Annotated in this window: 59 protein-coding genes (2 of these 59 cut by a window edge); 20 read left to right on the forward strand and 39 right to left on the reverse strand. The window is 32.8% G+C overall.

Features of this window, described 5'->3' with window-relative positions:
• The 4 genes from ACFX5F_RS14420 to ACFX5F_RS14435 all read left to right on the forward strand — a co-directional run.
• Nucleotides 1–974 carry the 3' portion of an MFS transporter gene (locus ACFX5F_RS14420; protein ID WP_379852711.1) on the forward strand. It extends 208 nt beyond the left edge of the window, so the window shows 974 of its 1,182 coding nt (coding positions 209–1,182); its start codon lies beyond the left edge, outside the window; it ends in the stop codon at nucleotides 972–974.
• Nucleotide 975: 1 nt separating this feature from the next.
• A complete protein-coding gene (locus tag ACFX5F_RS14425) occupies nucleotides 976–2,991 on the forward strand; it encodes a heavy metal translocating P-type ATPase (RefSeq protein ID WP_379852712.1) in 2,016 nt (671 codons plus the stop codon).
• A gap of 76 nt (nucleotides 2,992–3,067) precedes the next feature.
• A complete protein-coding gene (bshA, locus tag ACFX5F_RS14430) occupies nucleotides 3,068–4,201 on the forward strand; it encodes an N-acetyl-alpha-D-glucosaminyl L-malate synthase BshA (protein ID WP_379852713.1) in 1,134 nt (377 codons plus the stop codon).
• Between the two features lie 40 nt (nucleotides 4,202–4,241).
• Nucleotides 4,242–4,670, forward strand: coding sequence for a protease complex subunit PrcB family protein (locus ACFX5F_RS14435; RefSeq protein ID WP_379852714.1), 429 nt, complete (start codon nucleotides 4,242–4,244; stop codon nucleotides 4,668–4,670).
• Between the two features lie 54 nt (nucleotides 4,671–4,724).
• On the opposite strand, the gene ACFX5F_RS14440 is transcribed toward ACFX5F_RS14435, so the two are convergent.
• From ACFX5F_RS14440 to ACFX5F_RS14480, 9 genes are all read right to left on the reverse strand, one after another.
• Nucleotides 4,725–5,210 carry a hypothetical protein gene (locus ACFX5F_RS14440; RefSeq protein WP_379852715.1) on the reverse strand — a complete coding sequence of 162 codons (486 nt, stop codon included), beginning with the start codon at nucleotides 5,208–5,210 and terminating at the stop codon, nucleotides 4,725–4,727.
• Between the two features lie 166 nt (nucleotides 5,211–5,376).
• Entirely contained in the window at nucleotides 5,377–5,694 is a 318-nt protein-coding gene (locus ACFX5F_RS14445) for a hypothetical protein (RefSeq protein WP_379852716.1), read from the reverse strand.
• A 150-nt stretch (nucleotides 5,695–5,844) separates the two neighbouring features.
• Entirely contained in the window at nucleotides 5,845–7,665 is a 1,821-nt protein-coding gene (locus tag ACFX5F_RS14450) for a BamA/TamA family outer membrane protein (RefSeq protein WP_379852717.1), read from the reverse strand.
• Between the two features lie 21 nt (nucleotides 7,666–7,686).
• A complete protein-coding gene (locus ACFX5F_RS14455; RefSeq protein ID WP_379852719.1) occupies nucleotides 7,687–8,916 on the reverse strand; it encodes an AI-2E family transporter in 1,230 nt (409 codons plus the stop codon).
• Between the two features lie 186 nt (nucleotides 8,917–9,102).
• Complete coding sequence (locus ACFX5F_RS14460) at nucleotides 9,103–9,633, reverse strand: mechanosensitive ion channel family protein (RefSeq protein WP_379852720.1); 531 nt, start codon at nucleotides 9,631–9,633, stop codon at nucleotides 9,103–9,105.
• Between the two features lie 12 nt (nucleotides 9,634–9,645).
• Nucleotides 9,646–10,230, reverse strand: coding sequence for a Maf-like protein (locus tag ACFX5F_RS14465; protein ID WP_379852721.1), 585 nt, complete (start codon nucleotides 10,228–10,230; stop codon nucleotides 9,646–9,648).
• Nucleotides 10,223–11,146 (reverse strand): geranylgeranylglycerol-phosphate geranylgeranyltransferase, encoded by a 924-nt coding sequence (locus ACFX5F_RS14470; protein WP_379852722.1) that lies wholly within the window; start codon nucleotides 11,144–11,146, stop codon nucleotides 10,223–10,225. Before ACFX5F_RS14470 ends, ACFX5F_RS14465 begins: the two co-directional genes overlap by 8 nt.
• Before the next feature lie 43 nt (nucleotides 11,147–11,189).
• On the reverse strand, nucleotides 11,190–11,717 hold the full coding sequence (locus tag ACFX5F_RS14475; RefSeq protein WP_379852723.1) for a KdsC family phosphatase: 528 nt from the start codon (nucleotides 11,715–11,717) through the stop codon (nucleotides 11,190–11,192).
• On the reverse strand, nucleotides 11,701–12,474 hold the full coding sequence (locus tag ACFX5F_RS14480; protein ID WP_379852724.1) for a Rossmann-like and DUF2520 domain-containing protein: 774 nt from the start codon (nucleotides 12,472–12,474) through the stop codon (nucleotides 11,701–11,703). Before ACFX5F_RS14480 ends, ACFX5F_RS14475 begins: the two co-directional genes overlap by 17 nt.
• A 200-nt stretch (nucleotides 12,475–12,674) precedes the next feature.
• Here ACFX5F_RS14480 and ACFX5F_RS14485 point away from each other — a divergent pair, with 200 nt between their 5' ends.
• Entirely contained in the window at nucleotides 12,675–15,818 is a 3,144-nt protein-coding gene (locus tag ACFX5F_RS14485) for a cytochrome c biogenesis protein CcsA (protein WP_379852725.1), read from the forward strand.
• A gap of 240 nt (nucleotides 15,819–16,058) precedes the next feature.
• Here the strand turns inward: ACFX5F_RS14485 and ACFX5F_RS14490 are convergent, their stop codons facing one another.
• Nucleotides 16,059–16,844: an anti-sigma factor gene (locus ACFX5F_RS14490; protein WP_379852726.1), complete on the reverse strand. Its 786-nt coding sequence runs from the start codon at nucleotides 16,842–16,844 to the stop codon at nucleotides 16,059–16,061.
• Entirely contained in the window at nucleotides 16,844–17,374 is a 531-nt protein-coding gene (locus ACFX5F_RS14495) for an RNA polymerase sigma factor (protein ID WP_073210020.1), read from the reverse strand. The genes ACFX5F_RS14490 and ACFX5F_RS14495 overlap by 1 nt, the downstream gene beginning before the upstream one ends.
• 241 nt (nucleotides 17,375–17,615) lie before the next feature.
• On the opposite strand from ACFX5F_RS14495, the gene ACFX5F_RS14500 reads away from it, so the two are divergent.
• From ACFX5F_RS14500 to ACFX5F_RS14520, 5 genes are all read left to right on the forward strand, one after another.
• Nucleotides 17,616–18,266, forward strand: a complete 651-nt coding sequence (locus ACFX5F_RS14500) for a DUF4331 family protein (RefSeq protein ID WP_379852727.1) — start codon at nucleotides 17,616–17,618, stop codon at nucleotides 18,264–18,266.
• A 25-nt stretch (nucleotides 18,267–18,291) separates the two neighbouring features.
• A complete protein-coding gene (locus ACFX5F_RS14505) occupies nucleotides 18,292–18,891 on the forward strand; it encodes a DUF4331 family protein (protein WP_379852728.1) in 600 nt (199 codons plus the stop codon).
• A gap of 80 nt (nucleotides 18,892–18,971) precedes the next feature.
• Complete coding sequence (locus ACFX5F_RS14510; RefSeq protein ID WP_379852729.1) at nucleotides 18,972–20,267, forward strand: hypothetical protein; 1,296 nt, start codon at nucleotides 18,972–18,974, stop codon at nucleotides 20,265–20,267.
• 6 nt (nucleotides 20,268–20,273) lie between these two features.
• A complete protein-coding gene (locus tag ACFX5F_RS14515; RefSeq protein WP_379852730.1) occupies nucleotides 20,274–22,487 on the forward strand; it encodes a TonB-dependent receptor in 2,214 nt (737 codons plus the stop codon).
• A 230-nt stretch (nucleotides 22,488–22,717) separates the two neighbouring features.
• Nucleotides 22,718–23,305, forward strand: coding sequence for a glutathione peroxidase (locus ACFX5F_RS14520; protein ID WP_379852731.1), 588 nt, complete (start codon nucleotides 22,718–22,720; stop codon nucleotides 23,303–23,305).
• 72 nt (nucleotides 23,306–23,377) lie between these two features.
• Here ACFX5F_RS14520 and ACFX5F_RS14525 read toward each other — a convergent pair whose 3' ends face one another.
• Both ACFX5F_RS14525 and ACFX5F_RS14530 read right to left on the reverse strand, forming a co-directional pair.
• Complete coding sequence (locus ACFX5F_RS14525) at nucleotides 23,378–24,328, reverse strand: tRNA dihydrouridine synthase (RefSeq protein WP_379852732.1); 951 nt, start codon at nucleotides 24,326–24,328, stop codon at nucleotides 23,378–23,380.
• 92 nt (nucleotides 24,329–24,420) lie between these two features.
• On the reverse strand, nucleotides 24,421–24,918 hold the full coding sequence (locus ACFX5F_RS14530) for a GNAT family N-acetyltransferase (protein WP_379852733.1): 498 nt from the start codon (nucleotides 24,916–24,918) through the stop codon (nucleotides 24,421–24,423).
• A 96-nt stretch (nucleotides 24,919–25,014) separates the two neighbouring features.
• Here ACFX5F_RS14530 and menD point away from each other — a divergent pair, with 96 nt between their 5' ends.
• On the forward strand, nucleotides 25,015–26,688 hold the full coding sequence (menD, locus tag ACFX5F_RS14535; RefSeq protein ID WP_379852734.1) for a 2-succinyl-5-enolpyruvyl-6-hydroxy-3-cyclohexene-1-carboxylic-acid synthase: 1,674 nt from the start codon (nucleotides 25,015–25,017) through the stop codon (nucleotides 26,686–26,688).
• A gap of 102 nt (nucleotides 26,689–26,790) precedes the next feature.
• Complete coding sequence (locus ACFX5F_RS14540; protein WP_379852735.1) at nucleotides 26,791–27,132, forward strand: DUF2853 family protein; 342 nt, start codon at nucleotides 26,791–26,793, stop codon at nucleotides 27,130–27,132.
• Nucleotides 27,133–27,283: 151 nt separating this feature from the next.
• On the opposite strand, the gene ACFX5F_RS14545 is transcribed toward ACFX5F_RS14540, so the two are convergent.
• Complete coding sequence (locus ACFX5F_RS14545; protein WP_379852736.1) at nucleotides 27,284–28,636, reverse strand: M28 family metallopeptidase; 1,353 nt, start codon at nucleotides 28,634–28,636, stop codon at nucleotides 27,284–27,286.
• A 350-nt stretch (nucleotides 28,637–28,986) separates the two neighbouring features.
• Between ACFX5F_RS14545 and ACFX5F_RS14550 the strand changes: the two genes are divergently transcribed.
• The 8 genes from ACFX5F_RS14550 (at nucleotide 28,987) to ACFX5F_RS14585 (ending at nucleotide 37,787) form a co-directional block, all read left to right on the forward strand.
• Nucleotides 28,987–29,841: a CvfB family protein gene (locus ACFX5F_RS14550; protein WP_379852737.1), complete on the forward strand. Its 855-nt coding sequence runs from the start codon at nucleotides 28,987–28,989 to the stop codon at nucleotides 29,839–29,841.
• Nucleotides 29,842–30,568: 727 nt separating this feature from the next.
• Nucleotides 30,569–31,399 (forward strand): 1,4-dihydroxy-2-naphthoyl-CoA synthase, encoded by an 831-nt coding sequence (locus tag ACFX5F_RS14555; RefSeq protein ID WP_379852738.1) that lies wholly within the window; start codon nucleotides 30,569–30,571, stop codon nucleotides 31,397–31,399.
• Nucleotides 31,400–31,482: 83 nt separating this feature from the next.
• Entirely contained in the window at nucleotides 31,483–31,998 is a 516-nt protein-coding gene (locus ACFX5F_RS14560; protein ID WP_379852740.1) for a PH domain-containing protein, read from the forward strand.
• Nucleotides 31,998–33,512, forward strand: a complete 1,515-nt coding sequence (locus ACFX5F_RS14565; protein WP_379852741.1) for a PH domain-containing protein — start codon at nucleotides 31,998–32,000, stop codon at nucleotides 33,510–33,512. The genes ACFX5F_RS14560 and ACFX5F_RS14565 overlap by 1 nt, the downstream gene beginning before the upstream one ends.
• A gap of 87 nt (nucleotides 33,513–33,599) precedes the next feature.
• Nucleotides 33,600–34,550 carry a 1,4-dihydroxy-2-naphthoate octaprenyltransferase gene (gene menA, locus ACFX5F_RS14570; RefSeq protein ID WP_379852742.1) on the forward strand — a complete coding sequence of 317 codons (951 nt, stop codon included), beginning with the start codon at nucleotides 33,600–33,602 and terminating at the stop codon, nucleotides 34,548–34,550.
• A 77-nt stretch (nucleotides 34,551–34,627) separates the two neighbouring features.
• A complete protein-coding gene (locus tag ACFX5F_RS14575; protein WP_379852743.1) occupies nucleotides 34,628–35,305 on the forward strand; it encodes a metal-dependent hydrolase in 678 nt (225 codons plus the stop codon).
• Nucleotides 35,306–35,470: 165 nt separating this feature from the next.
• Complete coding sequence (locus ACFX5F_RS14580; protein ID WP_379852744.1) at nucleotides 35,471–36,679, forward strand: tetratricopeptide repeat protein; 1,209 nt, start codon at nucleotides 35,471–35,473, stop codon at nucleotides 36,677–36,679.
• 61 nt (nucleotides 36,680–36,740) lie between these two features.
• A complete protein-coding gene (locus tag ACFX5F_RS14585; protein WP_379852745.1) occupies nucleotides 36,741–37,787 on the forward strand; it encodes an o-succinylbenzoate synthase in 1,047 nt (348 codons plus the stop codon).
• 4 nt (nucleotides 37,788–37,791) lie between these two features.
• On the opposite strand, the gene ACFX5F_RS14590 is transcribed toward ACFX5F_RS14585, so the two are convergent.
• From ACFX5F_RS14590 to ACFX5F_RS14710, 25 genes are all read right to left on the reverse strand, one after another.
• Nucleotides 37,792–38,874 (reverse strand): AI-2E family transporter, encoded by a 1,083-nt coding sequence (locus ACFX5F_RS14590; RefSeq protein WP_379852746.1) that lies wholly within the window; start codon nucleotides 38,872–38,874, stop codon nucleotides 37,792–37,794.
• A 134-nt stretch (nucleotides 38,875–39,008) separates the two neighbouring features.
• Nucleotides 39,009–39,455 carry a DUF1572 family protein gene (locus ACFX5F_RS14595; RefSeq protein WP_379852747.1) on the reverse strand — a complete coding sequence of 149 codons (447 nt, stop codon included), beginning with the start codon at nucleotides 39,453–39,455 and terminating at the stop codon, nucleotides 39,009–39,011.
• The gene (locus ACFX5F_RS14600; protein WP_379852748.1) at nucleotides 39,445–39,924 is read right to left on the reverse strand and encodes a nuclear transport factor 2 family protein; all 480 of its coding nucleotides are present in this window, start codon (nucleotides 39,922–39,924) and stop codon (nucleotides 39,445–39,447) included. Before ACFX5F_RS14600 ends, ACFX5F_RS14595 begins: the two co-directional genes overlap by 11 nt.
• Before the next feature lie 232 nt (nucleotides 39,925–40,156).
• The gene (locus ACFX5F_RS14605; RefSeq protein ID WP_379852749.1) at nucleotides 40,157–42,187 is read right to left on the reverse strand and encodes an outer membrane beta-barrel protein; all 2,031 of its coding nucleotides are present in this window, start codon (nucleotides 42,185–42,187) and stop codon (nucleotides 40,157–40,159) included.
• A 78-nt stretch (nucleotides 42,188–42,265) separates the two neighbouring features.
• Nucleotides 42,266–44,047 carry an Ig-like domain-containing protein gene (locus tag ACFX5F_RS14610; RefSeq protein WP_379852750.1) on the reverse strand — a complete coding sequence of 594 codons (1,782 nt, stop codon included), beginning with the start codon at nucleotides 44,045–44,047 and terminating at the stop codon, nucleotides 42,266–42,268.
• 579 nt (nucleotides 44,048–44,626) lie between these two features.
• A complete protein-coding gene (locus ACFX5F_RS14615) occupies nucleotides 44,627–45,814 on the reverse strand; it encodes a histidine kinase dimerization/phospho-acceptor domain-containing protein (protein ID WP_379852751.1) in 1,188 nt (395 codons plus the stop codon).
• A 160-nt stretch (nucleotides 45,815–45,974) separates the two neighbouring features.
• Nucleotides 45,975–46,328 carry a hypothetical protein gene (locus tag ACFX5F_RS14620; protein ID WP_379852752.1) on the reverse strand — a complete coding sequence of 118 codons (354 nt, stop codon included), beginning with the start codon at nucleotides 46,326–46,328 and terminating at the stop codon, nucleotides 45,975–45,977.
• Nucleotide 46,329: 1 nt separating this feature from the next.
• The gene (locus ACFX5F_RS14625; RefSeq protein ID WP_379852753.1) at nucleotides 46,330–46,677 is read right to left on the reverse strand and encodes a hypothetical protein; all 348 of its coding nucleotides are present in this window, start codon (nucleotides 46,675–46,677) and stop codon (nucleotides 46,330–46,332) included.
• 52 nt (nucleotides 46,678–46,729) lie between these two features.
• Entirely contained in the window at nucleotides 46,730–47,074 is a 345-nt protein-coding gene (locus tag ACFX5F_RS14630) for a YtxH domain-containing protein (RefSeq protein ID WP_379852754.1), read from the reverse strand.
• A 33-nt stretch (nucleotides 47,075–47,107) separates the two neighbouring features.
• A complete protein-coding gene (locus ACFX5F_RS14635; protein ID WP_379852755.1) occupies nucleotides 47,108–47,260 on the reverse strand; it encodes a lmo0937 family membrane protein in 153 nt (50 codons plus the stop codon).
• Nucleotides 47,261–47,383: 123 nt separating this feature from the next.
• Nucleotides 47,384–48,019: a porin family protein gene (locus tag ACFX5F_RS14640; protein WP_379852756.1), complete on the reverse strand. Its 636-nt coding sequence runs from the start codon at nucleotides 48,017–48,019 to the stop codon at nucleotides 47,384–47,386.
• Between the two features lie 201 nt (nucleotides 48,020–48,220).
• The gene (locus ACFX5F_RS14645) at nucleotides 48,221–48,685 is read right to left on the reverse strand and encodes a sll1863 family stress response protein (protein WP_379852757.1); all 465 of its coding nucleotides are present in this window, start codon (nucleotides 48,683–48,685) and stop codon (nucleotides 48,221–48,223) included.
• 159 nt (nucleotides 48,686–48,844) lie between these two features.
• A complete protein-coding gene (locus tag ACFX5F_RS14650; protein WP_379852758.1) occupies nucleotides 48,845–49,030 on the reverse strand; it encodes a CsbD family protein in 186 nt (61 codons plus the stop codon).
• A 145-nt stretch (nucleotides 49,031–49,175) separates the two neighbouring features.
• Complete coding sequence (locus tag ACFX5F_RS14655) at nucleotides 49,176–49,577, reverse strand: low affinity iron permease family protein (protein ID WP_379852759.1); 402 nt, start codon at nucleotides 49,575–49,577, stop codon at nucleotides 49,176–49,178.
• Nucleotides 49,578–49,695: 118 nt separating this feature from the next.
• Nucleotides 49,696–49,896: a hypothetical protein gene (locus ACFX5F_RS14660; protein WP_379852760.1), complete on the reverse strand. Its 201-nt coding sequence runs from the start codon at nucleotides 49,894–49,896 to the stop codon at nucleotides 49,696–49,698.
• Nucleotides 49,897–50,058: 162 nt separating this feature from the next.
• Nucleotides 50,059–50,817, reverse strand: coding sequence for a DUF4382 domain-containing protein (locus ACFX5F_RS14665; RefSeq protein ID WP_379852761.1), 759 nt, complete (start codon nucleotides 50,815–50,817; stop codon nucleotides 50,059–50,061).
• Nucleotides 50,818–51,018: 201 nt separating this feature from the next.
• A complete protein-coding gene (locus tag ACFX5F_RS14670; RefSeq protein WP_379852762.1) occupies nucleotides 51,019–51,909 on the reverse strand; it encodes an MlaD family protein in 891 nt (296 codons plus the stop codon).
• A gap of 30 nt (nucleotides 51,910–51,939) precedes the next feature.
• A complete protein-coding gene (locus ACFX5F_RS14675; protein WP_379852763.1) occupies nucleotides 51,940–52,716 on the reverse strand; it encodes an ABC transporter ATP-binding protein in 777 nt (258 codons plus the stop codon).
• A 1-nt stretch (nucleotide 52,717) separates the two neighbouring features.
• Nucleotides 52,718–53,476 (reverse strand): MlaE family ABC transporter permease, encoded by a 759-nt coding sequence (locus tag ACFX5F_RS14680; protein ID WP_379852764.1) that lies wholly within the window; start codon nucleotides 53,474–53,476, stop codon nucleotides 52,718–52,720.
• A 315-nt stretch (nucleotides 53,477–53,791) separates the two neighbouring features.
• Nucleotides 53,792–54,010 (reverse strand): YidH family protein, encoded by a 219-nt coding sequence (locus ACFX5F_RS14685; protein WP_379852765.1) that lies wholly within the window; start codon nucleotides 54,008–54,010, stop codon nucleotides 53,792–53,794.
• Nucleotides 54,011–54,052: 42 nt separating this feature from the next.
• On the reverse strand, nucleotides 54,053–54,436 hold the full coding sequence (locus tag ACFX5F_RS14690) for a hypothetical protein (RefSeq protein ID WP_379852766.1): 384 nt from the start codon (nucleotides 54,434–54,436) through the stop codon (nucleotides 54,053–54,055).
• 402 nt (nucleotides 54,437–54,838) lie between these two features.
• Nucleotides 54,839–55,006, reverse strand: a complete 168-nt coding sequence (locus ACFX5F_RS14695) for a hypothetical protein (RefSeq protein ID WP_379852767.1) — start codon at nucleotides 55,004–55,006, stop codon at nucleotides 54,839–54,841.
• Between the two features lie 28 nt (nucleotides 55,007–55,034).
• Nucleotides 55,035–55,508 (reverse strand): Dps family protein, encoded by a 474-nt coding sequence (locus ACFX5F_RS14700; RefSeq protein WP_379852769.1) that lies wholly within the window; start codon nucleotides 55,506–55,508, stop codon nucleotides 55,035–55,037.
• Between the two features lie 36 nt (nucleotides 55,509–55,544).
• Nucleotides 55,545–56,543, reverse strand: a complete 999-nt coding sequence (locus ACFX5F_RS14705) for an NADP-dependent oxidoreductase (protein ID WP_379852771.1) — start codon at nucleotides 56,541–56,543, stop codon at nucleotides 55,545–55,547.
• A 24-nt stretch (nucleotides 56,544–56,567) separates the two neighbouring features.
• Nucleotides 56,568–57,671, reverse strand: partial view of an NAD-dependent succinate-semialdehyde dehydrogenase gene (locus ACFX5F_RS14710; RefSeq protein WP_379852773.1) — the 3' portion only. 279 nt of this gene lie beyond the right edge of the window; 1,104 of the gene's 1,383 nt are visible here — the last part of the coding sequence; the start codon falls outside the window, past its right edge; the stop codon is at nucleotides 56,568–56,570.

The following is a 57,671-nucleotide window of genomic DNA, read 5'->3' on the forward strand; positions in this document are numbered from 1 at the left end:
GTTCAGGTAAACGTGTTCCATTTGTGCGTCTGGGCTACGGTTTTAGTGCTATTTCAAAACCCATGATGGCGGTATTCGTCTTCCCTCTTTGGATATTTTTTGCCCGAGCAATTGATCGTTTTGGAAAAGGAATTCGTACTGGTGCAAGAGATGCTATTTTATCTGATGAAGCAACTGCTGAAACGAAAGGAAAGATATTTGGATTTCATAGATCAATGGATACGTTCGGTGCCGTTCTAGGACCTGTTGTAGCTTTGATTTATCTTCATTTTTATCCACAACAGTACAAAACGCTTTTTTATGTTGCTTTTATTCCAGGCTTACTAGCGGTATTTGCTTCTTTTTTGCTTAAAGATAAACTTAAGATACAGGTAACGGAGGTAAAACAGACTTCGTTTTTCTCGTTTCTTAGCTATTGGAAAACAAGTCCTGCACAATATCGAAGATTAGTAATTGGACTATTAGCTTTCGCCTTATTCAATAGTTCCGATGTTTTTTTACTTTTAAAAGCCAAGCAAGCAGGTTTAAATGATACTGTGGTAATAGAGATTTATATTTTTTACAATTTGGTTTATGCTCTTTGTGCATTTCCATTAGGAATTTTTGCTGATAAAATTGGATTGAAGAAAATGTTTACTTTTGGACTTTTTCTATTTGCAATTGTCTACTTTGGAATGGCATTTACTATAAACAGTTATATTATTGGTGGATTATTTATAATTTACGGTGTATATGCTGCTGCAACCGAAGGGATTTCGAAAGCATGGATCAGTAATATTTCTGATAAAAAAGATACTGCGACTGCTATTGGAACTTATTCTGGATTTCAAAGTATTTGCGCCTTATTGGCCAGTTCTTTTGCCGGAGTCCTTTGGTATCAATTTGGTGCGAATACTACATTTTTTATTACTGGGATAACCACATTACTTATTATTATTTATTTTTCGTTTTTCATTAAATATAAAACAATTTAAAATGGCATCCCAACATAAAACTTTACCGGAGAACAAATGTTGCGCAGCAGAAGAAAAAAAAGTTAATAAAATGGTCAAAGATGTGGGATGTTGTTCGCACGATGATTCAGAAAACCATGCTGATGATGATCACGACCACGATCATTCAAATGGGAACGATACTGTTTTTAAAATGTTCTTGCCCTCAATAATAAGCTTACTACTGCTATTAGTGGCAATCGCATTAGATAATTATTTTCCCCAAACTTGGTTTGTGGGTTGGGTTAGGATTGTATGGTTTTGTGTCGCTTATATTCCGGTAGGTTTGCCCGTATTGAAAGAAGCTTTTGAAAGCATACGCAGAGGTGCTTTTTTTTCTGAGTTTTTTCTAATGTGTATTGCTACACTCGGTGCTTTTGGAATTGGCCAATATGCTGAGGGTGTTAGTGTAATGTTATTTTATTCTATTGGAGAATTATTCCAAATGTTAGCTGTAAAAAGAGCTAAATCAAGCATCAAGGCATTATTGGACCAAAGACCTGATTCTGCGAACGTAATTGAAGGATTAGTTACTATTTCAAAGAAAGCTTCAGATATTAAGATTGGAGAAATAATTCAATTAAAGCATGGTGAAAAATTAGCTTTGGATGGAAAACTACTTTCTGAATCTGCGACTTTCAATACAGCTGCTTTAACTGGAGAAAGCAAACCAGACAGTAAATCAAAAGATGAAATGGTTCTTGCCGGAATGATAAATCTAAATGCTGTTGCTCTGGTGCAAGTTACGATCGATTTTAAGGATAGTAAATTATCCCGAATTCTGGAAATGGTTCAGGAAGCCACTGCTAAAAAAGCGACAACCGAATTATTTATTAGAAAATTCGCGAAAATTTATACTCCAATAGTTGTTTTTCTGGCCATAGGAATTTGTTTGCTTCCAATGTTATTTGTAGAGAATTATGTTTTTAAAGATTGGTTGTACAGAGCATTAATTTTCTTAGTCATTTCTTGTCCTTGTGCATTAGTAATTTCCATTCCATTGGGTTATTTTGGTGGAATTGGCGCAGCCAGTAAAAACGGAATTTTAATTAAAGGCTCTACCTTTTTGGATATTTTGGCTTCAATTCAAGTAGTAGTTATGGATAAAACCGGAACATTAACTAAAGGGGTTTTTAAAGTTCAAAAAGTGGTAGCTGTAGGGATTTTGGAAACTGATTTGGTAAAATATACTGCCGCAATTGAAACTAAATCTACGCATCCTGTTGGTTCGGCGATAATTGAATATGCAAATGATAGCGCTAAAGATACTATTGTTACTGAGGTTGAAGAAATTGCAGGTCATGGAATGAAAGGACTTGTTGATGGAAAAGATATTTTAGTGGGAAGCACCAAATTGATGAAAAAATTCAACATCAGTTATGACCCTCTAATTGATACTATTCCATTTACAATTATAGTTGTTGCTCTCAATCAAAAATATGTGGGCTATTTTATAATTGCTGACGAAACAAAAGCGGATGCAAAAGAAGCAATTCGGAATTTGCATAGAGTAAATGTTCAAACTATTATGCTTTCAGGAGATAATCAAGCGATAGTTTCGCTTGTCGGCAAGGAGTTGAATATTGACCAAGCTTTTGGGGAATTATTGCCCGAGGATAAAGTTCAAAAAGTCTCACAACTAAAAAAACAGAACTTTAAAATAGCATTTGTAGGTGACGGAGTAAATGATGCGCCAGTTATAGCGTTGGCAGATGTAGGAATAGCAATGGGAGGTTTAGGAAGCGATGCAGCAATCGAAACCGCTGATGTAGTAATTCAGAACGACCAACCTACGAAAATTTTTACAGCAATAAATATTGGAAAAAAAACAAAACAAATAGTTTGGCAAAATATTGGTTTAGCTTTTTCTGTAAAACTGATAGTTCTAATTTTGGGAGCTGGGGGATTAGCCACAATGTGGGAAGCCGTTTTTGCGGATGTTGGTGTTGCTTTATTGGCCATTTTGAATGCGGTAAGAATTCAACGAATGAAATTTTAAAAAAATGAGTTTTTAACTTAACTTTCTCTAAAATTCCAAGCTAATTTTATTAATTTCGTTTCATTAAATTAAATACATGAAAATTGCAATAGTTTGTTATCCTACCTTTGGAGGAAGTGGAGTTGTCGCTACAGAACTAGGTCTTGAACTGGCTAGACGTGGTCATGAAATTCATTTCATAACCTATAGTCAACCAGTGCGTCTGGCTCTTTTGAATCCTAATGTGCATTACCATGAAGTTAATGTGCCTGAATATCCTTTGTTTCATTATCAACCATATGAATTGGCTTTATCGAGCAAATTAGTCGATATGGTAAAATTATATAAAATAGAATTGCTTCACGTGCATTATGCCATCCCGCATGCATATGCAGGTTATATGGCCAAACAAATGCTAAAAGATGAAGGAATTAACATTCCTATGGTTACAACCCTACACGGAACTGATATAACTTTAGTTGGGAATCATCCATTTTATAAGCCTGCAGTAACTTTTAGTATCAATAAATCAGATTATGTAACTTCAGTTTCCCAAAGTTTGAAAGATGAGACTCTTAAGTTATTTAACATAAAAAAAGAAATTGAGGTTATTCCAAATTTTATCGAATTGGATAAGAATGTTAATGACCCAAGTATTGCTTGTCATCGTTCTATTATGGCAAAAGCAAATGAACGTATCATTACCCATATTAGTAATTTTAGAAAAGTAAAACGAATTCCCGATATTATAAAAATATTTTACAACATTCAAAAGGAAATTCCTGCTAAATTAATGATGGTAGGGGATGGACCAGAAAAGGAGAAAGCTGAATATTTATGCCAAGAATTAGGTATTTCAGACAAGGTAATCTTTTTTGGGAACAGTAATGAAATTGATAAAATTCTAAGTTATACGGATTTGTTTTTGTTGCCGTCAGAGACGGAAAGTTTTGGTTTAGCTGCCTTGGAAGCGATGGCTTGGAGTGTTCCTGTAATTTCAAGTAATTCTGGAGGTTTACCTGAAGTGAATTTTGATGGAATTTCTGGTTATTTAAGTGATGTGGGTAACACAGATGAAATGGCAGAGAATGCTTTGAAAATTCTGAAAGATGATGAAACTCTAAAAAAATTCAAAGAAAATGCTTTAGATATTGCGAAAAAATTTGATATCAAAAACATTTTGCCATTGTATGAGGAGTTATATCAAAAAGCCATAATGCAATACGTATAAGGTTCTTTCTTAATTATATCCTTAATTTTATTAAAAAAAAATGAAAAAAATTGCTCTGCTATTTTTTACCGCATCGGTATTAGTCTCCTGTTCGTCCACTACTAAAATTTCAGGTAATAGGCCTTTATTTGAAATTTTAACTCAGCAAAATGATGGTGGCGCAAGTATTCGTTTTTTTGAGATTCTTTCGGAGCCTAATGAGATTAAAATGCTCCAAAGCGATGAGAATTTAAAAAATAAAATTAGTTCAAGCGATGTACAGACCGCAAATTTTGTTGTTTTAAATATGGGAGAAAAAACTACTGGGGGCTATAAAATAGGAATTGAAAATGTTATGGAAACGGATAAAAATATAATTATAACTGTCAAAGAAACTATACCTGAACCAGGAGGTATGGTTACACAAGTTTTTACAAACCCTTTTTGTGTTGTTAGAATAAATTCAAAAAAAGAAATCATTTTTAAATAAAAAAAAACTCCATTACGGAGTTTTTTATGTTTTGCCACTTTTTTACATTATAAATTAGTGTTTTCCATTTCCATGGCCTTTATCACCTTTTCCTTCTTTATGACCATTGTTGTAGTTACCATTGTCACCATGATTTTCGTATTTTTTATCATTTTTACGGTTTGAACCTATTGATTTTTGTGGTTTACCATGATATCCTTTGTAATATTTAACTTTATGACTTTTAAAGTTACTGTATGGTCTAGATCCGTGGTAATCGTTTAGTACTACTTTATATCCATTATACAAATTATAATTTCTATAAGGTCCTGGCAAATATCTAGAGCGAGTCCATGTTCCTCCATTTAAGTAAATAAATTGTGTTGCTCTAATGTCATAATAGGCTTCAACATCAGGTAAATAATAGTAATCTACGTTAGAGTATCCAACAGGACCCCATAATGGAGGAGTTCCGATATTTACATTTACTGAAACTTGGGCGTGTATAGCGCTTGAGGCAAAAAGTATAATTCCTAATGCGATTAATTTTAATGTTTTCATTTATAATATATTTGATTAATATTCATTTTTCTATCAGCTAAAAGCTAATATTTCTTACAAACCCAATAATTATGCCATAAAACTTTAGTTCACACAAAATTGGAATGTACTTTTAAAAAAAAGAGAAGCTTTATAACTTCTCTTAAATTTATATATTCAAGGTCTGTTATAGTAAAAGAATCAATAAAAGGATGATAATGATAATTGCACCAACAGAAAAATATACTCCATTTCCAGTTGATCTTAACTCAGATTTGATAGCGCGAACTTCTTTACGAAGTTGTTTTTTCTCAGAAGAATTCAATGAAGACTTATCCATTGCTTTAATTTCATCTAGGCGATTTAGCAAAACTTTTACTTCTGCAGGTACTTCTTTTGTAGTATTAGTTACTGTAACTGGTACTTTTTCAGCAGCCAAAATTGTGGTTGGGAACGCACTTAATGATAATACCATCATCATTAAATAAAAAGTGATTTTTTTCATTTTTTTTTAAGGTTTTTAGTTAAAATTATTTTAATAATGTAAAGATATAAAATAATACGCAAGATAAATTTACAAAATTTTATCATATAATTACATAATTCACACTTTATAAAATGAAGTGCTTTAATAGTAGATACTTTAATTTATTACCTATTTAAAAATTACGGTGCGTGGTTTAGCTAGTTCATAGTCTTGAAAGCCAAAATCAGTTGTTTCAAAAGAATTAGTTTTAAAAACATTTTCCCCAATATTTGGAATTGAAGGATAGTAGGAAAGGGATAATTGGAACGAACTGAAAACCAAGAAGTCATTATTTATAATAAATCCAACACTAATTTTTGAATATGCTTTACTATTACTTAACCCTTTTTCAGCATTTCCTAGCATTGCAATTGAATAATTAAAATAGGGATTCAATCTAAATCCCCAAAGATTCCATGGCGAGTAAGCTTGGGTCTGTAAAGTCAGTATTAGTTTCTTTGTACCATAATATGCACTGCTAAAACCATTAATTCCATAATTTTCATTAATGCTTAGTTGATCACCCAAAGAATTTATACGGTTTACGCCGAGTAAGACTTGCGGTTTAATAAACTGTCGTATTTTCCATCTTCCAATATCAATCAAATTAGTGAAATAATTTGCCTGAAACGAAAATGCTGTTTGGGAAGTAGTCGATTTGTCAAAGAAAGTACCTAATTCAAAATTAGTACTTAAAAATCCCCACTTATAAAAATTTCCAAAAGAAAATTGACCACCCAAATAATAGCGGCCACAGTTATTTTTATATTGATACCCACCGGTTACTCCAAATATTTTTCCAATGGGTACATCTTCTATTATTCCGTTTTTAAAAATGTATTTGTCTTCTACGAATTTTCGTGATGTGATACCAATTCCAGAAAGAATAAACTTCTCTCCTGAATAGAAATCTGTTGGGTCATAGTCAATAGTGGGACTTTCAGTATATTTCACATTTAAAAGCCGACCTGACAGAATAAAATTTGTGGTTCTGTCGCTTTCAGTATTTCCAGCAAAAATTTTAAAAGCGCGACCAATCCAAAGATCTTGTGAGTTGTATTTGAAATTTTGCTTGGCATAAATCAAATTAGAATCTTGCAATGAATCTTTTCGAAATTGTTGATCAACATAAATTCCACCGGCCCATTTTGTCAAAGGGGAATAAAAGGGGCGTTCAATATTGACGCTTTTACCGTAATAATTATCTAGATCAATATAATATCTAACGGTCGTTTTTATAAAAGTATTTTTTATGTTTGGAATACTATATGCCAAACTGTAAGCAATTTTTCCATCACTGAATCGATTTCTAAATTTATTATTAAATTCATGACCTGAACCAAGAAAATTACGTTCATTCAAATCGAAAGTAGCCCTGGAACTTGAAACAGAACCTTTTGGAATCATACTCCACGAATCTAGTACCCGCACGGTTACATCAACTGAATCTGGATTGTTTTCGATCATGTCAGTGGTAATGCTAACTCTGTTTACATATCTTTGAGTTCTGATTAAACGCTCGGATTCCCTAACTAATAGAGAATCTAATGGCCTATTCTTTTTAATAAGTAATAGATTTAGAATTGCAAGTCTGTTGGTTTTAATATGTATTCTGTTTCCTTCCCTTTCTGCCCAGTTTTTTGGTTTTTTGGTAGAATCAATTTCTGAATATCCAAATGGATCAAGGGTGAAAATGTTGATTTTTCTAATTATTTTACCTTCAAAATTGGGGTATCTTTTCTGTATGACTTTCTTCTTTGCAGTTTTTAAATTAACAGGTCTAAAAACTAGTTTATGAACTAATTTGGTGAATTTATTTTTTTTAGAATAGGTTTGAATGTTTTTATATACTTCAGAAGAATCTTTTTTTTGTTTATCGACTTGCGAAAAAGAGACTTGAGAGTAGCAGAGTAATAAAAGGAATAATATGATTTTTTGGCTTTTTAGCATCTAAAAAAACTTTGAATAGGTCTAATTATTTTGATTTTGTGATTCTAAATTGTCATCATTAATTCGGTTTATCTCCGTTTCGGTAGTATTTTCCGTAAACATGGGAACAATAATATCCGTTTTGATTATGATTTTCTTTGCCGATGTTTCTGAGTCAAAAAGTGGTAATTTGATATTTCGCCAAGTATACGTTTTTGGTAAATCATCGCCCATTAAATAGCCCCAAGGTTCTAACGATTCTATTCTGTCGAAAATTACTTTAAGAATGGCTATAATCGGAATAGCCAAAAACATTCCAGAAATCCCGCAGATTGCACCGCCTATTATAATTCCAACAATCGAAACAAATGCATTTATTTGGACTTTTGAACTTACAACTAATGGGACTAAAACATTGTTATCAATCAACTGTACAATTATGTTGACTACAATAACACCAATAATTATCGATAAATCAGGAGTGCCAGTTAGCGACGCTACAATACTTAAAGCACCTGCGAACAATATTCCGACGTAAGGGATTAAATTTAGAAGTCCCGTGATAATCCCTAATAAAACGGCATATTTAACACCTATTATCATGAAACCAATTGTAGTTAATACAGAAACCAAAATCATTTCTATTATTAAACCAACGATATAACTTTTTACAGCTACTTTTATCTGAGACAATATATCCTGTAATTTGGGATGGTATTCTTTTTTTATCAATTTAGAAAAAAACAACATGAAATGTGTTCTGTACAAAAGAATTAAAAAAGTATAAATAGGAATTAAAATAAGGTTTAGGAGTGTATCCGTAAAAGACATCAATGTCGTTCCTATCATTTCTTTTCCTTTTTTCATTGAATCCTCAGTAGCTGTGTCAAGATATTCTTTTTGTTCTCTTGAACTTATATTAAAATGGTCCCTGATATATTGCTGCATATTTTGCATGTGAATAGTGAAATTTCTTTCGATTTTATTAAAATCATTAGCCATCTCACTAATCTGAATTGATAGAAATGCAAAAAGTCCAATAAAAAATAAAATAAATAGCAAAACAGTAATCATTACTGCTATAACATGTGGAAAACGAAGTTTGTGTCTTATAAAATGAGCAATTGGCCGCAATAATATGGCAAATATAAAAGACAACAGAATTGGAATTAAGATTTCCTGACCGATATAAAAAATATAGCCAAAGCTAATCAGACTCAATAAAATCAGAGTAAGTTTTGCGTAGAATGGAAGTTTTATAGTGTCATTCATATTTTTCGGTGTATTTATCTTGTACTAAACTATAACAAGATATAATTTAAAATTTAACAAGCAAATATGAGGTAATAAAATCTTTTACTGTTTATAGATTTTTTTTAAATTGTTATATAATTTACACATAAACGGTAAAAAAAATTATAACTGCAATCACATAAATATGTTTCTATAAAATTACAATTAATCTATAAATTCTTTATCTTCAAAATGGTTTTTCATTATTGAAATTCCTTTTTGTAAAAGTAAATTGTTAGGATAGATCACCTTTTCTCCATCGTGTGTTTTTAAGTACACATGAAAAGCCCCAATATCTTCAATCTCACCTTCAAAAGGGAAATCTTTATCATGAATACGTATTACATCACCAATTTTAAACGGAAATGAAAAGAACAAAATAATACCAGAGGTGATATTACTCAAAATAGACCATTGTGCAAACATGGCAACGCCTACTACTGTTGTAATAGAGGAAAGAGCAATAAATATATCTTTGGTCTGGACTCCCCAAATTAAAACTAAAGCGATCAGCACTAAAACATTAGTAAATAGATGAATGTATTTGATGACTAAATTAGTTCGATGTTCGAGAGTATGACTTGATTTAGCATATCGCCTAACTAATTTGGTCGTTATAATTCGTAATGAAATAAATACTACTAATAATATTCCTGTACCAATTAGTTCTTTTGTATAATCGAAAATCAGATTCATATCCATGATTAATTAGGCTAATTTATTCAAATATTCGTAAACTTTATCAGTAGGCATTCCCATCACATTTGCGTAAGAACCTTCAATTTTTGAAACACCAATAAAACCTATCCATTCTTGAATCCCATAAGCTCCCGCTTTATCAAACGGTTTGTAATTCTCTATGTAATAAGCAATAGCTTCATCAGTCAGTTCATTAAAAGTAACTTTAGTAAGCTCATTAAGAACCGTTGTTTCTGAAGTAGTTTTAAAACAAACCGAGGTGATCACATCGTGAGTAGCATTCGACAAAGATTTTAGAATAGCAAATGCATCTGCTGCATCTTTTGGTTTTCCCAAAGCTTTATTGTTGTGCCAAACTATAGTATCACTCGTTATAAGGATTTCATTGGGTTGCAATTCGTCTTCAAATGCGCTTGCTTTCAGTTCAGCCAAATAATCTGTAATTGCTGCTGCTTTTAATTCCGGAGGATACACTTCTTCGATTTCTTTTAATCTGATTTCAAAATCTAAATCCAGATCTTTAAAGAATTGTTGACGTCTTGGAGAACCGGAGGCAAGAATAAGCTTGTATTGTTTTAATTTATTTTTAAGCATTGTATTTCATATTAATGGTGATTACAACAATAGATAAAATTCCGAAAAATAATATCCATTTCAGTAATAAACTCAATTGGTAAAAGTCTTTTTTTGTTTTTGCATTCCAAATTTTGATTGTAAAATATAGTAGTGGTCCCACAACAAAAAACAAGAAGTAAATAGTGGTATAAATCAATAGGAACAAATAGTTATAGATATAAAAAAGGATTGCTACCACAGGTATAAAACTTAAAACAAAAACTATTTTAGTGGTTCTGCTAATTCCTATTGCTACCGGTAAAGTATTTATTCCATGATTGTAATCTCCATTTACATCCTCTAAATCTTTAACGATTTCTCTAATGAAATTAAGGAAGAAAGTAAAAATCGCATAATCTAAAAGAATGGAGAAAATCACAGCCATTTGTCCTTGATTTCCTTCGTAGGTGGCCGGATATAAATCAAAAATGCCAATTATAACGACACTGAAAGCAAGCAATAAAGCCACAATTATGTTTCCAATGAGAACCATTTGCTTCAAGCTTGTAGCATAAAGATAAAGTGTTGCGGCTATCAAAATAAAAATGGACGCAAAACCAGGTTTCATTATCACATTTGATAAATAAAATCCAATTCCCACACCCACACAATTAAGTGCAACATATATATTGTACGCTTTTGCTTCCGAAATGAATTTGCCTACAATGACGTCTTTCGGTTTGTTATCATTATCCGTATTTTGGTCAACGATATTATTGATTACATAACCGCCTGCAGCAAGTAAAACGGTAGAGACTACTAGCAGTGCATATTGCCAATCAGCAAGTGACAATGGGATATTTTGAAATTTAAAAAAAACATATCTAAAAACGAGTTGCATAAATGCAAGCATCAGTAAATTTTGGTAACGTATTAGTTTTAGAAATGGAAACATTTATTTCATTTAAAATTTATAATTCAACATTTTAAAATAGCTACTAATCGTGTTTCCCGTCAAAATGCTCCATCCATTTTCCTTGCACTTTCATGACTTGTTCGATTACGTCGCGAGCAGCTCCTTTTCCACCGTTTATATGCGAAATATATTTACAAATCCCTTTAATTTCAGGACTTGCGTCTTGAGGACAAGTTGGTAGGCCAACTAATTTCATGACATGATAATCCGGAATATCATCTCCCATATATAAAACATGTTCCGGATTTATATTGTAGACGTCTGTATATTCATCAAAGGTTTCTACTTTATTTGGAGTTCCTAAATAAATATCCGTAATCCCAAGGTTTCTAAGTCTAATACGAACGCCTTCATTGCTTCCGCCTGAAATAATGCATACGTTATATCCGCTTTCTACAGCTGCTTTCATGGCATAACCATCGCGAATATTCATGGTTCGCAGAATATCTCCTTCATTGGTTACAAAAACGGAGCTATCGGTTAGTACACCATCGACATCAAAAATAAAAGTGGTGATATCATTCATTATTTCTTTATAACTTTTTGCCATTATGCTGTATAGATTGTGTTAGTATTTTATAAATTTTCAAATAGTTTTCATTGGATAAAAAAGCTTCATGCGCTTTAATAGTAGCACTGTCATTGCGTTTAGCAGGTCCGGTTTGAGCTTTTTCTGGCGAAAGTATCATTATTTTTTGTGCCGTTTCTGTAATTAGAGGTTTTAAAATTTCAAAAGGAACCTGATTTTCCTGACAAATTTCACTTCCTATTTGGTACAAATGATTGACGAAATTATTGACAAATACAGCCGCAACATGCAATGCTTTGCGTTGCTCTGAATTAATAGCGAAAACTTTATCTGAAATTATTTTTGCCACTTTTTCCAATAATTGAAAATCAGTCGCATTTTCGCTTTCTAAACAAATGGGGATAGTTTTAAAATCAACTTCTTTATGTTTGGTAAATGTTTGCAGAGGATAAAATACGCCTTTTCGATTATCATCATCCAAAGCATTTAAGGGAATACTTCCGGAAGTATGCACCACCAAACGGTTTTTGAATGAAAGTTGCGAAGAAACAGCAGCAATTGCATCATCAGAAACGGCTATGATATACAAATCAGCTTCTTCCAAAGTTGCTAAATCATCTGTGATTTTATCTAAATCGAGTAGGTGAGAGATACTTTCTTTTTGTCTTGAAAAAACCTGAATCAAGTCGATTTCTGTTCCCATCTTTTGGGAATTTTGAAAAGCAACAATTAAATGTTGTGCGACATTTCCAGAGCCAATAATTATTACTTTAGTCATAAGGCAAAATTAGGAAAAAAATATTAAGTGTTTTTAAGGGTTTCTTCATTAGTTTTCAAAGTATAATAGGTAGTAGAGTCAATTTTTTATCAGAAAACAAAAAGTCTTAATTTTGGATTAAATTAACAATTGTACGAATATAGAAGTCAACATTTTTAAGTACTTTTGTGGCACATTATACGAAATGAAATACCTTACAAATGATTAAAAAAATATTCTCTATTTTGTTCTCAACTCGATTAATGGCTATCCTTTTCTTATCATTTGCAATTGCAATGGGGGCCGGAACTTTTATCGAAAGCAAATATAATACTGATACAGCTAAAATTTGGGTTTACAACGCTTGGTGGTTTGAAGCAATAATGGTGTTTTTTATGATTAATTTCATAGGAAATATTAAGCGGTATCAATTATTGAAAAAAGAAAAATGGGCTACTTTATTACTCCATTTGGCTTTTATCTTTATCCTTTTGGGAGCTTTCGTAACCCGATATATTAGTTATGAAGGTATGATGCCTATTCGTGAAGGCGCTGCGGAAAATCAAGTTTTTTCAGATAAAACCTTTCTTACCGTTTTTGTTGATGGGGAATACAAAGGCGAAATGAAACGCAGAGTTTTTGAAAAACAATTATTGCTTTCGCCAGTTACTAATAATAATTTTTCTATTTCAGATAAATTTGCAGATACTGAATTCAAAGTTGAATATAAAAATTTTATTTTGGGAGCAAAAGAAGTTATTAAACCGGATCCTAAAGGTATTTTGTATTTTAAAATCGTTGAAGCAGGCGATGGCGGACGTCATGAACACCTGCTAAAAGAAGGTGAAATTCAAAATATACATAATGTGTTATTTTCATTGAATAAATATACTGAAGGAGCTATTAATATAAACATTAGCGGTGATACCAGTACCATACAAACACCATTTGAAGGTAATTATATGCGTATGGCTGATAAATTACAGGGTACGGTGACTAAAGGTGCTGCGCAACCCTTGATGATGCGTTCTTTATATACTATTGGCGAAATGCGCTTCGTATTTCCAGATCCTGCAGTAAAAGGAGTAATTGGGTATGATTCAAAAAATGATTTTAAGGAAAAGAATCATGAAGACGCTTTAGTTTTGAATGTTAGCGCGAATGGACAGAATAAAGAAGTTACGATATTGGGTTCTAAAGGTAAAATTGGAGAATCTAAAACTTTGAAAATAGGAAATATAGAATATACTTTATTTTACGGAAGTAAGGCTTATGTCTTACCTTTCAAGATAAAACTGAATGATTTTATTGCCAAAAAATATCCAGGAACGGAGAAAAGTTATTCTTCTTTTGAAAGTCAGGTTACCGTTCAGGATTCAACTAAATCATTTGATGCCAGAATTTTTATGAATAATGTTTTAGATTATAAACAATTTCGATTTTTTCAATCTTCATTCGATCCTGATGAAAAAGGAACAGTGTTATCAGTCAATCACGATTTCTGGGGAACTGCGATTACTTATAGCGGTTACTTCATTTTGTTCTTTGCAATGATGTCTATTATGTTTACCAAGTATTCCCGTTTTGCTGATTTGAAAAGAAAACTCGAAGTAGTAAAAGCGAAGAAGGCTAAATTGCTTACTATTTTAGTTTTACTGCTTAGTTTTAATGGTTTTGCCCAAGGTCATGACGATCATCAACATCAGACTCCAAGCGAAAAACAAATTGATTCATTACTGAATAAATATAAAGTTCCAGAAGATCATGCTGCCAAATTTGGACGTTTAATTATACAAGATGCTGGAGGAAGAATGAAACCAGTTAATACCTTTTCATCTGAATTGCTACGAAAAGTAAGTCATATGGAGTCTTATAAAGGTATGAATTCAGATCAGGTATTATTGTCGATGACCCAATATGCCAAACTATGGATTGAAGTTCCTTTAATTTATATCAAAGCAGGAAATGATAGCATTCGAAAAATAATTGGGGTTGATAAAGAGGCACAATATGCTCCATTTATATCCTTTTTTGATGAAAAAGGGAATTATAAACTATCTCCTTACTTGGACGATGCTTTTAAGAATGCCAATCCGAATCAATTCGAGAAGGACTTTATTGAAACTGATAAAAAAGTAAATTTGATGGAGTCGGCTTTAAGCGGACGAATATTAAAGATTTTCCCTATTCCCAACCATGAAAATAATAAGTGGATTTCCTATTTAGAATTGAATGAATCTGGGATGAAAGGAATGGATTCAACATATACTAAAAGTGTATTGCCATTGTATTTTGGGACTTTGACTAATGCGGCTGATACTAAAAATTATAAGACAGCTAATGAATTATTAGAAAGCATAAATGGTTTTCAGAAAAAATTTGGAGCTAAAGTAAGACCAAGTGAAGAGAAAATTTCATTGGAAATATTATATAACAAATCTGATATTTTCAAGAATCTTTTCATGGCTTATTTTACAATCGGCTGCTTAATGCTAATCTTTACAATACTCAATATTATTTTTGAGAAAAAGATATTGCGTATCTTGATTAATTCGTTTCATGTTATTATTGGAATATTGTTTGGCTTACATACCATTGGATTGATAGCGCGTTGGTTCATTTCAGGTCATGCACCTTGGAGTAATGCGTATGAATCCATTATATACGTTGCTTGGGCTACCATGTTCTTTGGTTTGGCTTTTGACAGAAAATCAAAACTTACGGTTGCAGCTTCTGCTTTTGTCACTTCTATGATTTTGTTTGCTGCATTTATGAACTGGATAGACCCTGAAATTGCTAATTTGGTACCCGTTCTTAATTCGTATTGGTTGATGATTCACGTGGCGGTCATTGTTGCAAGTTATGGTCCATTTGCGCTGGGAATGATTTTGGGAGCGGTTTCTCTATTACTGATATTGTTTACCAATGAAAAAAACAAAGCCAAAATGGATTTGAATATTCAGGAAATTACATATATCAACGAAATGGCATTGACAATAGGTTTAATCATGCTTACCATTGGAAACTTCCTTGGAGGACAATGGGCCAACGAAAGTTGGGGACGTTACTGGGGTTGGGATCCAAAAGAAACTTGGGCTTTAATTAGTATTATGGTCTATGCTTTTGTGATTCACGCTCGATTTGTTCCGTCTTTGCGTGGTAAATGGATATTTAACCTGATGAGTATGTTTGCTTTTGTATCCATTTTATTTACCTATTATGGTGTAAATTTTCACCTGGTAGGTTTACATTCCTACGCGAGTGGTGAAGCTAAATCATTGAGCTGGATTTGGATTTCTTTAGGAGCAATTGCATTATTTGGGGCTATTTCGTATCCAAAATATAGAAAATACTACAAGAAATAGAATAGAGATTAGGATTTTTAACGGACTATATTCAATTGCCGTTGGTTTTAACCAACGGAGCTAATGGGTTTGTTTTTGTTGGCTTTAGCCAAAATAAGAATGCTGATTTTTGGCTAAAGCCAATTCTGTTTTATAATTCTATCCGTTGGTTAAAACCAACGGCAATTAAAAAACATTAAATAAAAAAGGTTCAACTTAACGGTTGAACCTTTTCTGTTAATTATTAAAAACAAGCACTATTTATACTTTTCCTAGCGTATACAATTGTTCCATTGTAGGAGTTAAACTTCCACCTTTAGGTTCTAATGTAATACCAAAAGCTTCTGCATCATTTGCATTATCAACAGCAAACATTTTTTGATCATTAACCTTGAAATTGTCCAATAATCCTATGCTTGTAGGAGTTAATGGATTCAGTTTTAACGCCCAGACTTGATATACCATTCCTTCAGGTGGTTCCGGTAATCCTGCAGCATCTACATAAACCGCTTTGGTTTCTTTATTCCAATATACTTTTGCCGAAGATTGCGGAGCAACTGTTTGTCCACCTAAAGGTATCACAGTATTATTAACATCTCTTATAACCGCTAAACTAGTTTCGCTAGCTGTGTTTTTTAATTGTAAAGAATTTAAATCCTTTTCCATTTTTGCTTTTGTCGCTTCAACAGTTACTATCTGAGTATTGGTTTGCTCTAATTGATTGTATTGGTAACCAATACCAACTAACAATAACACAGCTGCTGCCCAACCAACATATTGCGACCAGTTGCGAGTTGGTTCCAGCTCAATGACTTTCGAATGTTTGAGCTCTAATTTCTCTTTAATTTTTTCAAATTGCTCTGCAGAAATAAACGGTGAAAAGCTGGAAGATAAAGCCACAATTGCCTTTTCTATAGCGATAATTTCGTCGTTTATTTCAGGATTATTTTTTGCCATAGCGGCCACTTCTTCATTTTCGGTTTCAGGGAGTAAACCATAAACGTAGAGTTCTAAAATACCTGATTCTATATATTCTTTTGCTTCCATTATACTTTCAAATAATTTCTTAAATCATTAATACAGTTTCGATTATGAGTTTTAACGGTTCCCAATGGAATTTCCAATTCCTCAGAAGCTTCTTGTTGGGTATATCCTTTAAAAAACAGTAAATCTATTATTTGAATACATTTGGGTTTTAGCTTTTTTACAAACTCTTGAATCCCAATAGTATCAATTTTATTGACCAGTTTGTTACTGTCGTCAAATAGATGTACGAAATTATCTGAAGAAAGGTTTTTTTGACTGTTATTAAAATTTTTAGAACGCAGTTTGTCTATTGATGTATTGCGGGCAATATTTAGAATCCAAGTGTAGAAACGCCCTTTGCTTTCATGATAGGAATCTATATTTTTCCAGATTTTGACAAATACATCCTGAAGCACATCTTCGGCTTCTTCTCTGTTTTTTACAAGAACATTGATCACTGCAAACAAGCTTTTTGAATACATATCATATAGATGTGTAAAAGCCTTGTCATCTTTCTTATATATTAATACTAACAATTCATCTTGGGTCATATACTTTTTATTTTGCTAATACAAACTTATACATTCTTAGTCACAATTGACAAATTTTATGGATATCTGCTTTAAAATAAATTTCAAATAAAAATATTTGTATTTTATTTAAGTATTTAAATACGTAATAATCAATAAATTGAATAATAAGATGATTTATTTTTAATTTTTTTTATGATTTTTAAAACCAAACCGAATACAATCCCGTAAATGCTTCTATAACCTTTTAAATTATAACAAAATGAAAAAAACAAAAATGATATTAGGTCTATCGCTAGTGGCGGTTTCGGGCTTAATTTTAGTAGCTGCTGATCACGTTGATGCTCCAGCAATAACAGGTAATGCAGCAGATATTACTGATGTGTACACTTTTCAAGGACAAGACACCAACAATCTTGCATTTGCAGTAAACACTCAAGGATTGTTAAGTCCTAATGCTACAGCCGCGGCAACATTTAATGAAAATGTTATGATTGAAATCAATATTGATAACACAGGCGACAATGTTGAAGATTTAGTTATTCAAGCCATCAAAAGAGATGACAAAATGTATTTCTTTGGACCTTACGCTCCAACAACTACAGGAACTTCAAGTACCATTAAAACTAGTGCAGCTTCAGGAAGTGTAACTATTTCTACTTACGGTGCTACTCCTTTAATAGCAGAGAAAAACGGAATGAAATTCTTTGCAGGACCAAGAGACGATCCTTTCTTTTTTGACTTAGGACAATTCAAAGCAATCCTTGGAGGAACAGCTTCTGGATTTAACAATCCTGGTACAGATACTTTTGCAGGTACAAATGTACTTTCATTAGTGGTTGAAGTTCCAAAAGCAATGTTAGGTACTTCCAGCAAAATTAATGTTTGGGCTGAAACAAAGAAAAAACAATAACTAATTTTATTTAAAACATATAAACATGAAATCGAAGATTAACGAATTCAAAAACTTAAATACAAAAATCATGAGTACAACAAATAATTTCAAATTAATAGCTTTAGCACTAGTATGTGCGGTTGTTTCAGTAAATTGTGATAATAATGATTCAGATAATAATGCTGCGGTAAGTGCTGATTTTTCAGGAACTTTTGTTCAGCAAGATCAAATGGCCAGACCAGCAATAAATACTGTTTTTATTGCAGCCGGTCAACCTAAAGATGATTTCAACGCAGCAATTCCATCAATGATGGGTGCAAAATACCAATCAATCTTTCAATCTAGATTATTAGCTTTAAATGCAGGATATACTACAAATGCATTAGGTCAAACGGCACCGCAACTGACTGGTCTTTTAGCTACTGATGTATTAAATGTTGACAAAACTAAAAAAACAACATTTTTTGACGGAACAAATATTTTAACTGGTAGAGCTTTGGCAGATGATGTTATTGATGTAGAATTATTGTTGATTTTTGGAGGACCAATGGGAACTTCAAACGCGGCACTTACTTCAGATCACGTAAATGCAAACGATAAAGCATTCGGAATTTCTTTTCCTTATTTGGCAACAGCCTGGTAATATTTTCAAAAAAAGACAGGGTACTTTCATCTTAATAGTGCTCTGTTTTTTTTTTCAAAACAAACAAACAACATCAGATTATGAAAACTTTAAAAATAATTCCATTATTGGTTTTTACAATCCTATCTCTTTTTAGCTGCGATAACAAACCAAAACAAATTACAAAAACATCAGATTACAATAAATATTTGAATGTAAAAGATAATAAATCAATAACTTTTGCCAATAACGAAATTGATTTCTGGCAGAAAAAATTTGATACAGCTCCCAATCAAATCAGCTATTTAAGCATGATAGCCTCTAATTATGCTACACTTTTTGAATATACCGGAAATATCAAATACTTATATAAAACGGAGGCATTGCTAACCCAATCTAATAGTACATATAAGTATTCTAAGGTTTCTACCATTCGATCTTTAGCAAGAAATTATATTGCGCAGCACCGCTTTAAGGAAGCTTTGGGCTTAGCCACTAAAGCTTTGGCAATAGGAGAAGGAAAGAAGGAAACTCAAAAATTATTATTTGATGTTCAAATGGAATTGGGTAATTATCGGGAAGCCTTAAAGAATTTGAATGCTATGCGTGATATGAAAGATTATGATTATCTCATTCGCTTAGCAAAATGGAATGATCACAAAGGTGACTTGAAAACGGCTATAACTTTTATGGAAAAAGCCAGGGATATAGCAGAGAAAGAAGACAATAAAGTACTTAAAATCTGGTCGTATTCTAACTTAGGTGATTTTTACGGTCATGCTGGAAGAATCCGAGAATCATATGATAGTTATCTGAAAACGCTGGCAATAGATCCTAATTATTCATATGCTTTAAAGGGAATTGCGTGGATTGTTTTTTCTCATGAAAGAAATACAGAAGAAGCAAAAAGAATTGTTGAAGCTATTGAAGTGACTCACAATACGCCTGATTTTTACTTACTGAAATCTCAAATTGCACAATTTGTAGGAAATAAAGCCAAAGAAGTAGAAAATAGAAATGCTTATTTCACAATGCTAAAAGATAATAATTATGGCGCAATGTATAACAAATACAATGTTTTGATTTATGCTGATGCAAAAGAAACGGCTTCGAAAGCATTAGAAATTGCAAAAGTAGAAGTGGATCACCGTCCAACTCCTGATTCTTATGATTTACTTGCATGGTCTTATTTAAATACTGGTCAAAATAAAAAAGCGTTAGAAATTGCTCAAAAATATGTTGTGGGAAAATCATTCGAACCAAAAGTACAGTACCATTTGGCTATGATTTATAAGTTTAATAAAGAAGTCGAAAAAGTTGAACCAATTAAGGAAGAATTACTTTCCAGCATTTATGAATTGGGACCTAACTTAGATAAAAAGGTAAATCAATTATAATCATTGATGAAAAATATTTTTGTAATCCTAATTGCTTTCTTTGGAATGGTATCTTACAGTCAAATTCAAAAAGGGAAAGTAACGGATAGGGACGGAAATCCTATAGAGAATGCCTACCTAATTAATACAAGTACAGAAACTCATGCGCATACCGATGAATTTGGAATGTTCAGTATTGATAAAACTGGCCTGAAAGATGTGTTGAAAGTAACTGCTTTAGGGTATAAAAAAACAAGTTTTACCGTTGCTTCATCAGAAATTATTGTCAGCTTAGAAGGTGATAGCTTTAGATTGAATGAAGTGGTAATTCAGGCGAAACTTTCGGCTATGAATGTGATTTCGAAAATAGATTTGCAGACTACACCTGTAAATTCTTCGCAAGAAATTTTACGAAAAGTACCGGGATTATTCATTGGTCAACATGCCGGTGGGGGTAAAGCGGAACAAATTTTCTTGAGAGGGTTTGATATTGATCACGGTACCGATATCGCGATTTCAGTTGACGGAATGCCGGTAAATATGGTTTCTCATGCGCACGGACAAGGTTACGCCGATTTGCATTTTGTAATTCCGGAAACCGTGGAAAAAATAGATTTTGGAAAAGGAACGTATTATGCTAACAAAGGGGATTTTGCGACTGCAGGATACGTTGCTTTCCAAACTAAAGATAAATTAGAGAAAAGCAGTATTGGACTTGAAATAGGACAATTTAATACGTTGAGAATAGTAGGATTGTATAATCTTTTGGGTAACCAAAAAAAGCAGAGTGCTTACATTGCAACCGAATATATTTTAACCGATGGACCTTTTGATTCGCCTCAAAATTTTAACCGAATCAATTTATTAGGGAAATACTCAGCTATTTTTGAAGACAACAGTAAGTTTTCCATTTCAGCCTCTCGTTTTTCCAGTAAGTGGGATGCTTCTGGACAAATACCACAGCGATTGGTTGATAATGGAACCATTTCAAGATTTGGTTCTGTTGATGATACAGAAGGCGGAAATACGTCCAGAACTAATTTAAATACTTCCTTGAGTAAACCGATAAACGAAAATACATTCATAAAAGCCAATGCATTTTACTCTAAATATGATTTTGAATTGTATTCTAATTTTACTTTTTTCCTTGAAGATCCTATCAATGGAGATCAAATTAGACAAAAGGAAAATAGAAATATATATGGAATGAACGCTGAGCTGAATAAGAAAACGAAGCTAAATGATGTGAATTTATCATTGCAATACGGAGTTGGTTTTCGAGCAGATGCTAGCACTAATACGGAGCTTTCGCATACATTAAACAGAAGAACGGTTTTAGAAAATATAAAATTAGGAGATATTGATGAGTCAAATTTATTCTCGTATGTGAATTCGGAATTCAGTTTTGGAAAACTAATGATTAATCCCGCAGTGCGAGTAGATTATTTTAAATTCAATTACCAAGATAAATTGACCATGGATTATAAAACGCAGTCGGCAAGCAAAGTGAAAATCTCTCCGAAGTTGAATTTTATATACACAGAGAATAACAATTTGCAATTCTTTGTTAAATCTGGAATAGGATTTCATTCGAATGATACTCGGGTTGTGGTTCAAAACAGTGGAAAACAGATTTTGCCTACGGCTATAGGGACTGACGTTGGTACGATTTGGAAACCATTTCCAAAGTTAATCGTGAATTCAGCTTTGTGGTATTTGTATCTGGAACAAGAATTTGTTTACGTAGGTGATGCTGGAATTATTGAGCCAAGCGGAAAATCTAAACGTATGGGATTTGATTTGGGATTGCGTTATCAACTGAATGATTGGCTGTATCTGGATACCGATGCTAATTACACGTATGCCAGAAGTATTGATGAACCAAAAGGACAAGATTATATTCCGTTAGCGCCAGATTTTACATCTACTGAAGGTTTGAGTTTCCAGAAATTGAATGGTTTTTCAGGCGGAATTAGATATCGCTATCTAAAAAGTCGTCCTGCAAATGAAGACAATTCCATTGTTGCCAAAGGCTATTTTGTTTCGGATTTTAATATTAATTATAAAGTTAAAAATATTTCTTACGGAATAGTAATCGATAATTTATTTAATACCAAATGGAACGAAACGCAGTTTGCCACTGAATCAAGGTTACAAAATGAATCAGCAAGCGTAGAAGAAATTCATTTTACACCAGGTACCCCGTTTTATGCAAAAGGTAAGATTACGTATACCTTTTAATATAATATTTAAGTTTTGTTGTTTATTTGTTTGGAAGCCTGGTGTTTTTTTTAATATCAGGCTTCATTGTTTTTAACTTTTGTTTAGCGAAAATAAATTTTTAAGGAACAATTAATTGTTTTAATTTTATAAAAAATATAATTATGAAATGAGCAGAACAAAAATACGGTGATGTTACCGATATTTATATGCGAATTCCATATTCAAAAAAAAACAAATATTATCTACGTATGAAAAATCTATTATTCTTAACATGTTCTATCATGTTTCTTCTTAGTTGTCAAAATCAGGCACAAACAAAAAAAACGAAATTAAATAAAAATAATACTGTTATGGCCAAGGAAACTATTTATCAATTTAAAGTTGAGGATTTATCTGGAAATATTTTTGATTTTGCATCTCTTAAAGGTAAAAAAGTAATGATTGTTAATACCGCTTCTAAATGCGGATTAACACCTCAATACAAAGATCTTGAAGCCATCTACAAAGAATATAAAGACAAAGGATTCGTGATTGTAGGTTTTCCAGCTAATAATTTTGCTTCACAAGAGCCAGGAACCAATGAAGAGATTGCTACTTTTTGTCAATTGAATTATGGAGTGACCTTTCCTATGATGGACAAAGTTTCTGTAAAAGGGGATGATATGGCTGCTATTTATCAGTTTTTGACTCAAAAATCTAAAAACGGATTGCAAGATTCAACGGTAGAATGGAATTTTCAAAAATACCTAATCAACGAAAAAGGAGAACTTGAAAAAGTGATCTCGCCAAAAACATTACCAACAGATCCTTCAATAATAAGTTGGATTAAAGCATAGTTTATAAAAGCACAATAAAAAAAGCGATTTTCGGGAAACTGAAAATCGCTTTTTTATTTTTAAAAATAAAAATTAAAATTTTTCATTTTTGAAAATTTCTGCAACGGCTGCTTCATAATTCCGAATGCTTTGTGCTTTTTTTATTTTCTTTAAAACTTTGTGCGGATTTGAAAACGTAGCCGAAAAATATTCCCATAAATGATACATCTTCAGTAAAATATGCGTTGATCCCGATAGGGACTCACTATAAATAGCATACAAAGTATCATGAAATGCACTGAATAATTCAATTTTATTTTCAGGATATTCTGAAGTATTGTTTCGTATCATACTTGGTAGAAAAGGATCAGAAATTAATCCCCGCCCAATCATCCAGTGGTCTATAGAAGGAAAGCGTTCTTCCATTTCATGGAATTTAGCTACGGAGGTTATATCTCCATTGTAATACAGTTTATGTTTCGTAGTGTCAACACAAAGCTGGAACGCATCTAAGTTTACGCCACCTTTATACAATTGCTTCCCAATGCGCGCATGAATTGCAATATTCTTAATTGGATAGGTATCTAAAATGGGTAAAACGTCAAGAATTTCTTCACTGTTTTCATAACCCAATCGCATTTTCATAGAGACAATAATATCCGATTCAGAATGTGCTCTGTGAAGAATAGTATTAATTTTATCGGGATTGTTGATCAAACCGGAACCCATGCCAGACTTGGTCACCATTGGATAAGGACAGCCTAAATTCCAGTTTAATTCCTTGTAACCCAATTCTCGAACATATTTGGCCACAAATAAAAATTCATCGGCATCGTTCGTTATAACTTGCGGAATTACCTCTAAATCTAGATTGTTTTCAGGAAGAAGGTCGCGTTCGTAAGATGGTTTTATAACCATTTTTCCGTTTAGACGAATGTACGGGGAATAAAAGGTGTCAATTCCTCCAAAAATTTTGTTTTGAGCATTCCTAAAACGAAAGTCAGTAAATCCTTGTAAAGGAGAAGAAAGTAATGTGTAATCCATAATATTTGTAAAAGTGCAAATATACTACTTCTTTATCTGCTATTGTTTTTATTAGGGAAACTATGTTTTTTGTGAAGCAGAGATTTTTCGTTTTATTCTAGAATCAACTGCATAAAAACCGAACTGAGCCAACGGTCAAATTTATATCCCGATTCTTTAATAACGCCTACAGTTTCGAATCCATATTTTTCATGAAAAGCAATACTTCCTTTGTTTTCAGCATCAATAACGCCAATCATAGTATGATAACCTTGTTCTTTTGCCAATTTAATCAGTTCACCCAATAATAATTTTCCGATACCTTTTCCTAAAAATTCTTCTGCAACATACACAGAATGTTCGACCGTAAAGCGGTAGCCTGTTTTATGACGAAAAGAGCCATAAGTTGCATATCCAATTGTGCCATTTTCAAATTCAGCGACAATTACCGGTTGATTGGATTTTTGTTTCTCTTCAAACCATGCTTTTTGGGTTTCAAAATCATGCGGCTCATAATCATAATTAGAAGTGCTATTAAGTATTTGGTGATTCACGATTTCCAATATTGTATCAATATCAGCAAAAACAGCCGGTCTTATCTTGATTTCCATTATAAATAATTTTACTCCAAAATTAAGAAAAATCAACTGAAACTAAAGGAAAAAGGATTACAACTTTGTAACTTTGTAACATAGAAAATTTATCAAATGATTTACCCCAAAATACCTTTAGCACAAAGCATTATTCAGATTTGTTTAGCCAAAGGAGTTACCACCATCATAATTTCTCCGGGTTCTCGAAATGCCCCTTTAACAATAGGTTTTGTAAACAATCCAGCTTTTCAGTGTTATAGTATCGCCGATGAGCGATGTGCCGCTTTTTTTGCACTCGGAATTGCCCAGCAAACAAAACAACCTGTGGCTTTAGTTTGTACATCAGGTTCTGCATTACTTAATTATTATCCTGCTTTTGCGGAAGCTTTTTACAGCCAGATTCCTCTGATCGTGATTTCTGCTGATCGACCACAAAGCAAAATTGATATTGGTGATGGGCAAACAATTCGTCAGGAAAATGTATTTGCCAATCATTCTTTGTATAATGCCAATTTAAACGAAGTTGTTTCAAAAGAAAATGATTATAAAATAAACCAGGCAATTGATATTGCTTTGAATGAAAAAGGACCGGTTCATATTAATGCACCTTTTGAGGAGCCTTTGTACGAAACAGTTTCAGAGCTATCCATTGATATAATGGTGAATGCTTTTGCTAATTTGAATCCATTGCCTGCAATCGAAAATTTATCTGAATTCGCTTCTATTTGGAACACTTCAACTCGGAAAATGATTCTTGTTGGGGTAAATGACCCTGATATGATTTCTGATAAAACAATCCATTTTCTGGCAGATGATCAGTCGGTTGTCGTGATGACAGAGACCACGTCAAATTTGCATCATCCCAATTTTATAAATAATATTGACACGATAATTACGCCTTTCACTTCAGATGATTTTGAGACTTTTCGTCCGGAAATTTTGGTGACTTTTGGTGGAATGATTGTTTCTAAGCGTATCAAAGCTTTTTTACGAAAGTATAAGCCTAAACACCATTGGCACATAGATACTTTAAGAGCGTATGATACTTTTGGAGCATTGACAAATCATTTTAATGTTAATCCGAATTCGTTCTTTGAAGCTTTTTTACCTTTGACTACTGCAATCAAAAGTGACTATTTTATCAAAATGGATGCAGTGCAAACGTTGCGAAAAGAGAAACACAGAGCTTATTTAGCTAAAATTCCTTTTTCCGATTTCGTAGTTTTCGAGAAAGTGATTAAAGGAGTGCCAATAAATAGTCAATTACAAATCAGCAACAGTTCGGCCATTCGATATGCGCAATTAATAGACATCCATCCATCGATTGATGTATATTGCAATCGCGGTACGAGTGGTATTGACGGAAGTACATCAACAGCTATTGGTGCGGCTGTCTCGTCATTTGGACGAGATGAAAAACAGACTGTTTTTATAACAGGGGATATCGGTTTCTTATATGACAGCAATGCGCTTTGGAACCAATATATACCAAAAAATTTCAAAATCATTTTGATTAATAACGGTGGTGGCGGTATTTTTAGGATTTTACCTGGGCATGAAGAAAGTCCCGTTTTTAATACTTTTTTTGAAACGTCACATTGTTTAACTGCAGAACATCTAGCTAAAATGTATGGATTTGATTATAGTATCGCAAGTGATGAAGGGAGTTTAGAAACCAGTTTGACTGCTTTGTACAATCAAAGTGACAGACCAAGTATTCTGGAAATTTTTACGCCAACATTAGAGAATAACCGAATTTTATTACAGTATTTTAAAGAATTAATATAATCTGGAAGTGTATATTTTTATCAAAAAAACATTGCTGTTATAAATAAATGTTTAAATTTGAGTGAGTTAAAAAAAATATAACGAACTATTAAAACTTTATTTATGAGTGCAAGAGAAGAATTAATTGTAAAGTATGCCGCTGATTTGAAAGACAAATGTGGCGTTACTCCTGATATGGATTTGTTGATAAAAGTTACTATTGGCTGCGGACCTTCTATTTATAATAAGGATTCAGCAACAGTGGCCGGAAGTCAGCAATCAGAATTAGATACGGTAAAAAACAATTTCCTAATCAAGAAATTAGGTCTTGCAGACGGACCAAATTTAGATGCCGGAATAGATGCAGTTATTGAAAAGTATGGTCGTTCAAACGCTAATAAATATAGAGCAGTGATTTATTATTTATTGACTGTTCACTTTAAAAAAGAAAGTGTTTACAATTAACGATTAATTTGTAAATAGTACCCATAAAAAAAGCGTTTGCCTAGGCAAACGCTTTTTTGTTTAATGGCAAATTGAACCATTACGAAATTAAGATTCATTTAGAAATACTTAATCTTATAAATGTCTTAATGCTTCAAAATCTTCTGGTGTCTTAACGAATTGGAATAGGGAAAACAGGTAAGCTGCAATGACCTAATTCATCAACTGCTTGTACAGCGAAGAAATAATTATCTTTAGAATAGGGAATTTCGGCTTTTAGATCTTTAATAAAAAATGCTTTTTCCCAGTGTGGCGTTGCCGTTTCTCTAATGAGAATGTTGTAACCATAAACAGGCTTTCCTTCCGGAGCATTCCACACCAAAGTAGAGAAATTAGTCAGGTCTTTTACTTCGATTCCCACATTTATTGGTGCTTTTGGTGACCGCGCTAGATTGCTGAAAGTTGCCAAGTTAGAACAGGTTATTTTTCTCAAATATTCAAAATCCATAAATTCAGGAAGATCTCCGTATTTTATGTTATTTTCTGTTCTCAGATTTTGATGCTGTTGATTGTAGTTTTCATTCCTTTCACAAAAACGAATAGCGGTGAATCCATTTTGGCTAAAAGGAGTATGATCACCCCCGCGTAAAAATCGGTCGTTTCTGTATACTAAATTTATGTCTAATTGTTCCACATATTGATTGGTAACTGTTTTGATGTAACGGGCTAATTGTCTTGATGGACTGTCGTTATCTCGATTGGTAGCCTTGCGCATTTTGGCTTCAGCTTCCGTTTCCAAGTAGGGAATCGTTTCACTAAAAACCCTAACCTTAGTATTGTCTCTTAAATTAGTACCGCTCGATAGACTGTTTCCAATCATATCGTTATTGATCATCGCAATTACATTCCATTTTGATTCTTTGGCAATATCGGCCAAATGTTTTGCTCCATATAATCCTTGCTCTTCACCGGTTACCGCCACAAAAATCAAATTGAAAGGAAATGCTCTTTTGCTCATAATTCTTGATAATTCCATCATGGCAGCAACTCCTGAAGCATCGTCATTAGCACCTGGCGCATCTGATTTAGCATCCATAACATCAGTGGCACGGGAGTCTAAATGTCCGCTAATAATTAAAACGCGATCATCAGTAGGATCTGTACCTTTTAATGTTGCCATTACATTACCCAGTTGGCTGTCAGTTGCAATGCGTTTTCCATCCGCTTTAATCATGAAATAATCAATAGTTGCCGAAAGTCGTCCACCAGATTCTAACGCATATTTATCAAATTCAGACTTTACCCAACGTTGTGCCGCTCCAATACCTCTTGTATTGCTTTTGGTGTCACTTAAGGTATGTCGGGTTCCAAAAGAAGCTAATTTGCGTACTGTTGCTTCCAGATTTTCCGCTTTTACTTCGGCAACCATTTTTTTGATTTCAGGATCATCGATTGTGGTTTGTGCGTAATTGGTATGAGAAATGAATAAGAGCAGGAATAGATAAAGAATCGAGGTAGGTTTCATTAATAGGAATTATTTTAGTTTTCTCAAAGTTAGGAAAAAAAAAGAAATTAGAAGCGAAATTAAATTTTAGGATTTATTCTTCGGAAAAACAAAACGTTCTAATTTAGCCCCGATGGAAGCAAGTATCCTTTTTATAAACGCTTTTAACCCTGTCAGAGTTCAAAACTCTGACAGGGTTGTGTTTAAAAAAGATACTGCGGACAGCGGGACAACTCGTAATGAAAGAACGTAAAGTTATGCTCCTAAAAAAGAAAATAATCATCGGATTTGGGCTTTATTTTTTTGTGGACGGTTTCTTAATTTACTATTTTCAAACTTCGTACCTTTGCGCTTTAGAAATTGAAAAAAAAATGATTGAAATAGGAAAATACAATACGCTTACCATTTTACGCGATACTAAAGTGGGTTTGTTTCTTGGGAATCCAGAAAAAGATCCGGAGGGAATACATGATATTCTTTTGCCTAACAAATACGTACCAAACGAATTTGAAATAGGTGAGGAGTTAATAGTTTTCGTGTACTTAGACCACGAAGAAAGACCAGTTGCTACCACATTAGAACCTTATATATTATTGAATGAATTTGCACTTTTGCGTGTGAATTATACCAACCAGATTGGGGCTTTTATGGATTGGGGAATGGAAAAAGATATTTTGGTTCCGTTTAAAGAGCAGGCGCGTCCTATGGAAAAAGGGAAACGGTACTTGGTGTATCTTTATATGGATGAACAAACCAAGCGCTTGGTGGCTTCAAGTAAATTGAATCAGTTTTTAAAAAATGACCACCTAACAGTTGAAAAAGGGGAAGAGGTAGATTTAATCGTTTCCCATATCACTGAGTTAGGAATTAACGTAATCATCAACGAGCAGCACAAAGGTTTGTTGTACAAAGATGAGGTGTACGATGATGCAATTCGTACGGGAGACCGTATGCGCGGGTACATTAAAACGATTCGTCCTGACAATAAAATTGATGTGGCATTACAAGTTCAGGGCTATCAAAGCATCGAACCGAATGCGGAGAAAATTCTAGATGAATTAAGAGCCAGTAGGGGTTTTTTGCGTTTGACTGATAATTCACATCCGGAAGACATTAAAACGGTTTTGAAGATGAGTAAGAAAACTTTCAAGAAAGCGATTGGTGCCTTGTACAGGGAAAAATTAATAGAAATTAAGGAAGACGGAATTTACTTGGTTAAGGAATAAAAAAAAAGAAAGACTAATCGTAGCGGTTAGTCTTTCTCTTTTTACTACTGTTTCATAAATTTAAAACCGTAGTAAAATAATCTAAATTTCTTTATTAAAGTGTTTTTTATTCACTTAACAAATTTAATAGTATAAACTATTGGCATGTTGAATAAAATTCCATTTGCTTTAATAAATGTGGTTTGCCTTTAAATATCCAAACATTCACTTTGTAGCGTATATTCAATTTTACATTAAAGCCGTTGGTTTTGTATTTTTCAAAAGATTTGTACTCTCAACAATTTTTGTTGTGCTCAACCTTGGCAATGAGCGAGGACGACAATCTATTTTTTAACCGTAGGTGTAAATTTTTATTTTTCTGCTATTGGGACAAATGCTCTTTTAAATTGCTCATTATTCCCGGTTTTAAAAATATTTTTATAATTTATTACCAAAGAAAAAGAAGCGACAAAATTTTTAATTGTGTTCAAACAGTCATTTTTTAGGTTAATAATTCAGTGAAAAAAATGCCAAATCAGATTAAAATAACACGTACAACAATGATTAGCAATGATTAAAATTAATAATTATTTTGTTTGACGACAAATATTTCCTAATTTCATTTTGGTTTTTTAACATTTTTAGCTTATTTTATGAGAGAATGATTACCCATGACCTACTATGAAATAGAGTAGATATTATGGGAAAAATATTTTAATTTTACAGTAAATAATTTAAACGAATTGACATGGATTGGATTACTGCCAAAGAATACGAAGATATTACTTATAAAAAATGCAATGGTGTTGCCAGAATCGCTTTCAACAGACCGGATGTACGCAACGCTTTCCGTCCAAAAACGACTGCTGAATTGTTTAATGCTTTTTATGATGCCCAAGAAGATACTTCAATTGGAGTAGTTTTATTATCGGCGGAAGGACCATCTTCAAAGGATGGTGTGTATTCTTTCTGTAGCGGTGGAGATCAAAACGCACGAGGTCATCAAGGATATGTGGGTGATGACGGACAGCACAGGCTAAATATTTTAGAAGTACAACGATTAATCCGTTTTATGCCAAAAGTAGTCATTGCTGTAGTTCCTGGTTGGGCTGTAGGTGGCGGACATAGTTTGCATGTGGTTTGTGATTTGACTTTAGCCAGTAAAGAGCATGCTATTTTTAAACAAACCGATGCTGATGTTACCAGTTTTGATGGAGGATATGGTTCTGCGTATTTGGCCAAAATGGTCGGACAGAAAAAAGCTCGTGAGATTTTCTTCCTTGGACGCAATTATTCAGCTCAGGACGCTATGGATATGGGGATGGTAAATGCCGTGATACCGCATGAGGAATTAGAAGATACGGCGTACGAATGGGCACAGGAAATTTTGCAAAAATCACCGATGGCTATCAAAATGCTGAAATTTGCTATGAACCTTACCGATGATGGTATGGTGGGACAACAGGTTTTTGCCGGTGAAGCAACCCGTCTTGCGTACATGACCGAAGAAGCGAAAGAAGGTAGAAATGCATTCTTGGAAAAAAGAAAACCAAATTTCGAAAAAAAATGGTTACCATAAAAAGTTTGATGTTTAAAGTTTAAAGTTGTTTTAACCAGGAACTTTAAACTTTTTAACCATAAACTTTAAACTAAACTTTATAAATGGAAAATTTCACAAACGAAATTATAGATACGAGTCAGCTTCCAAAATTTGAGGAAGTGCAGTTTACAGCTTTGCATCCTAATTATTGGAAAGTAACTTTGATAAGTTGTTTTATTTTAATAGTGTTTATATGTTTTGGAATGATGTTGGGATTGATTTTTATAAAAGAGTTGTCTGAGTTTCAATTAGAATTAATCAGCTTAACGACTGTATTAATAGTTTTTATTTTATTGTTTTCCCGTATCGCTTTCCGCAAAAAAAGATTCGCTTTCAGGAACCACGATGTTCTTTTTAGACATGGAATTATTGCGACAAATACAATTGTAATTCCTTATAACAGAATACAACACGTGGCTTTGCATGAAGGATTAGTTTCCCGTTATTTTGGATTGGCTAAAATTGAAATTTTCACCGCTGGAGGCAGTTCCAGTGATATTGAAATTCCAGGAATTGAAAAAGAGCAAGCCGAAAATATCAAGCAGCTGTTAATGGGTAAAATACAAAAACAACTTTAATGAGTACGGATTTCAGTCAACCGCAACGTCAGTCTGTTGTTGGGATTTTAGTGCTATTTTTTTATTCGCTGCAGCAATATGGAAGAGCGTTATGGCCCATTATTGTAATTTGGATTTTCAAGTTTGATGAAGTTAATAAAACGTATCTTTTACTTGGAGGAATTCTTGTGTTCGTTGCTACAGCAGTAGTTTCGTATTTGAAATATTTGAATTTCACTTTCTTTTTAGATACCATAAACGAAGAATTTATAATCACCGAAGGAGTCTTTAATAAAACTAAAACGGCGATTCAGCTCCATAAAATCCAACAAGTAAATATAAATCAGTCTTTTGTTCAAAGGATGATTGGCATATACGAACTTGATGTAGATACAGCCGGAACTAATAAAAAAGAAGGCGCAATTAAAGCAATTTCGCATGAACTGGCATTGGAATTAAAATCTCGTTTGTTGCAAAATGAAGTTAAAAAAAGTAGCAGCGAAACCCAGGAATCCCCATTTGTAGAATCAATTGAAAAACAACTTGAAGAAGAACATCCTTTTATAAAAATAAGTTTTTTAAGCTTGTTGAAAATTGGAATTACCTCTAATTACGGAAGAAGCATTTCGTTATTGTTGCTGTTTTTCATCACAGTTTCCGATTACATAAAAAAAATCACAGGCAGAGATGTTTTTCATGACGAAAATATTGAAAATTATGTTGATAAGAATTTAGTAATTCAAACCTTTTCCATTTTTATTATACTGTTGCTGTCGACTGTTTTGGTAATCAATTTGGTTCGCATTGTTTTCAAATATTACAATTATAACATCACAAGACAGAAAGGTTCTTTGTTGCTTTCTTTCGGTTTGTTAAATACAAAAAGCACGATTATAAAGCCAGAAAAAGTTCAAATTACAACAGTTACCAGTAATTATTTTCAAAAGAAAATGAATATTCTGGAACTAAAAATCAGGCAAGCCACAAGCGGTGAAAAAGAAGAGCGCAAATCAGCAATCGAAATTCCAGGTTGCAGCGAATCAGAAAGTGATGCAATATTGAAGTTGTTGTTTCGAAAAATTCCCAAGAAAGGGGTGATGCTAAAACCTAATTTTCGTAAGCTTGGTTTTTCTCTTTTCTTATCGGTAGGATTACCTTTGTCTGGATTCGGAGCATTTGGATATTGGATTACGCCTGCTGTTTTTGAATATAGTTATTTAGTGCCAATTTACATTGCCTTACTAGGATTGGTTCAGTTTTTTAGATTCAAAAATAATAGACTTTTCATCGATAATCATTTTATTATCAAACAAAGTGGCGCTTGGGATATTAGTAATGAAATTATTGAACCGGCTAAAATTCAAGCGATTACGACTTCACAGCTTTTTTGGCATAAAAATTTAAATATAGGTTCAATAACTTTGCATACTGCTGGTGGTGAAATCTCTTTCCAATTGGGTAATTTTACAACAATAAAACAATATGTCAACCTTTGGTTGTACGAAATAGAAACCTCCAATAGCAATTGGATGTAAATAAATTAGTTTAATCGTTGATTATTTAATCATTTAACCGAATAATCGAATCAACAATTAACCGAATAAACAGTTAAACAAAAATATATGAAACACTGGATTCAAGCCGCACGATTAAGAACATTGCCGTTATCAGTATCCGGAATTATTGTGGGTAGTATGTATGCGCTGGCAAACCCAACAGATAACGTCCTTACACCAACAGAAGTATTCAATTGGCGGATATTTGGTTTTGCTATCTTGACGACTCTTGGATTGCAAATACTATCAAATTTTGCTAATGATTACGGGGATGGTATGAAAGGAACGGATAACGAAGACCGTATAGGGCCAAAACGCGCCATACAGAGTGGCGTAATCTCTCCTGCAGCTATGAAACGTGCTATAATAATAACTTCATTACTGACTTTGCTCTCTGCGATATTATTGATTTATTATGCGTTTGCAGATACGAATATCTGGTATTCTTTATTCTTTTTAGCATTAGGACTTTTATCTATTGTTTCGGCAATTCGTTATACAGTGGGGAATACTGCCTATGGATATCGTGGATATGGCGATTTGTTTGTCTTTGTGTTCTTTGGTTTGGTTAGCACCTTAGGGGTTAATTTTCTTTATTCAAAACAATTGGATTTTGTGTTGCTTTTGCCAGCAATTGCAATCGGATTATTGAGCGTGGGAGTTTTAAATTTGAACAATATGCGTGATGAAGCTTCAGACAGGAAGTCTAATAAAAATACAATTGTTGTAAAAGTTGGTGGAAGTAAAGCAAAAAAATATCATTATTTTTTGGTGATTACAGCAATGGTTTTGGTTCTTATTTTTGCGTTGTTAAGTCATTTCCACTTTGACCAATATTTGTTTTTGTTGGCTTACTTGCCTTTAACTAAACATTTAATTAATGTTTATAAAAATAAAGAGCCTAGATTGTTAGATCCTGAATTAAAAAAATTAGCGCTGAGTACTTTTGCGCTTTCGATATTATTAGCATTGTCTATGATATACTTTTTTTCAGATTTAATAGTAAATAATTCTTAGCAGGAAAAGAGATAACAGTAAAGATTCAAGGTTTGACTTTTCAATCTTGGAATCATTCAATTTTTAAATTCAAAAAAATGAAAATAACTTTTTACGGTCATGCCACTTTGGGAATCGAAGTGAGTGGTAAGCATATTGTAGTAGATCCTTATATTTCTGCGAATCCTAAGGCAGCACATATCGATATTAACACCTTGAAAGCGGATTATATTTTGGTAACGCACGCTCATGGAGATCATATACTTGACGTGGAAGCAATTGCTAAAAGAACTAATGCAGTAATTGTTTCTAATGCAGAAATTGCAGGATATTATTCTCAAAAAGGGTTTCAATCGCATCCAATGAATCACGGCGGAAGCTGGAATTTTGATTTTGGGAAATTGAAATATGTAAATGCGATTCATTCTAGTTCTTTTCCTGACGGCAGCTACGGCGGAAATCCCGGTGGTTTCGTAATTGAAGGCGAACACAAAAATATCTACATTGCTGGAGATACTGCACTAACCATGGATATGAAGCTAATTCCTATGCGCACCAAACTCGATTTGGCGATTCTTCCTATCGGCGATAATTTTACGATGGATGTCGATGATGCGATTATTGCTTCTGATTTTGTAGACTGCGATAAAATTCTAGGCTATCATTATGATACTTTTGGTTATATCGAAATCGATCATGAAGCTGCTATTCGCAAATTCTTCGATAAAGGAAAAGATTTGATGTTACTGGAAATAGGAAGTTCGATAGACTTGTAATTTTTTTTGAAGCTATTTCCTGCTATCCGCTTGTATCTTTACTTGCTTTAAAAAAAGCAACTAAAGGATACCGCTTTTATCAGGGCTAGGATTATCGTTGATGCGACACATTGTGAACTTCGCGAAAAAACTTTGGGAGCTTAGTGTTTAAATTTTAAACTAATCATGCAAAATAAATATTTCATTTTTTTTATACTATTTCTAGTTTCAACAAGCACTGTTTTTTCTCAAAAAGACGGCTATTGGGATAAAACCCGCGCTACATCAGAAGAAATTACCGTTTCGGCAAGAGATAGGATTGTTATAAAAACCCAAGATTTTCCTGAGGGAACTACCGAAGTCGTTTACAGAATAACACTTTTGGATAAAAATCAGCAAATGGCAGGTAGTTTGGTATCGGTTTTAAAAGCCATTCCAGATCCTACAGGAATCAGTCAAGGTTCAGCAGGAGCGGTTTTTATTCTATCCAAAATTTCGGGAGATGATAAGTGTAAATATGCCATTTTTTCAAAAGAAGAATTAGCTACAAAATATAAAGCAGACGGAAAAACAGATGATGCTTGTTTGGTTAAGGATACGCCCGTTAGCAAAGATGCCAAACGACTTTCTGCAGAGAAATCGGCTTGTATGAAATTGAATTCAGGAAATTTATGGTTTGGTTTCGAAAGTAAGAACTGGATCATGAACCAAAAAATCATCCTTGAAGTGGTGCCTTGGGTTGATAGCAAGCTCAGTCGCGGATGGACTTTAGCAAACAGAAAATCAATCATTGATCAATGTAAAACATCTAATATGGCTCAAAAAATGACCAATTCAGATGATTTTTGCGTTTGTATTCTTGATAAAATACAGTCTAAATACAAGTTCAATGAATTCCAAAAATTATTACCGATGGAGCGTTCAAAAGCTTTTAAGGATTTTGGGAATAGTTGCTTTGGTGAAACAACTCTTTCTAAAGGAGTTTATGATGATTTACGTAAACAAGCCACTTTGTTTGCAAAACTAGGGAAGCAAGGGGAGGCAATCATGAAATTGAGTACTATAATTAATGACGGAAAAGCAACAGCATTAGATTACAATGCGATAGGGAATAGTTATATTTTGACTAAACAGTATGGTAAAGCTATTAAATTTTTAAAAGAAGGCGAGAAGCTGGATGGTTCGGAATTATTGATAAAGCTGAATTTGGCGCACGCTTATTTATTGAATGATAACTATGCTTCTGCAAAAGCCATTTACAAGCAATACCAATCTCAAAACGTCACCGATAGTTTGAGTTGGACTCAAAAAGTAAAACAAGATTTTGAAGCTTTTAAGAAAGTTGGGATTAAAAATGATGATTTTGAAAGAGTTTTGAAGTTAGTCGAAAAGTAGCCTTATAACCTCAATTGTATTCCATTGTGTAAATTAAAAACAACTCGTAATTCATAATTTTTTGAAAGCAACCTACCACAAATATACTCTAGATTTCAAACGACCATCAGGAACTTCTCGTGGTGTTATGACCCAAAAAGAAACTTGGTTTATCGTCTTGGAACACGATGGTAAAAAAGGAATTGGTGAATGCGGAATTCTTCGCGGATTGAGTATTGATGATCGACCGGATTATGAAGAAAAATTGCGATGGACTTGTGGTCATATCCATCTAGGAAAAGACCAGCTTTGGGAAGCGTTATTGGAGTTTCCTTCGATACAGTTTGGAGTAGAAATGGCGTTTCAATCTTTGGAGAGTGAAACCCCTTTTTTACTGTTTCCTTCGGACTTTACAAGTGGTGCAAAATCAATCCTGATAAATGGTTTAGTTTGGATGGGTGACGAGGCTTTTATGAAGGAACAAATCGAGGAAAAACTAGCTAAGGGTTTTCGTTGTATAAAACTCAAAATTGGAGCGATAAATTTCGATAAAGAATTGCAGTTGTTGCGGTTTATTAGGGAGCATTTTACTCCGGAACAGGTAGAAATACGGGTTGATGCAAACGGTGCTTTCGATTCAAATATAGCTTTAGATAAATTAAATCAACTGTCTGAATTTAAATTACATAGCATAGAGCAACCAATACAAAAAAACCATACTGACAGGATGGCAGAGTTGTGTAAAACCACTCCTTTTCCCATTGCATTGGATGAAGAGCTGATTGGTGTGTTTACATTGGGTGAAAAAGAACGGTTATTGAAAAAAATTAGGCCTCAATATATTATTTTGAAGCCTAGTTTTGTAGGTGGTTTTCGAGGTACACAGGAGTGGATTTCTTTGGCTGAAAAGCAAAAAATAGGGTGGTGGATTACCTCCGCTTTAGAGAGTAATATTGGTCTAAATACCATCGCACAATGGACTTTTTTACAACACACTTTGATGCCTCAGGGATTAGGAACTGGAGCACTTTATACGAATAATTTTGATTGTCCATTAGAAGTTTCGCAAGGACAATTGTGGTACAAAAAAGAGTTGGATTGGGCGTTTGATTTTGACCTTTTGGAATAGAATTTCATGGTTTTTCGTGTTCGCCATCACCCAATAAAACGGATAATGATTTTAAAGTCGGCGTACGGTCTGCAATTAATTTCACAATACTTATAAACGGAATAAATAGAATCATTCCCGCAGCGCCCCATAAAATGCCTCCCACAAGTACCATTATAATAATTACAAGTGTGTTTATTTTTAGACGACTTCCAACAGCAAAAGGAAATATAACATAAGCTTCCAGTACTTGTACAATAGAAAATACAAGAATAACACCTAATGGATACCAGATAGAGTTATAGGTCAACCAGGAAACTGTTATCGGCAGTAGTGATGATATCATTATTCCTACATAGGGTATAAATGTAAGAATGGAAGCGATAAAACCAAACAGAAAAGGATGTGGCACACCAATAATTGCGAGACCAACACTATTAAGTAGTCCAACAATCAGATATACAACTAACATTCCTTTGATGAAATTATAATAAGCATGAATGGTTTCAACAAGGATTTCATGTATAATCTTTTTTCTTTCAACTGGAAAGATGCCATACAGTGCATTTGATAAAAGCTGGCGATGATATATTATAAGGGCTGAAAAAACAGGTATTATTAAGAGGATAAATAATGATTCTGATATGGAGTATGCGGTGTTGCGTAACAAAGAAAAAGCTTCAGACCCGGAATTGTCAATTGTTTTTTTGATAAATTCTAATTGTTTTTCATTACTTATGTCAAAGCGTTCCGTGATAAAAATACTTATTTGAGTCGCCGCATCCTTAAGTTTTACTTGTAACAATCGCCATTCATTTAAGAATTCCATCACTTGTGCTAAGAGTAAATAAATAATTGCTCCTGCCATTAGTGTGACAAAAAAAAGGGAAATAATAATTGCAGTTCCTTTATTTGTTCCTTTTTTCTCCATCCATTTGCATATTGGATACAAGATAAAACTAATGAGCAGTGAAAAACTTAAAGGAATAAAAAGTGTTTTTCCAAAGTAAAGTATCAACGAAGTAAATACGATTAGTTGAAGGATTTCCAGAGCTGAAAAGGTTCTTTTGGAAGTAATTGGGTTGGGTATATTTGGAAATGGTACCATACTTTTATCGTATTAAAACTTCAATTTCTTCCCTAGCTTTACCATCAAATTTCTATAAAGAATACTAGTAATAAAAGTACAAATTATAAATCTATTAGCCGTTTTTAATAATGATAATATGTGTAAATAATTTATTATGAGTGCAATAGTCGTCTGTGGTAATTGATTTGGCCAAGATGATAGGCTAGGTGTGTGGTCAAATGTATAAGCATATACTCAGTTGAAGTTTTTGATTCGAAAACTAAAAGTGGAAATTCCATTTTTAATTCTTCTTCCGATATATTATTTAATGCATGGTTGACTACAACAATAGTTTCTTCGATTTTTGATAGTAATTCTGTCTTCGGAATATCTTTCAGTGAAAATTCAAGTGCTCTGTTTCTAATATAACTAGTTTTTCCAAACTCAGCTCCAATATAAGTATTTAGGTTACCTATTAAATGCAGACAAAGATTCCCGGCAGAATTAGTTATGCCTTCTTGGATTTTCCAAATATCACTATCATTTCTATATAATTCAATTTCTGATTTAAGTTTATTTAAATCTCTAGTGAATAACGATTTTAAAGTTTCAATTAGCATGTTTATTTTCTTTATGTTTTTTCAACGAAAATAATGCTTGTTCATTAATTTTTTTGTGAAAGAAACCAGTCCATCCAAATAAATAACCTTTAATTCCAAAGGCCTGTTTAGACCATTTCCAAATGTCAAAATCATCAGTATGCTTAATGATTAATCCATCCTTAAATTGAAACTGAGCATTAATCACATTAACTACTTTTCTGTTAGTTTTACTAAAGTTGTAGGTTGCAATGCATTGTGCTGAACCAATGTATTCAGTCGCTTTTACTTCATTAAACTCGATTTTAAGTTTTCCGTTACTTTTTTCGACCAACATTTTCCACATCTCGCAAACATCGTTTCCTTTTAGTAAGCCAAAGGCAGGATCACGAAATTGAATATCACCATGATAACATTCGCACATACTTGCTGCATCAGCGTTTGCAAAGGCAGTATAAAATTTGATTAAGGTTTTATAATTTTCGTTCATATTTACATAAAAGTGAATAGTAAAATTAGTTTTTTTTTTGTTAATTTTTTTCTTTTTTTTAAATTTTCAACCTTTTAACTTAAAGAATTTTAAATCGTAATTGGTAATGTAGTATTGTAATTGCTTAAGTAGAAATTAGTTCTATTTTGAAATTAGGCGCAAAAAAAAGGATAGACTTTTAAGTTTCTATCCTTTCTTGTATTCAATAAAAATATGTAAAATGATTAACTAATTACTTTGCAGGAATTATATCAATTATCACTGTACGGTTATAAAAACGCTCCTCTGGAGTTTTGTTTTCAAAAGGAGATTTGTTTTCATTTTCTCCAAATCCGTTTACTTCAAATTTCACGTCATTTCTACCGGCTTTAGATAAAGCGCTTGCAAGAATTCCTTTAACATCATTAGCACGGGCTAGAGATAAATCAAGATTATGCGCTTCTTCACCAATAATATCAGTGTGACCATGAATGATTACAGTTGCTCCTGCAGGAATTTTTGGTGTTACAATATCAGTTAGGTACTTTTCATAGATTGCAATCGCTTTTGATTTATTAAATTCATAAATGATGCTATATCTAATACCTTCTTCAATTTTTGCAGGTGTCCAAAGTACAACATGCATAGTGGTTTCCTTTTCTATAATTTTACCACTTTTAGTTTGACCTACCATTTTAACTTTAAAGTCTCCTTCTGGTCTGTCTCCTAAAATTGATTTTCCAGGAATGCTAGCAACATCTTCGCTGTACGGTCCAAAAGATTGTACTTTCCCTTGTTCATCAGTCATTTGTACTGACCATGAAGATAAAGACTCTTTAGCTCCGTTGTTATTTATAGTAACGTAACTTTCAGCTGGTGCTTCTTGTAGAGCACTGATTACCACAGGCTTCATCTGTGCATCTGGTCCACTTTGAAATTCCATTAATAAATCAGGAGAGTTGCTTTCAATCGAAACTCTGCGATCTCCTTCACGAAGTAATTCAAGTTCTAAAGTTGCACCAGGTTGTTCTGATGGGATATTTGGTTTGTTTTGACCTTTAGTAGTAATTCTAGAAGGATTAATAGCAAATACATTTACCAAATAAGTTTTTATTGATTCTGCCATTGCAGCTCCATCTTCAGGACCTTTTTCTGATGAACCCACCAAAGTAATTGTTGCGGAAGGATTTTTTTGCATACGGTCACCAAGGATGTTTAGAACATTGTAATAAACAACCATCTGACGTTTTGAACGGTCTGATAAAGTTTTTGGTGCAAATACTTCCAATTGGTCTTCTTTGAAATCTTTAACCTGATCTTTGTTTAATAAGACATAACGATTTGGTATTTCAGTAGATCCTAGATTGAAGAACACATAGTTTCTAAGTGGGAAAATTTCAGTCATTCTTCTTTCTCCCGGAACATTACTAGGAGAGTTTACAGAGAATTGAACTTCACCGTCTTTTACCATATCAGTAGACTGTTGGATATTTTGTCCTTGTCCAAATTTTAACGCAACACCAGCTCTTACAGTGGTATTATTCCATGTTTCAGTTGAACGTGGATTTTGACCAAAATAAGGTTGGAACGATACAAAAGGAGATAATACAAATTGTGTTTTGTTACTATCTGACGAAAGTGGAATATCATATCCTGCTCCAATTTGCATTGAAATAAGAGTTTTATTCATATTATCAAAATCCCCTTTTACTGCCGCATTAGCAGTTTGATCTGGAAATGATGGATTAACACCTAATTGGTATGTAAAAGATTTATCCATGTTGAAAGCCAAACGTGGACCTCCATATAAATAAAAATCAGATTTAAAGGGTGCAAAACGCAAACTAGGTTCTACAGTAATATAACTCACGTTTGCTTTTAAATCAACTGGGCAGTCACAGTCTGTAATCACTTGGTCGAATTTACCTCTGCGGCTATCGTAACCCGCTTGTAACATAACGCCCCATCTGGAATCAGCAGGACGGTATTCTAAAAGTGGTGCAACGAATAGTCCAGCACCAAATCCGTCATGAAATGTTTTTGGGGAAGTGAAACTAGCATTCAATTGTTGCGTAGAACCACGATAGAAATTAAAATTAGCACCACCTGCTACTCCAAAAAACCAAGAAGGTTTTGTGTATTTAACTGGTAGCGTTTCTTGTGCTTGAACTGCTGTTTGAAAGCTTAACAACGACAAAGCAATTAGTGCAACGCTTTTGATAGTTAGCTTATTAGGAGACAATGATATACAAGCTGTCTCTTTATAAATATTTTTTGATTTCATTTTTATATATTTTATTATTAGATTTTATTTAAATGAATCCCGCCCTAAGACGGGATATTTAAATCTTAAATTAATTGCTTAGTTAGCAGGAACATTGATAATTGTATTTACCATAGTTACAGAAGCAATTAATGAAATTGCTCGTCCGTTTAATACCGTTTCTTGACCTGGTAAAGTTGTGCTACTACCTGGAGAAGACAATGTAACTCCGTCTTCTGCTAGTATGATTCCTGTCATTACACCACCACCTGCGTAGTTGATAACTGCTGTACTACCTACGTACCAAAATACATTTTTAGCCAAAGCTCCACCTAACAATTTAACATTTCTGGTAGCTGCTGGAGAACCTACCGTTAATGAAGACTCTGCTTGGAAAATCCAAACGTCAGTTGCACTTCCAGATAAAGTTAAATCTCCATTTGTGATTTTATAAGTACCACTTGCTGATTTATAAACTCCTGCGGCTAAAGTTAATCCACCTAGCTCACCTGATCCTTGGTCACTTCCTCCTGGTTTTGAAGCTGGAGAAATGCTATTGTAAAGGTCTCTTGCTGCATTCAATCCTTCAAGCGCGGTTTGTGCTTTTGTAGCATTCCCAGGTGCTGGTGCTGCTGCAAAAACTCCACCATAAACAAGTCCGTTATTAAGAGGTGTAACTGTGTAAACCTCATTAGGCGAAGCTAATTTATCTGTGAATCCAGTTACTAAAGTAGAAGCAGCTGTTGTTCCGATACTTCCATTATTAATCCTAGTGTTCAGACCTTGATTCGTTATTCCTGCATTTCCTCCAAATACTCCAAAGAATAACCCTGCAGTTGGAGAAGGAGAATTTGCAACTAATGTTGTAAAATTCCATACGAAGTCATTTGCTAAAGGCACTCCGGTAGCACTTTTTGCACCAGTTGTAATTGTAGCAGTATACATTTTACCTTCTAATAAAGCATTGGTAGGTTTAAAAGAGGCAGTAGACCCTGCATAAGTTACCGCTCCAGCAATAGTTGTTGTACCTTGTTTTAAGGTAAAAGTCGTTGCTGTGATGGTTGACGGATCCATAATCATACTAAAGTTAGCAGTGATGGTTTTATTAAGACTGATTCCAGTTGAATTGTTGATAGGATCTGTAGAAGTTACGGTTGGAGCTATTAAAGCACCTGTTGTGAATTTCCACACATAGTCAGCTATTAAAGTTGTATTGTCTAAGTTTGTCACTGCCTTTGAAACCGTAGCTGTATAAAGCGTATTTGCAGTCAAAGGTAGTGCAGGAATAAAAACAGCAGTAGTTCCGCTATACGATATTGTTCCTGAAACTGCTGTAGTTCCTTGTTTTAAAGTATATGTAGTTGCATTAATAGTTGAAGCCTTCATTGGCATATTAAAGTTAACACTTACGACTTTATTTAAAAATACGTTATTGGCGTTATTGTCTGGATCAGTTGACGTAACCATTGGGGTAACGGTTAAACCTGTACTGAAAGTCCAATTAGTTTCTGTTTGTATCGCATTACCGGTAAGATCCATAACCGTTCTTGTTAATCTAGCACTATAAGTTGTGTTAGGAGCAAGTAAAGCAGATGGCTTAAAGGTTGCTGTCTTATTTAAGTATGTAATTACACCAGCTATTTGTGAAGTGCCATTTTTCAACGTAAATGAAGTCTGATTAATTGTTGCAGGATTCATTTCTTCATTAAAAGTCACACTAATTAATTGATCAAGAGGTACATTTGTAGCTCCGTTTACTGGAACGGTAGACACAACAACTGGACAAACTCCGTCGATTTCTACGAAATCATCTTCGGCGCAGCCAGAAAAGAATGCAATAAATACTATTGCAAGGGTTAAAAGTAAATTTTTTGTTTTCATTTTTATTGTATTTAGGTTAAGAAATTATCTATGACAAAGATTGGCTAGTTGTAGACCAAATCTATTATACAATTAAAAAATTAGCTTGTAAAATTCACTTATTTTAAATTTAGTATGTTTTTCAAGACGTTAATTTATAGGCGCTTACGATTAACCATTGTTTTTGTCTATAGTTTGGTAGTAAAAAAAATTAAAAAAAAACTTAAATTTCATTCAAAAACCAGCGTAGTTTTTTCTACATAAATGCAATAGTAATAGTCTGGAAAGTAAATTCGTGAATATTTTTAATCAGATAATTTGAGGATGTCAAGCAATACTAATTTTAAAAAAAAATTATCGGCGGAATCATCAGATAAAAGGTTTGTATTTCTTTTTACAAATTTTAAAAGAGTGCTTTGAAAAATGAGAATATACTAATTTGAAATTTTTCTTTTTACCTTTTGTGCAAATTTATAATTTCAGGATAGAACGAGATTAGAATAGTGGGAGTAAAAAGAGTATAGCGTGTTTTGAATTACAATTTCTGATTCAAAATTATTATTTCAAAACTTGAAAGGTATAATAGGTAATTTAGATTTTCTATGAATTGATTTCCCCTTTTTTTCCTAGTTCTGAAATAAATGAGGTAAGGTCTTTGGTGAAGCTGTCTAATGCCAAAGCGGATTGTTTGATATAATCTAAGTAATCTTTTAGTTCTTTTTTAGAATTTGTGTTTTGATCCAAGAGTTCTGAAAGTCCTAAAATATTTGCAATTGGCTGTCTAACTCTATGGGAAGTCATAAACATCATTTTTTCGAGCCCTTTTATATATTCTTTTTGATATGCTTGCGCTTTCTTAAGTTTTTTATTTGCCACAAGATATTCTTTTGCTCTTTTTTCTTTTTCTTGGTTTTGATAGGCAAGTTCTTTATTAGCAATAATTAATTCAGCTGCTCGTTTTTCTTTTTCGTCATTTTGAAAAATGAGTTCTTTATTAGCAATAATTAATTCAGCGGCTCGTTTTTCTTTTTCTTCATTTTGAAAAGCAAGTTCTTCATTGGCGATAATTAATTCAGAAGCTCTTTTTTCTTTTTCTTCGTTTTGAAAAACAAGTTCTTTATTGGCAATAATTAATTCAGCGGCTCTCTTTTCTTTTTCTTCATTTTGAAAAGCAAGTTCTTCATTGGCAATAATTAATTCAGAAGCTCTTTTTTCTTTTTCTTCGTTTTGAAAAACAAGTTCTTTATTAGCAATAATTAATTCAGCCGCACGCTTTTCTTTTTCGTTATTCTGAAAAACAAGTTTTCTATTAGCAATGTTTAATTCTGCTGTTTGAATAGCTTGTTCTTTGTTTTTAAAAGCAATTTTTTTATTAGCAATTACTAGTTCAACTGCCCTTTTTTCTTTTTCGATGTTTTGATATGCCAGTTCTTTATTTGCAACAATAAATTCGGCCGTTCTTTTTTCTTTTTCTTGATTTTGAGCAAGTAGCGTTCTTTTAGCGATATTCAACTCTGCAGTTTGAATAGCAATTTCACAATTTTTGAAGGTGATTTTTTTATTAAGAAATACAAGTTCTGAAACTCTTTTCTCGTTCTCTTCATCTTGAATGGCAAGTTCTTTTCTAGTACTCACTAATTCAGCTGCTTGCTTCGCTATTTTTAGTTTATGATGCTCCAATTCTGGAATAGGAAGATTTAATTGTGTTGCAGGTTTTCCTTCTTCTTTATTTTTAAAAGAATTTTTTTTTATAACACGCATTAAATCATTTTTCTTGGGAGGTATCATTACTGTTTTATTCAAAAAAATTAAATTAGCAGAAAGTATGTGCGTAAAAAGTAACCTATACCGTAGTAAATGCGATCCATTTTATAGAATATACTTCAATATAACTATATAAAAAAAACAAAAAAGCAGGAATATTTTTTAATCCTGGTACTATGGTGTACTATTCCAGTAATTCCGCAGGTTTCCCAGTGTCGGTATGTTTAGTAACGATATTTGTAATTACAAATTGTAATACGTTACCTAATAATCTTTTGAATGGATTATGGCTAGATCTTACTATTACTTTTTTGGTAATGTAGCCTGTTGCCATCCCAATGACATTACTAACTAGATTCCCTTTTAAGTCAGGAGAAGTTGTCATTTCAGAATAGACTCTCTTAATGATGTTTAAAGGTTTTAAACTATCATAGGTCACTTCAAATTGTTCTTTAAGTATCCTTAATTCTTGCTTTTGTCTGTATTCTAATAAAGCGATAGTTTCATTTAAATAGTCCGTTTCATTACTCTTTTTCATACTATCCTTTTTTTAACATTTTTGAAATTATCAAATTACTCATCGGTACTTTGATCCATTGATCTTTAAAACTATTTATTATGATAGCTAAAATAAAATAGGTGCCAGCCACTGCAAAATACCCATAATAGGTTTTTCCGAGTAAGTCGCCTATCCATATAGAAAGACCAATATTAATCAATAGGGCAACCATAGCAACAACAATAACAACGATCAATCTTGACAACAGCGAGGATAAAACATCGGCAGATTTATCAATAACATTTAGCTTTGCTAATTCTACCGTTGTTCGAGTGTAATCCTCTGCTTTTTCAAAAAGCATTTCTATTGGTGTTGCTTGGTTGTCCATGATTTAAACTTTAATCTTATTTGTATTATGCAATTTTGGTATTCAAATAGTTTTAAATATTTGAATTTTTTATTTCACTTTTTAAATTATCAAATTTCGTTTGCCCTTCAGCTTTAGCATCATCAAATTTTGATTTTCCTTCTGATTTAATATCTTCAAATTTTGATTTTCCTTGAGAAATTAAGTTTTCCCCTTCTTTCCAAATTTTTTCATATTTATTGGTCATGGTTCCTAATAATGTATCTAATTTGTCTTTTAACTCATCAGCATAATCATTACTTTTATCCATTAGTCTTTTTCTTGTTTTGTCTCCTTTTTCAGGTGCAAATAAGATTCCTAATAATGCTCCGGCAGCAACACCACCTAATATTCCTAAGACTACTTTATCTGTTTTCATAATAATTTTTTTTTAATGTTTGTATTCTGCTTTTTATAATCTTCTTCCTTGGATAAGTCTTAATATTATCGCAATTACTGCAATAACAAGTAGGATATGTATTAGTCCGCCTGCACTGTATGCAAAGAATCCGATTGCCCAAAAAATGATTAAAATTACTGCGATTGTGTAAAGAAGATTGCTCATGATTTCTATTTTTTAATTGTTAATTATTAATTAATACTTAAATTTAAAAAAATTAATTAACTGTATTGCAGTTATTTATGTATTTTTTTTAAAATATTAATTTTTTTATTACCGCTTTGGGTACTAGTTAAATGAAAAAGCTCCATAAAAACTCAAAACACTATTTTTTCCGTCAGGAAAAGTATAGTTTGTTCCAGAATAATTTCTTTCTTTGCCTACTTTAGTAAGACCGTAATTATATCGTACACCAAAACTAACTGTTTCTAAATCGATCCCTAATCCGGCTGCAACACCCGCATCAATTTTATTGAAATCATCTGTGTTTATATTGTCTTGGAAATTATAAGTTCCAGATTCGTTTGTAGTTTTACCACTAATTAAATAACCCGCGTAAGGTCCTACTTGTACATTGAAAATTTTGGTAACGTTTGCAACTAACATAACCGGTACTTCGATATAATTCAGTTTGAATTTTGCCGTTCCGGAAGCAAAAGCATTGTTATAAACTACTTCAGCACCTTTTCCTGTGTAATAAATTTCAGGTTGAATAGAAATAGAATTGGTTACGGGAACCTTTGCATACAAACCAACATTAAAACCAGTTAAGACATTTTCGTCATCTGCATTATCCGTATATAAGTTAGAGAAGTTAACCCCTCCTTTTACACCAAACTTGGTAACGTTACTTTGAGCGTTAGCATTTGTATAACCCATAAAAGTTAAGACTAAAGAAGCTAAAATTATTTTTAAATTTTTCATTTTAATTTTTATTTAATGTGTTTTTGTTATAATACAAAGATGGTCATGGTTAGGGAGAAAAGAGTTACAAAACTTTTTGTAAAACTTACATTATTCACACCTCTAAATATTTAAAGAATAAATACTGTTTTTTTTAAGGAAATATATAGCACAAAAAAAGGCGGGTTTTTTAAAACTCGCCTTTAGAAATAGTGCTGTAAATTATTTTTTATTATCTACAGTCAAGTTTTTTAGAGCCTGACTTAGCTGATCCATATCGTGATTGTATTCTCGTTTAAAAGATTCCCAATCATCACTGGTATCGTTTTTATAACTATCTACTTTAATCTTGATTTCCTTATTTCTTTGTTCCAGCGCATCAATTTTTTTGGCATACATAATGTCAATTGAACTCCCAGTATTTTTTATTTTAGCTTTCAATTCAGCTATTATAATTTTATTTTCAGTTATTCTTGTATTGGTTTCTTCTTTGAATTTTTTCCACTCTTCAGCAGTTGCCTCTTTTTTAGCCACCATTAAATCTTCTTTGGCATCTTCTGTGTCTTCTCGAGCATCTGTTATATTGTCTTTCGCCTCGTCTTCTTTCTTAGTAGAAGTTTGACATCCTATTAACATGGTCGCAGTCATCATGGTTAGTATTGCCAACATATAAATTTTTTTGCTCATTTTATGAAATTTTAAGATTTATAATCGTGGAATTAGTCAATTAGAATTCACTTATTTGAAACAGTTTTTGGTCAAAAATGAAAAATTGAGGAGGCTTTGGAACAGAAACAGAGAGAGTTTAAAATGTTTAGACCTTAGGATAATATGAAATGAATTTATTTAAAGTCCTTCAATGATTTTGAGTAATTCTTCTTTAGTTTTTCCCAGTTTTTGTTGAAGTTTTGTAATCAGTTCATCTTTTGTACCTTCCTTAAACAACATATCATTATCAGTCAATGCAGCGAACTTTTGTTTTAATTTATCTTTTTGTTCGTCCCAATTCCCATTTGATTCTTCCGCTTTCATTTTGATTTATTTATACCATGAAAAAGTGTTCATGATGGTACAAAGTTCGATGATTGGTACATGATTTGGCTTATAGAATTTAACTCAAAACTTATATATTTCACACATTGCTAATGAATTGTTTTTTTTAGCCGAAAAAATAAAATTATTTAGCTTCAATTTCATCGTTAAGAGCACTAATTTTTTCAGCAAGTTCGCTATACTCTTTAGAAAGTTCGGTTATTTCACGTTCTGTTTTCGCTTCAACATTAAGTACCGTATTACTAGCTGTATCGTGGGAGGAAACTAGCTCATTAATTTTTAAATGTAATGAGGCTGAAAATTTATTAAATGATTTTTGAATGATGAATAAACTTAAAAAAGTGGTTCCAAAAATAATATCTCCAATAATTTGATGTAAATCTCGTGTGGCAAAAAAACTGTTGACCCACCAGAATAACACTAAAGCTAAAGCAATAATAAATGTAATTGAATTACCGAGAATACTTGTTGCTACAGAAGTGAGTTTTTCAAAAACACTTTCTAAATGACTATAAATTTTAATCATGAATTTTAAGTTTAATTTCAAAATTATAAAAACAAGAATAAGTAAATTTAAAATTCACTTTTATATTATACTTGGTTCTAAAAAAAATAAAAGTAATTATTTATGATTTATAATGGTATTATTTTAACGTATATTTTTTTAACAATGATTCCAAAGAATTATAGTAATCTTGTAAAATTTTTATATTTATTTCAGGATTTTTGACGTCGGGAATGGTGGTAGGCATTTCGTCCAGGTATTTAGATAATTCGGGATAGTCAGTTTTGATTTTCATTGTGATTTTAAGAATAGCATCTTCGATTTCAGTTTCGGTTTTCATAATATTTATATTTTTGTTTTTTTAATGTACTGTTTTTAAGATAAGATGATTTTGTGTTTTTTAATTTAAAAATATCTCATTTTAGAATGCTTTATGATAAAAAAAAACACTCAATTTATAAAAAAAATTAAGTGTTTAATGTGACAGATCTATTTATGCTTTTTAAAATGCAGTTGTTCCTATATCTGTTGTATTACCAGTGGTCACTACGATAGTACTTTTTGTTACAGGCAATAAAGGTAAAACAGGAGTAATCGTTACATTGTAAGTCCCTGAAGGAAGTCCCATAACTAAAAATTCACCGCTTGCATTTGCGTTTGTTGAATAGGATAAACTCGTAAGAACATCAACAGCTGTAACCACAGCCAAAGCACCTACAGGAGTAATTTTACCTTTTATGTTTCCACTTATAGCAGCTTCAATTGTTCTAATAACCGGTTTCAATTTATACGTTCCGTTTCCTGTATTAACAATTGATTTGTTAGCATCAAAATCAAGTAAGACACTATACAAAATACCTTGTTCAAGTGTTTGGTGTACTTGAAGTTTTAATCCTGATTGCTCAGCACTTGGGGTACTCAAAGGATAACTTACATTATCAACAACTACCGTATTATTAGGTCCAAGTATAAGTCTAATTTGCGCAACTTTAGAAACTTGCAATGTATCCGTAGCGATAAGTGTATTTACACCATTAGAAAAATCAAGTAGATTGTAGATTCCTTTTCGAACATTCAATGACACTGTTTCTCCAGCATCTCCAGTTATTTCTACAGCTTGTAAATCAATATTTACTTTTTGATATGGTCCTGGAGCATCAGTCATTTTTACAGCATAAGGATAACTTGAAGCTGTATCATCGTTGCTATTGCAAGAAATCATAATAATCCCTAATACGATGAAAGATAGAATAATTTTCATTTTTTTCATTTTCGATTGTTTTATCGTTATAAAATACTTTATAGTATTTAGTAAAGGTAATGGCAACAGTAAAGCGATGTGTTACATAACTTTAGTATTAAGTTGTAGGATTCACACATTAAAACAGCAGTAATTTAAGATTTTTCTTACCATTAAAGTTCAACATTAAATTCATTATAAAACGATCGTTTTTCTATAGATTTATTTTTTGGCAGCAGCAGCGCTATCTTCTGCCTTCTTCATAGCATTTTTTAGTTCTGCTTCTTCTTGATTGTCTAACTCTTCCTGTTTTTTATCCTCGGCTTTTTCCTTTTTCTTAAAGTAACCTCTCAATAAAAAATTATGTTTTGCAGCTTCTGTAATTTCAGTAAATCCTTTGGTGGTAACTTGAATATTATTCATGGTAGAATCGACCATTCTTCCCATTTTTTCATCAGTCACTAATTTGGATAACGCGCCTTTTCCGGTATTCATTTTAGTGGTAAAGGAAGAAAAAGCATTGGAACTTGTTTCAAGATTCAGAAGTGATTTTTTTATGCTGCCAGCCATCTCTTTATCCGTCATTAATTTTGATAAAGTTCCATTTCCATTGTTCATGTTGTAGGTAAATTGAGCAAGTTGTGCCGTAATTATACCGGCATTATCTACGCTTTTTTTAACGCTACCCATCACATCTTCCATGTCTATTGGTATTTTTGAAGCAATAACGTCATTGTCCTCAACAATTTTATTAGAGGCAACTCCAGGAGAGATAGTTAATACTTTATCTCCCATTAGCCCGTCTGAACCAATACTTGCCGTAGCATCAGTTTTAATAAACTTTCGTACCTCATCTTTTATTACAAAGACCACTACCACTGAGGAATCTGTTTTTAGCTGAATGTCACTCACTGTACCAATATTGATTCCGGCAAAACGCACATTATTACCTATCTCAAGACCACTAACGCTTTTGAAATTAGATTTTAAATTAAATGTTGAACCGAAAAGATTTTGCTGCTTTCCTATAAAATAGATAGTACTAATAAACAGGACTAATCCAATTATTACAAACATTCCCAATTTCCATTGGAACCCAGATTCTTTATTCATAATTTATATTTTTTATTATTATTTTAATGTTTAAATAAAAAAAGAACGTACCCATTCGTCGTCGCTTTTCTCTAATTCTTCATAACTGCCTTCAGCATGAATTACCCCATCTTTTAGAATAATCAATCGGTCAGCTGTGTGTTTTGCACACGCCATATCATGAGTAATAATGATAGAAGACGTTTTGTTTTTTTTCTGTATGTCCAGTATTAATTCGCTTATTTCCCTTGATGTTATCGTGTCTAGTCCTGTTGTAGGTTCATCATAAAGCACTATTTCAGGTTTAAGGATAAGCGTACGTGCAAGTCCAATTCGTTTACGCATACCACCTGATAATTCTGACGGCATTTTATCAATTGCATCAGCCAAGCCAACACTTTCTAGAACTGCTAATATTTCAGCTTCCAGTTCTTCCGGTGATAAATCTGTTACATGTCTTTTTAATGTAAAGCCAAGGTTCTCCCGAACGCTCATCGAGTCATACAACGCAGCATTTTGAAAAAGAAACCCAATTCTGACCCTTATTTCATTCAGCTGATTATTATCCAGTTTAGTTATATCCGTGTCAAAAACTTTTATTTCTCCTTTATCCGCGACAACAAGCCCAACTAAACATTTAATAGTTATTGATTTCCCAGATCCGGATTTTCCTAAGATTACTAAGTTTTCTCCTTTATTTACAACTAAGTTGACTCCTTTGAGTACCTCGTTTTTTCCAAAGGTTTTATGCAGGTCTACAATTTCTATTATTGAAGCTTTATTATCTGATAGGGCAGGAGCATCTATATTTTTTTTCTCTTGTATCATCTTAGAAGAATAAATCAGTTATTTGAACTGCCATCATATCAATAATGAATATCGTTAATGAGGCGGTCACAACCGCGGAGTTTGCCGCCAGTCCAACACTTTCAGTCCCATTCGCTGCAGTAAATCCTTTATAACAGCCAATCATTCCGATAAAAAAACCAAAGAAAAATGTTTTAATGGTTGCTGGTACAATATCTAAAAATGCTAATGATTCAAACACTTGAGAAATATAACGGGTTAGGTTAATGTCACCATGCATATTCACACCAATAAATCCTCCTAACATTCCAATTGCATCTGCAAATATTACTAAAATAGGAATCATAAGTGTAGTGGCTAGAATTCTTGTCACTACCAGGTATTTAAAAGGATTAATAGCGGCTACTTCCATAGCATCAATTTGTTCGGTAACTTTCATTGAACCTAATTCGGCACCAATACCAGACGAAACTTTTCCCGCGCAAATTAAAGCTGTGATTACAGGAGCAATCTCTCTAATTAGAGAAAGCGCAACCATTCCAGGCAACCAGGATTCTGCGCCAAATTTTGCTAAAGTAGGTCTAGATTGAAGTGTAAGTACCAATCCCATTATAAAGCCTGTAATAGCCACTAATGGTAAAGATTTATAACCAATGACGTAACATTGCTTAATAAACTCTTTGAATTCATAGGGCGGTTTGAATACTTCTTTGAAAAACCGAATCGCAAAAAGCGAAACTTTACCAACATCGTCAAAAATATTTTTTAAATAAATAATCAAAATCTATATTTATTAGGTTAGTTTAATTTATAATTGATCTCACACATTATAATAGTATAAAATACGCTGTCAAAAACTATAAAAACTAAAGTGTTTTATGCAATTTTATTTATATGTTAATTCAATATAAAAAGTAGTGAGGGATTTACTAGTATTTTAAAAAAAAAGAATAATAATCCTCTTCAATGTGTTTTCATATTTAGTACAGCAAAATAACAGCGTGCAAATATCATTAAGATTTCATTGTAATTTTTTACACAACTTTTGTTAAAAGTTGTATTATTCACAGATTAAACTGCAATAATGAAGCACTGCTTAAGTAGTTTTTTTATTTGTTACAATTAATACAATACCTCCCACAGCCAATACAATTCCAACAATAGGAGACCAGTTTATGGGATGGTTTACCTCTTTATTTACTTGAATAGGGCCAAAATCAACCACTTTTTCAGTAGTTACATAGTTAAACCCCGTATATGCCATCATAACTATTCCTATTATGACCATTGCTATTCCTAAATTTTTTAATTGCATGTTTTTTTTTATAGGTGTTATTAGTTGTTTTTTTTAATATAATTATGCTTCTGAAAAGTATTCTTTAATAAAAGCATGTTGCTGATTATGAGTCATTTTGTCGGTATTTTTTATTTCGAATTTTATTTTGAAAAAATGAATATCCTCGCTTATAATATCAAAAAATTCAATTTTAGCATTAGTAGGACCAAAGAGTATTACCTGTTCATAATCCTTAATTGCCTCACTTAATTTCTTATAATAGTCTAAAAGAAGGCGTTTCTTTTTATTGTGCATTAGACTTTCGCTTTTAGACAAAGTTTCTTCTTTTACATGATCAGTTAATTTTGATTCAATGGTTTTGATTTCAAAATGCTTATTGGTAAATTCCATTAAATGTGCGATAGAATGATCCATCCAAATGCCTAATCTTTTTCTCGTTTTCATAACTTAATTTTAAAAATGTGATAAATATGAAATCATAAACACTATTTATAATTTTTGAATTGCAATAGTCTAAAGTTCAGTTATTTATGAATTTAAAATGTTATATAACTTTGAGATATATTTATATAATTCACGTATTTTTAAACTCAAGAAGAAAATAGAGAAGAATTTTTTGATTCTGGACAATAGTGATTGGTCCAAGTGCATTTAGCAATTGCAATTATTTTTAACTATCAAAGGGCTGTTGATACCAACAGCCCTCATAATCCAAACCAAAAAAAATACTCAACTAATTGTTTTTTATAATCGTTCTAATTCAACAGACCATTTGCTTAATATAGAATTACATTCTTCAATAAAATTTTACTTTTTATGTATAAATCAATAGGTAATAAAGATTATTTAGGAAACTTCAACTGTGATAGTGTCATTTAATATCTCCAAATTTTCTTTTTGAAAGTCCATTTCAGTGATTAGTTTCTCTTCATCAAGAACTCTTGAAGAGCTTATTTTACCAACTCTGCAATTACTTTTGGAAACGATTTGTAAGTTGTTTGCTGATATTTTCATTTTAGGATAAAATTTATAAAAGTTTAAATTAGCTTAAATATCTCCTTAATACCCATGCCATTGTCTCATGCTGCTCCATTAATCCAGTCATAAAATCTGCAGTACCGGCATCTTTATTTTCCTCAGCACAGATATCAATATCTTTTCGTAATTGTACAATCAGAGTTTCATGATCTTCTAACAGTTCTTTTTTCATTTCTTTATTAGAAGGGTAATGATTTGGCGATTCTTTAAGAATGGTCAGTTCCGAGAACTCTTTCATCGTACCAATAGTTTTTCCACCAAGTTTGCTGATACGTTCCGCAACTTCGTCAATCGCTTCTTCCAATTGTTTATACTGACCTTCAAATAATTTGTGCAGTTCCATAAAATTTTCACCAGCAACATTCCAATGAAATTTTCTTAATTTAACATATAATGTCATTTCATTAGCTAAAATAGACGAAAGAAATGAATTGCTTTTTTGTAAATGACTTTCTGTAATTCCAATTTGTGGTTTCATAATTCTTTGTTTTTATTTTGTGTTTTTATATAATTATTAAGATTTAACAATCATTTTGCCTGTGTTCTCGCCTTTAAACAATCCGAGCAATGCTTTAGGCAAATTATCAAAGCCATTTTCGATCGTTTCGGCAAATTTTATTTTTCCATCTTTCACCCATTGGGCTAAGTGCTTGATACCTTCTGGAAAATCGTTTTTAAAATTACCTACGATAAAGCCTTGCATCAGCACACTTCTGGTTAGTAACATTGGCTGTAAACGGGGTCCCATAGGAGTGTCAGTGCTATTGTACAAAGCAATTTGTCCGCACAATGCGATTCTTGCATTAAAATTTATACTTGCTATAACCGCATCGGAGATTTCGCCACCTACATTATCAAAATAAATATCTACACCATTTGGACACAAAATTCCAATTGCTTTACTCATGTCTTTTGTAGTCTTGTAATTGATAGTTTCATCAAAACCGAATTCGGTTTTTAATAATTTAGTTTTCTCATCAGAACCGGCTATTCCAATAACCCGACATCCTTGAATTTTTGCTATTTGTCCTACCACAACTCCCACAGCTCCGGCAGCGCCTGATATGACAACTGTTTCTCCTTTTTTTGGTTTACAAATATTCATTAAACCAAAATAAGCGGTAAGTCCTGTCATTCCTAAAACACCTAAATAATAGCTTGCTGGAGCAATAGAAGTATCAATTTTTTTTAAATCTTTTTCTGAAACTGTACATTTTTCTTTCCAGGGTAACATTCCCAAAACGATATCACCCGCTTTTAGAATATCAGATTTACTTTCCAATACTTTCGCAATCACACCACCATTTATAGGCTGATCTAAATCAAAAGGAGGACTGTAAGATTTTGCATCATTCATTCGGCCTCGCATGTAAGGATCAACGGAATAATACATTCCTTCTACTAAAACTTCACTATTTTTAAGTTCAGCCACATCAACAGTTTCTGACCTGAAATTGTTAAGAGTAGGGGATCCTTTTGGTCTTGATGCTAATACTATTTGTTTTGTTTTCATTACTTTTTCATTAAAAGTCAAATTCTAAAAAGCGTCCGAAAGACCGCTTACGCGAATGAGTTTCTTATTTACAAATTCTTGAATTCCCAATTCCGATAATTCTCTACCGTAACCCGAGCCTTTAGTTCCTCCAAAAGGTAGATTTGCTTTAGTACCAGTTGGATGATTAATGAACACCATTCCTGCATCAATTTTGTCAGCAACCCGTTTACCACGTTCTATATCTTGAGTAAAAACGGAACAACCTAAGCCAAAATTTGAATCATTTGCTAAGTCAATTGCTGCCTGTTCATTTTTTACCCGATAAAAAGAAGCGACTGGGCCAAATAATTCTTCATAATAGGCTGGTATTTTAGGATTTAAATCCGTTAGAATTGTAGGTTGCATAAAAGCACCTTCACGATCAGACCGTGTACCGCCCAATAAAACTTTTGCACCAGCATCGACTGATCGTTTTACCTGATCTGCTATATGCACAGCTGCCGCCTCACTACTTAATGGACCTAGTTCTGTTTCAGAGTCCATTGGATCACCTAAAACTAAGTTGGATAATTTTTCCTTGAATTTTTTAATAAATTCATCAGCAACAGCTTCGACTGCTATAAATCTTTTGGAAGCTACGCAGGACTCGCCATTGTTGTTAATTCTACCGACGACAGCCCATTCAACAGTTTTGTCAATATCAGCATCATCTAATATTATAAAAGCATCGCTGCCTCCTAATTCCAAAACAGATTTTTTCAAATTTTTACCTGCTTCTGCGGCTATATTTGCGCCTGCTTCTTCACTGCCTGTTAATGCTACTCCTTTAATTCTTTTGTCAGAAACTAGAGCGGAAGCCCTTTTACCTGAAATTAAAAGGTTGGTATAAAGACCAACTGGGGCTCCTGCTTCATTAAACAATTCTTCAATAGCAATGGCACATTGTGGAACCGACGAGGCATGTTTTACTAAAACCGTATTTCCTACCATTATATTTGGAGCAGCAAAACGCGCTACTTGATAAAATGGAAAATTCCAAGGTTCCACACCTAAAATTATTCCTATTGGGCTGAACCTTATTAAAGCGCTCCCAAACTCCGGCTCCAAATGTTTATCAGCTAAAAAATCAGTGGCATTATCTGCATA

It is taken from the genome of Flavobacterium zhoui (assembly GCF_042787235.1).
In the GTDB taxonomy this organism is placed as follows: Bacteria; Bacteroidota; Bacteroidia; order Flavobacteriales; family Flavobacteriaceae; genus Flavobacterium; species Flavobacterium zhoui.

Bases quoted from the DNA above. Each gene is read 5' to 3' on its own strand.
- ACFX5F_RS14425 (WP_379852712.1), top strand. From the start codon at position 976: ATGGCATCCCAACATAAAACTTTACCGGAGAACAAATGTTGCGCAGCA.
- bshA (WP_379852713.1), top strand. From the start codon at position 3,068: ATGAAAATTGCAATAGTTTGTTATCCTACCTTTGGAGGAAGTGGAGTT.
- ACFX5F_RS14435 (WP_379852714.1), top strand. From the start codon at position 4,242: ATGAAAAAAATTGCTCTGCTATTTTTTACCGCATCGGTATTAGTCTCC.
- ACFX5F_RS14440 (WP_379852715.1), bottom strand. From the start codon at position 5,210: ATGAAAACATTAAAATTAATCGCATTAGGAATTATACTTTTTGCCTCA.
- ACFX5F_RS14445 (WP_379852716.1), bottom strand. From the start codon at position 5,694: ATGAAAAAAATCACTTTTTATTTAATGATGATGGTATTATCATTAAGT.
- ACFX5F_RS14450 (WP_379852717.1), bottom strand. From the start codon at position 7,665: ATGCTAAAAAGCCAAAAAATCATATTATTCCTTTTATTACTCTGCTAC.
- ACFX5F_RS14455 (WP_379852719.1), bottom strand. From the start codon at position 8,916: ATGAATGACACTATAAAACTTCCATTCTACGCAAAACTTACTCTGATT.
- ACFX5F_RS14460 (WP_379852720.1), bottom strand. From the start codon at position 9,633: ATGAATCTGATTTTCGATTATACAAAAGAACTAATTGGTACAGGAATA.
- ACFX5F_RS14465 (WP_379852721.1), bottom strand. From the start codon at position 10,230: ATGCTTAAAAATAAATTAAAACAATACAAGCTTATTCTTGCCTCCGGT.
- ACFX5F_RS14470 (WP_379852722.1), bottom strand. From the start codon at position 11,146: ATGTTTCCATTTCTAAAACTAATACGTTACCAAAATTTACTGATGCTT.
- ACFX5F_RS14475 (WP_379852723.1), bottom strand. From the start codon at position 11,717: ATGGCAAAAAGTTATAAAGAAATAATGAATGATATCACCACTTTTATT.
- ACFX5F_RS14480 (WP_379852724.1), bottom strand. From the start codon at position 12,474: ATGACTAAAGTAATAATTATTGGCTCTGGAAATGTCGCACAACATTTA.
- ACFX5F_RS14485 (WP_379852725.1), top strand. From the start codon at position 12,675: ATGATTAAAAAAATATTCTCTATTTTGTTCTCAACTCGATTAATGGCT.
- ACFX5F_RS14490 (WP_379852726.1), bottom strand. From the start codon at position 16,844: ATGGAAGCAAAAGAATATATAGAATCAGGTATTTTAGAACTCTACGTT.
- ACFX5F_RS14495 (WP_073210020.1), bottom strand. From the start codon at position 17,374: ATGACCCAAGATGAATTGTTAGTATTAATATATAAGAAAGATGACAAG.
- ACFX5F_RS14500 (WP_379852727.1), top strand. From the start codon at position 17,616: ATGAAAAAAACAAAAATGATATTAGGTCTATCGCTAGTGGCGGTTTCG.
- ACFX5F_RS14505 (WP_379852728.1), top strand. From the start codon at position 18,292: ATGAAATCGAAGATTAACGAATTCAAAAACTTAAATACAAAAATCATG.
- ACFX5F_RS14510 (WP_379852729.1), top strand. From the start codon at position 18,972: ATGAAAACTTTAAAAATAATTCCATTATTGGTTTTTACAATCCTATCT.
- ACFX5F_RS14515 (WP_379852730.1), top strand. From the start codon at position 20,274: ATGAAAAATATTTTTGTAATCCTAATTGCTTTCTTTGGAATGGTATCT.
- ACFX5F_RS14520 (WP_379852731.1), top strand. From the start codon at position 22,718: ATGAAAAATCTATTATTCTTAACATGTTCTATCATGTTTCTTCTTAGT.
- ACFX5F_RS14525 (WP_379852732.1), bottom strand. From the start codon at position 24,328: ATGGATTACACATTACTTTCTTCTCCTTTACAAGGATTTACTGACTTT.
- ACFX5F_RS14530 (WP_379852733.1), bottom strand. From the start codon at position 24,918: ATGGAAATCAAGATAAGACCGGCTGTTTTTGCTGATATTGATACAATA.
- menD (WP_379852734.1), top strand. From the start codon at position 25,015: ATGATTTACCCCAAAATACCTTTAGCACAAAGCATTATTCAGATTTGT.
- ACFX5F_RS14540 (WP_379852735.1), top strand. From the start codon at position 26,791: ATGAGTGCAAGAGAAGAATTAATTGTAAAGTATGCCGCTGATTTGAAA.
- ACFX5F_RS14545 (WP_379852736.1), bottom strand. From the start codon at position 28,636: ATGAAACCTACCTCGATTCTTTATCTATTCCTGCTCTTATTCATTTCT.
- ACFX5F_RS14550 (WP_379852737.1), top strand. From the start codon at position 28,987: ATGATTGAAATAGGAAAATACAATACGCTTACCATTTTACGCGATACT.
- ACFX5F_RS14555 (WP_379852738.1), top strand. From the start codon at position 30,569: ATGGATTGGATTACTGCCAAAGAATACGAAGATATTACTTATAAAAAA.
- ACFX5F_RS14560 (WP_379852740.1), top strand. From the start codon at position 31,483: ATGGAAAATTTCACAAACGAAATTATAGATACGAGTCAGCTTCCAAAA.
- ACFX5F_RS14565 (WP_379852741.1), top strand. From the start codon at position 31,998: ATGAGTACGGATTTCAGTCAACCGCAACGTCAGTCTGTTGTTGGGATT.
- menA (WP_379852742.1), top strand. From the start codon at position 33,600: ATGAAACACTGGATTCAAGCCGCACGATTAAGAACATTGCCGTTATCA.
- ACFX5F_RS14575 (WP_379852743.1), top strand. From the start codon at position 34,628: ATGAAAATAACTTTTTACGGTCATGCCACTTTGGGAATCGAAGTGAGT.
- ACFX5F_RS14580 (WP_379852744.1), top strand. From the start codon at position 35,471: ATGCAAAATAAATATTTCATTTTTTTTATACTATTTCTAGTTTCAACA.
- ACFX5F_RS14590 (WP_379852746.1), bottom strand. From the start codon at position 38,874: ATGGTACCATTTCCAAATATACCCAACCCAATTACTTCCAAAAGAACC.
- ACFX5F_RS14595 (WP_379852747.1), bottom strand. From the start codon at position 39,455: ATGCTAATTGAAACTTTAAAATCGTTATTCACTAGAGATTTAAATAAA.
- ACFX5F_RS14600 (WP_379852748.1), bottom strand. From the start codon at position 39,924: ATGAACGAAAATTATAAAACCTTAATCAAATTTTATACTGCCTTTGCA.
- ACFX5F_RS14605 (WP_379852749.1), bottom strand. From the start codon at position 42,187: ATGAAATCAAAAAATATTTATAAAGAGACAGCTTGTATATCATTGTCT.
- ACFX5F_RS14610 (WP_379852750.1), bottom strand. From the start codon at position 44,047: ATGAAAACAAAAAATTTACTTTTAACCCTTGCAATAGTATTTATTGCA.
- ACFX5F_RS14615 (WP_379852751.1), bottom strand. From the start codon at position 45,814: ATGATACCTCCCAAGAAAAATGATTTAATGCGTGTTATAAAAAAAAAT.
- ACFX5F_RS14620 (WP_379852752.1), bottom strand. From the start codon at position 46,328: ATGAAAAAGAGTAATGAAACGGACTATTTAAATGAAACTATCGCTTTA.
- ACFX5F_RS14625 (WP_379852753.1), bottom strand. From the start codon at position 46,677: ATGGACAACCAAGCAACACCAATAGAAATGCTTTTTGAAAAAGCAGAG.
- ACFX5F_RS14630 (WP_379852754.1), bottom strand. From the start codon at position 47,074: ATGAAAACAGATAAAGTAGTCTTAGGAATATTAGGTGGTGTTGCTGCC.
- ACFX5F_RS14635 (WP_379852755.1), bottom strand. From the start codon at position 47,260: ATGAGCAATCTTCTTTACACAATCGCAGTAATTTTAATCATTTTTTGG.
- ACFX5F_RS14640 (WP_379852756.1), bottom strand. From the start codon at position 48,019: ATGAAAAATTTAAAAATAATTTTAGCTTCTTTAGTCTTAACTTTTATG.
- ACFX5F_RS14645 (WP_379852757.1), bottom strand. From the start codon at position 48,685: ATGAGCAAAAAAATTTATATGTTGGCAATACTAACCATGATGACTGCG.
- ACFX5F_RS14650 (WP_379852758.1), bottom strand. From the start codon at position 49,030: ATGAAAGCGGAAGAATCAAATGGGAATTGGGACGAACAAAAAGATAAA.
- ACFX5F_RS14655 (WP_379852759.1), bottom strand. From the start codon at position 49,577: ATGATTAAAATTTATAGTCATTTAGAAAGTGTTTTTGAAAAACTCACT.
- ACFX5F_RS14660 (WP_379852760.1), bottom strand. From the start codon at position 49,896: ATGAAAACCGAAACTGAAATCGAAGATGCTATTCTTAAAATCACAATG.
- ACFX5F_RS14665 (WP_379852761.1), bottom strand. From the start codon at position 50,817: ATGAAAATTATTCTATCTTTCATCGTATTAGGGATTATTATGATTTCT.
- ACFX5F_RS14670 (WP_379852762.1), bottom strand. From the start codon at position 51,909: ATGAATAAAGAATCTGGGTTCCAATGGAAATTGGGAATGTTTGTAATA.
- ACFX5F_RS14675 (WP_379852763.1), bottom strand. From the start codon at position 52,716: ATGATACAAGAGAAAAAAAATATAGATGCTCCTGCCCTATCAGATAAT.
- ACFX5F_RS14685 (WP_379852765.1), bottom strand. From the start codon at position 54,010: ATGCAATTAAAAAATTTAGGAATAGCAATGGTCATAATAGGAATAGTT.
- ACFX5F_RS14690 (WP_379852766.1), bottom strand. From the start codon at position 54,436: ATGAAAACGAGAAAAAGATTAGGCATTTGGATGGATCATTCTATCGCA.
- ACFX5F_RS14695 (WP_379852767.1), bottom strand. From the start codon at position 55,006: ATGAAAATATCAGCAAACAACTTACAAATCGTTTCCAAAAGTAATTGC.
- ACFX5F_RS14700 (WP_379852769.1), bottom strand. From the start codon at position 55,508: ATGAAACCACAAATTGGAATTACAGAAAGTCATTTACAAAAAAGCAAT.
- ACFX5F_RS14705 (WP_379852771.1), bottom strand. From the start codon at position 56,543: ATGAAAACAAAACAAATAGTATTAGCATCAAGACCAAAAGGATCCCCT.